This window comes from Aestuariibacter sp. GS-14 (assembly GCF_006494365.1).
Lineage (GTDB): Bacteria > Pseudomonadota > Gammaproteobacteria > Enterobacterales > Alteromonadaceae > Alteromonas > Alteromonas mangrovi.
Map to the genome: position 1 here is coordinate 461,374 of NZ_VHIP01000002.1, position 57,671 is coordinate 519,044.

Annotated in this window: 53 protein-coding genes and 1 tRNA gene (2 of these 54 only partly in view); 32 read left to right on the top strand and 22 right to left on the bottom strand. The window is 47.3% G+C overall.

Features of this window, described 5'->3' with window-relative positions; translation table 11 throughout:
* The 6 genes from FJ444_RS05115 to FJ444_RS05140 form a co-directional block, all read left to right on the top strand.
* Window positions 1-283, top strand: the 3' end of a protein-coding gene (locus FJ444_RS05115; RefSeq protein WP_140956841.1) for a carboxypeptidase family protein. Its footprint begins 845 nt before the window's first position; 283 of the gene's 1,128 nt are visible here — the last part of the coding sequence; the start codon falls outside the window, past its left edge; its stop codon occupies window positions 281-283.
* A gap of 41 nt (window positions 284-324) precedes the next feature.
* Window positions 325-1,989: a sodium:alanine symporter family protein gene (locus FJ444_RS05120; protein ID WP_140956842.1), complete on the top strand. Its 1,665-nt coding sequence runs from the start codon at window positions 325-327 to the stop codon at window positions 1,987-1,989.
* Window positions 1,990-2,115: 126 nt separating this feature from the next.
* Window positions 2,116-2,445 carry a zinc ribbon domain-containing protein gene (locus tag FJ444_RS05125; RefSeq protein WP_140956843.1) on the top strand — a complete coding sequence of 110 codons (330 nt, stop codon included), beginning with the start codon at window positions 2,116-2,118 and terminating at the stop codon, window positions 2,443-2,445.
* Window positions 2,442-2,735: a YeaC family protein gene (locus tag FJ444_RS05130; protein ID WP_140956844.1), complete on the top strand. Its 294-nt coding sequence runs from the start codon at window positions 2,442-2,444 to the stop codon at window positions 2,733-2,735. Before FJ444_RS05125 ends, FJ444_RS05130 begins: the two co-directional genes overlap by 4 nt.
* Complete coding sequence (locus FJ444_RS05135) at window positions 2,725-5,517, top strand: DUF349 domain-containing protein (protein ID WP_140956845.1); 2,793 nt, start codon at window positions 2,725-2,727, stop codon at window positions 5,515-5,517. The genes FJ444_RS05130 and FJ444_RS05135 overlap by 11 nt, the downstream gene beginning before the upstream one ends.
* Window positions 5,517-5,732 carry a hypothetical protein gene (locus FJ444_RS05140; protein ID WP_140956846.1) on the top strand — a complete coding sequence of 72 codons (216 nt, stop codon included), beginning with the start codon at window positions 5,517-5,519 and terminating at the stop codon, window positions 5,730-5,732. The genes FJ444_RS05135 and FJ444_RS05140 overlap by 1 nt, the downstream gene beginning before the upstream one ends.
* Window positions 5,733-5,744: 12 nt before the next feature.
* On the opposite strand, the gene FJ444_RS05145 is transcribed toward FJ444_RS05140, so the two are convergent.
* Both FJ444_RS05145 and ansA read right to left on the bottom strand, forming a co-directional pair.
* Window positions 5,745-6,578: a DUF2797 domain-containing protein gene (locus FJ444_RS05145; RefSeq protein ID WP_140956847.1), complete on the bottom strand. Its 834-nt coding sequence runs from the start codon at window positions 6,576-6,578 to the stop codon at window positions 5,745-5,747.
* Between the two features lie 10 nt (window positions 6,579-6,588).
* Window positions 6,589-7,596: an asparaginase gene (ansA, locus tag FJ444_RS05150; RefSeq protein WP_140956848.1), complete on the bottom strand. Its 1,008-nt coding sequence runs from the start codon at window positions 7,594-7,596 to the stop codon at window positions 6,589-6,591.
* 173 nt (window positions 7,597-7,769) lie between these two features.
* On the opposite strand from ansA, the gene FJ444_RS05155 reads away from it, so the two are divergent.
* The 4 genes from FJ444_RS05155 to FJ444_RS05170 all read left to right on the top strand — a co-directional run bounded on the left by FJ444_RS05155 (window position 7,770) and on the right by FJ444_RS05170 (window position 12,469).
* Window positions 7,770-8,555, top strand: a complete 786-nt coding sequence (locus tag FJ444_RS05155; RefSeq protein ID WP_140956849.1) for an SAM-dependent methyltransferase — start codon at window positions 7,770-7,772, stop codon at window positions 8,553-8,555.
* A 56-nt stretch (window positions 8,556-8,611) separates the two neighbouring features.
* Window positions 8,612-8,818 (top strand): hypothetical protein, encoded by a 207-nt coding sequence (locus tag FJ444_RS05160; RefSeq protein ID WP_140956850.1) that lies wholly within the window; start codon window positions 8,612-8,614, stop codon window positions 8,816-8,818.
* A 185-nt stretch (window positions 8,819-9,003) separates the two neighbouring features.
* Window positions 9,004-10,584 (top strand): GGDEF domain-containing protein, encoded by a 1,581-nt coding sequence (locus tag FJ444_RS05165; protein ID WP_181405068.1) that lies wholly within the window; start codon window positions 9,004-9,006, stop codon window positions 10,582-10,584.
* 181 nt (window positions 10,585-10,765) lie between these two features.
* Window positions 10,766-12,469 carry a GGDEF domain-containing protein gene (locus FJ444_RS05170; RefSeq protein WP_140956852.1) on the top strand — a complete coding sequence of 568 codons (1,704 nt, stop codon included), beginning with the start codon at window positions 10,766-10,768 and terminating at the stop codon, window positions 12,467-12,469.
* Here FJ444_RS05170 and lipA read toward each other — a convergent pair.
* From lipA to FJ444_RS05240, 14 genes are all read right to left on the bottom strand, one after another.
* Window positions 12,462-13,424, bottom strand: a complete 963-nt coding sequence (gene lipA / locus FJ444_RS05175) for a lipoyl synthase (RefSeq protein ID WP_140956853.1) — start codon at window positions 13,422-13,424, stop codon at window positions 12,462-12,464. The genes FJ444_RS05170 and lipA overlap by 8 nt on opposite strands.
* Entirely contained in the window at window positions 13,417-14,067 is a 651-nt protein-coding gene (lipB, locus tag FJ444_RS05180) for a lipoyl(octanoyl) transferase LipB (protein WP_140956854.1), read from the bottom strand. The genes lipA and lipB overlap by 8 nt, the downstream gene beginning before the upstream one ends.
* Before the next feature lie 3 nt (window positions 14,068-14,070).
* Entirely contained in the window at window positions 14,071-14,334 is a 264-nt protein-coding gene (gene ybeD, locus FJ444_RS05185; protein WP_140956855.1) for a DUF493 family protein YbeD, read from the bottom strand.
* A gap of 122 nt (window positions 14,335-14,456) precedes the next feature.
* On the bottom strand, window positions 14,457-15,590 hold the full coding sequence (locus tag FJ444_RS05190) for a serine hydrolase (RefSeq protein WP_370298013.1): 1,134 nt from the start codon (window positions 15,588-15,590) through the stop codon (window positions 14,457-14,459).
* Window positions 15,591-15,797: 207 nt separating this feature from the next.
* Entirely contained in the window at window positions 15,798-16,772 is a 975-nt protein-coding gene (locus tag FJ444_RS05195) for a septal ring lytic transglycosylase RlpA family protein (protein WP_140956857.1), read from the bottom strand.
* On the bottom strand, window positions 16,773-17,888 hold the full coding sequence (rodA, locus tag FJ444_RS05200; protein ID WP_140956992.1) for a rod shape-determining protein RodA: 1,116 nt from the start codon (window positions 17,886-17,888) through the stop codon (window positions 16,773-16,775).
* Window positions 17,889-17,892: 4 nt separating this feature from the next.
* A complete protein-coding gene (mrdA, locus tag FJ444_RS05205) occupies window positions 17,893-19,788 on the bottom strand; it encodes a penicillin-binding protein 2 (RefSeq protein WP_140956858.1) in 1,896 nt (631 codons plus the stop codon).
* Between the two features lie 3 nt (window positions 19,789-19,791).
* On the bottom strand, window positions 19,792-20,262 hold the full coding sequence (gene rlmH, locus FJ444_RS05210; RefSeq protein ID WP_140956859.1) for a 23S rRNA (pseudouridine(1915)-N(3))-methyltransferase RlmH: 471 nt from the start codon (window positions 20,260-20,262) through the stop codon (window positions 19,792-19,794).
* A 28-nt stretch (window positions 20,263-20,290) separates the two neighbouring features.
* Complete coding sequence (gene rsfS / locus FJ444_RS05215) at window positions 20,291-20,608, bottom strand: ribosome silencing factor (RefSeq protein ID WP_140956860.1); 318 nt, start codon at window positions 20,606-20,608, stop codon at window positions 20,291-20,293.
* 19 nt (window positions 20,609-20,627) lie between these two features.
* Entirely contained in the window at window positions 20,628-21,272 is a 645-nt protein-coding gene (gene nadD / locus FJ444_RS05220; RefSeq protein WP_140956861.1) for a nicotinate-nucleotide adenylyltransferase, read from the bottom strand.
* Window positions 21,272-22,312, bottom strand: a complete 1,041-nt coding sequence (gene holA / locus FJ444_RS05225) for a DNA polymerase III subunit delta (protein ID WP_140956862.1) — start codon at window positions 22,310-22,312, stop codon at window positions 21,272-21,274. Before holA ends, nadD begins: the two co-directional genes overlap by 1 nt.
* A 13-nt stretch (window positions 22,313-22,325) precedes the next feature.
* Complete coding sequence (gene lptE, locus FJ444_RS05230) at window positions 22,326-22,832, bottom strand: LPS assembly lipoprotein LptE (RefSeq protein ID WP_140956863.1); 507 nt, start codon at window positions 22,830-22,832, stop codon at window positions 22,326-22,328.
* A complete protein-coding gene (gene leuS, locus FJ444_RS05235; RefSeq protein ID WP_140956864.1) occupies window positions 22,832-25,435 on the bottom strand; it encodes a leucine--tRNA ligase in 2,604 nt (867 codons plus the stop codon). The genes lptE and leuS overlap by 1 nt, the downstream gene beginning before the upstream one ends.
* Before the next feature lie 175 nt (window positions 25,436-25,610).
* Window positions 25,611-26,144, bottom strand: a complete 534-nt coding sequence (locus FJ444_RS05240; protein WP_140956865.1) for an SRPBCC domain-containing protein — start codon at window positions 26,142-26,144, stop codon at window positions 25,611-25,613.
* A gap of 155 nt (window positions 26,145-26,299) precedes the next feature.
* Here FJ444_RS05240 and FJ444_RS05245 point away from each other — a divergent pair, with 155 nt between their 5' ends.
* The gene (locus tag FJ444_RS05245; RefSeq protein WP_140956866.1) at window positions 26,300-28,684 is read left to right on the top strand and encodes a Lon protease family protein; all 2,385 of its coding nucleotides are present in this window, start codon (window positions 26,300-26,302) and stop codon (window positions 28,682-28,684) included.
* Window positions 28,685-28,769: 85 nt separating this feature from the next.
* Here the strand turns inward: FJ444_RS05245 and FJ444_RS05250 are convergent, their stop codons facing one another.
* Together FJ444_RS05250 and yhbY are read right to left on the bottom strand one after the other, a co-directional pair.
* On the bottom strand, window positions 28,770-29,537 hold the full coding sequence (locus FJ444_RS05250) for a 3-hydroxyacyl-CoA dehydrogenase (protein WP_140956867.1): 768 nt from the start codon (window positions 29,535-29,537) through the stop codon (window positions 28,770-28,772).
* Between the two features lie 87 nt (window positions 29,538-29,624).
* Entirely contained in the window at window positions 29,625-29,918 is a 294-nt protein-coding gene (yhbY, locus tag FJ444_RS05255) for a ribosome assembly RNA-binding protein YhbY (protein ID WP_140956868.1), read from the bottom strand.
* Window positions 29,919-30,423: 505 nt separating this feature from the next.
* On the opposite strand from yhbY, the gene ftsH reads away from it, so the two are divergent.
* From ftsH to FJ444_RS05295, 8 genes are all read left to right on the top strand, one after another.
* Window positions 30,424-32,370 (top strand): ATP-dependent zinc metalloprotease FtsH, encoded by a 1,947-nt coding sequence (gene ftsH / locus FJ444_RS05260; protein ID WP_140956869.1) that lies wholly within the window; start codon window positions 30,424-30,426, stop codon window positions 32,368-32,370.
* A gap of 120 nt (window positions 32,371-32,490) precedes the next feature.
* On the top strand, window positions 32,491-33,321 hold the full coding sequence (folP, locus tag FJ444_RS05265; protein ID WP_181405069.1) for a dihydropteroate synthase: 831 nt from the start codon (window positions 32,491-32,493) through the stop codon (window positions 33,319-33,321).
* A gap of 9 nt (window positions 33,322-33,330) precedes the next feature.
* A complete protein-coding gene (glmM, locus tag FJ444_RS05270; protein ID WP_140956870.1) occupies window positions 33,331-34,674 on the top strand; it encodes a phosphoglucosamine mutase in 1,344 nt (447 codons plus the stop codon).
* A gap of 112 nt (window positions 34,675-34,786) precedes the next feature.
* Entirely contained in the window at window positions 34,787-35,521 is a 735-nt protein-coding gene (tpiA, locus tag FJ444_RS05275) for a triose-phosphate isomerase (protein ID WP_140956871.1), read from the top strand.
* Between the two features lie 11 nt (window positions 35,522-35,532).
* Complete coding sequence (gene secG, locus FJ444_RS05280; RefSeq protein WP_140956872.1) at window positions 35,533-35,889, top strand: preprotein translocase subunit SecG; 357 nt, start codon at window positions 35,533-35,535, stop codon at window positions 35,887-35,889.
* 7 nt (window positions 35,890-35,896) lie between these two features.
* A tRNA-Leu gene (locus FJ444_RS05285) sits at window positions 35,897-35,981 on the top strand.
* A gap of 456 nt (window positions 35,982-36,437) precedes the next feature.
* Complete coding sequence (locus tag FJ444_RS05290) at window positions 36,438-36,614, top strand: YqaE/Pmp3 family membrane protein (protein WP_140956873.1); 177 nt, start codon at window positions 36,438-36,440, stop codon at window positions 36,612-36,614.
* The gene (locus FJ444_RS05295; protein ID WP_140956994.1) at window positions 36,607-36,735 is read left to right on the top strand and encodes an entericidin A/B family lipoprotein; all 129 of its coding nucleotides are present in this window, start codon (window positions 36,607-36,609) and stop codon (window positions 36,733-36,735) included. The genes FJ444_RS05290 and FJ444_RS05295 overlap by 8 nt, the downstream gene beginning before the upstream one ends.
* A 111-nt stretch (window positions 36,736-36,846) precedes the next feature.
* On the opposite strand, the gene FJ444_RS05300 is transcribed toward FJ444_RS05295, so the two are convergent.
* Window positions 36,847-37,281 (bottom strand): hemerythrin domain-containing protein, encoded by a 435-nt coding sequence (locus tag FJ444_RS05300; RefSeq protein ID WP_140956874.1) that lies wholly within the window; start codon window positions 37,279-37,281, stop codon window positions 36,847-36,849.
* Between the two features lie 189 nt (window positions 37,282-37,470).
* Window positions 37,471-39,093 carry a diacylglycerol kinase family protein gene (locus FJ444_RS05305; protein WP_140956875.1) on the bottom strand — a complete coding sequence of 541 codons (1,623 nt, stop codon included), beginning with the start codon at window positions 39,091-39,093 and terminating at the stop codon, window positions 37,471-37,473.
* A gap of 215 nt (window positions 39,094-39,308) precedes the next feature.
* Here FJ444_RS05305 and FJ444_RS05310 point away from each other — a divergent pair, with 215 nt between their 5' ends.
* The 8 genes from FJ444_RS05310 (at window position 39,309) to FJ444_RS05345 (ending at window position 48,474) form a co-directional block, all read left to right on the top strand.
* Window positions 39,309-39,845 carry a DUF2878 domain-containing protein gene (locus FJ444_RS05310; RefSeq protein WP_181405070.1) on the top strand — a complete coding sequence of 179 codons (537 nt, stop codon included), beginning with the start codon at window positions 39,309-39,311 and terminating at the stop codon, window positions 39,843-39,845.
* Window positions 39,846-40,052: 207 nt separating this feature from the next.
* Window positions 40,053-40,601: a hypothetical protein gene (locus FJ444_RS05315; protein WP_140956877.1), complete on the top strand. Its 549-nt coding sequence runs from the start codon at window positions 40,053-40,055 to the stop codon at window positions 40,599-40,601.
* 236 nt (window positions 40,602-40,837) lie between these two features.
* Window positions 40,838-42,334 (top strand): sodium/proline symporter PutP, encoded by a 1,497-nt coding sequence (putP, locus tag FJ444_RS05320; protein WP_140956878.1) that lies wholly within the window; start codon window positions 40,838-40,840, stop codon window positions 42,332-42,334.
* A 14-nt stretch (window positions 42,335-42,348) separates the two neighbouring features.
* Entirely contained in the window at window positions 42,349-43,458 is a 1,110-nt protein-coding gene (gene proB, locus FJ444_RS05325) for a glutamate 5-kinase (RefSeq protein ID WP_140956879.1), read from the top strand.
* Window positions 43,455-44,702 (top strand): glutamate-5-semialdehyde dehydrogenase, encoded by a 1,248-nt coding sequence (locus tag FJ444_RS05330; protein WP_140956880.1) that lies wholly within the window; start codon window positions 43,455-43,457, stop codon window positions 44,700-44,702. Before proB ends, FJ444_RS05330 begins: the two co-directional genes overlap by 4 nt.
* Before the next feature lie 143 nt (window positions 44,703-44,845).
* Window positions 44,846-45,733, top strand: coding sequence for a mechanosensitive ion channel family protein (locus tag FJ444_RS05335; RefSeq protein ID WP_255439029.1), 888 nt, complete (start codon window positions 44,846-44,848; stop codon window positions 45,731-45,733).
* Between the two features lie 266 nt (window positions 45,734-45,999).
* Window positions 46,000-48,111 (top strand): polyribonucleotide nucleotidyltransferase, encoded by a 2,112-nt coding sequence (gene pnp / locus FJ444_RS05340; protein WP_140956881.1) that lies wholly within the window; start codon window positions 46,000-46,002, stop codon window positions 48,109-48,111.
* 60 nt (window positions 48,112-48,171) lie between these two features.
* A complete protein-coding gene (locus tag FJ444_RS05345) occupies window positions 48,172-48,474 on the top strand; it encodes a DUF1244 domain-containing protein (protein WP_140956882.1) in 303 nt (100 codons plus the stop codon).
* A 76-nt stretch (window positions 48,475-48,550) separates the two neighbouring features.
* Here the strand turns inward: FJ444_RS05345 and cdd are convergent, their stop codons facing one another.
* Complete coding sequence (cdd, locus tag FJ444_RS05350; RefSeq protein ID WP_370298010.1) at window positions 48,551-48,988, bottom strand: cytidine deaminase; 438 nt, start codon at window positions 48,986-48,988, stop codon at window positions 48,551-48,553.
* 96 nt (window positions 48,989-49,084) lie between these two features.
* Between cdd and nlpI the strand changes: the two genes are divergently transcribed.
* Both nlpI and FJ444_RS05360 read left to right on the top strand, forming a co-directional pair.
* Complete coding sequence (nlpI, locus tag FJ444_RS05355; protein WP_140956996.1) at window positions 49,085-49,963, top strand: lipoprotein NlpI; 879 nt, start codon at window positions 49,085-49,087, stop codon at window positions 49,961-49,963.
* 8 nt (window positions 49,964-49,971) lie between these two features.
* Window positions 49,972-51,477, top strand: a complete 1,506-nt coding sequence (locus FJ444_RS05360; protein ID WP_140956884.1) for a tetratricopeptide repeat protein — start codon at window positions 49,972-49,974, stop codon at window positions 51,475-51,477.
* On the opposite strand, the gene cysZ is transcribed toward FJ444_RS05360, so the two are convergent.
* Window positions 51,452-52,201, bottom strand: coding sequence for a sulfate transporter CysZ (cysZ, locus tag FJ444_RS05365; RefSeq protein WP_181405071.1), 750 nt, complete (start codon window positions 52,199-52,201; stop codon window positions 51,452-51,454). The two genes, FJ444_RS05360 and cysZ, sit on opposite strands and share 26 nt — an antisense overlap.
* A gap of 221 nt (window positions 52,202-52,422) precedes the next feature.
* Here cysZ and smc point away from each other — a divergent pair, with 221 nt between their 5' ends.
* The 3 genes from smc to ligA all read left to right on the top strand — a co-directional run.
* Complete coding sequence (gene smc / locus FJ444_RS05370) at window positions 52,423-55,887, top strand: chromosome segregation protein SMC (RefSeq protein WP_140956885.1); 3,465 nt, start codon at window positions 52,423-52,425, stop codon at window positions 55,885-55,887.
* A 21-nt stretch (window positions 55,888-55,908) separates the two neighbouring features.
* Entirely contained in the window at window positions 55,909-57,153 is a 1,245-nt protein-coding gene (gene zipA / locus FJ444_RS05375; RefSeq protein WP_140956886.1) for a cell division protein ZipA, read from the top strand.
* A 75-nt stretch (window positions 57,154-57,228) separates the two neighbouring features.
* A protein-coding gene (gene ligA / locus FJ444_RS05380) for an NAD-dependent DNA ligase LigA (protein WP_140956887.1) crosses the window boundary here: on the top strand, window positions 57,229-57,671 show its 5' end (the start). It continues 1,591 nt past the right edge of the window; only the first 443 of its 2,034 coding nucleotides appear in the window; the start codon lies at window positions 57,229-57,231; its stop codon lies beyond the right edge, outside the window.

Here is a 57,671-nt window from a genome sequence, read left to right on the forward strand (position 1 = left end):
GGCAGATCTGGAAAGCCGTTTCAAACAAGCGTTGCTGCAAGCCACACCTGAGTTTCAGGACGAGTACGGCTACGCCAAAGACGCTCCTGGCCAGGCGAATTTAACTATTGCATCTAATGCGGTAGGTCAGGCATTTACCTGTTTGGCGTATACAGTTGAGATGCCGTTTAAAGATAATAATAATTTACCTGATCCACTGTTTGGCTGGTCTGCTCAGCGATGCCAACAGTTTGGTGAGGACCTGCTGGTGGCAACCAGAGCTGTGGTCTCACACCTTCGTTAGGACATAACAACAATAAACTTTAACAACAAGGGGAACTCGGTTTGGAAGGCTTGTATAACTTTTTAGTGTCATTGGATGGCATGTTAGGGGGAGCCGATTGGTTTCCTTTCGTACTACTCGGGGTAGGTTTGTTTTTTACAATCTACCTTAAATTTCCACAAATTCGCTTTTTCGCACATGCCTGGAAAGTGGTAACTGGCAAGTACGATCACAGTGACGACCCGGGTGATACTACCCATTTTCGCGCACTGACAACGGCGTTGTCTGGTACGGTGGGCACCGGTAATATCAGTGGTGTGGCGTTTGCTATTTTCCTCGGCGGCCCTGCGGCCTTGTTCTGGATGTGGGCAACCGCCTTTTTAGGTATGACCACAAAATTCGTGGAAGTAACCTTATCGCACAAATACCGCGTGCAAACTGAAGATGGCACCATGGCCGGTGGTCCGATGTATTTTATGGATCGACGCCTGAACATGAAATGGCTGGCAGTGGCATTTGCGATTGCGACGGTAGTGAGTTCGTTTGGTACAGGTAACCTGCCACAGAGTAACGGTATTGCAACCAGCATTGAAGCAACGTTTGGTTTTGAACCCTGGATTGTGGGCAGTGTACTGGGTATTTTACTGGCGTTGGTTATATTAGGTGGGATCCAGCGGATTGCTGCGGTAACTGCCCGTATCGTTCCCTTCATGGCGGTTATCTATTTAATTGGTGCTCTGGCAGTTATTCTTGCGAATGCCGAAAATATCCTGCCATCTTTTGCGGCTGTGATCAGTGATGCGTTTACCGGTTCGGCTGCTGCGGGTGGTTTCCTTGGTGCGTCGTTAGCCTATGCGTTTAACCGCGGTGTAAACCGGGGATTATTCTCAAACGAAGCGGGTCAGGGTTCTGCGCCCATTGCCCATGCTGCGGCAAAAACCAAAGAGCCCGCCTCAGAGGGCATGGTGTCGCTGCTTGAACCCTTTATCGATACCATTATCATTTGTACGTTAACCGGTTTGGTTATCCTGTCGTCTGGCGTGTGGAAAGAAAAGCACGAAAACGTGTTTGACCGTTCCGATATGGTGTTCGTTGCCGGTGAATATTCAGACAAGGTAGATGCCGACAAAGTGCAGCTTTACGGATATCTGAACAGCACGGGTGAAAGTGATGTGCAACCGTTCACTGGTACCTTATCAGTGGTAAATGGTACCTCCGTAACCAGCGGATACACACTGATCAACGCTCGTTCAGTAGCCGAAGACGTGCAGTTTTTAGTGGGTGATGATGATCCGTTTACCGGCACACTGCAAATTAAAGACGGTAAACCCGTAAAAGAAAACCTGATAGTTAAGGGTAAATCACTGGTACACTCTGCTACCCTCACCACCATAGCTTTTACCCGCGGTTGGTTTGGTGATTTTGGTCAGTATATTGTGTCGATAGGATTGTTATTGTTTGCATTCTCTACGGCAATTGCCTGGTCTTACTACGGTGACCGTGCAATGACCTATCTGTTAGGCCCACGTTCTATTATGCCTTACCGTGTAATTTATGTGGCCGGGTTTGTGTGGGCTTCGTTTTCTGATACAACACTGGTATGGGCGCTATCGGCCGTGGCCATTGTTGTAATGACATTGCCAAACCTGTTCGGACTTGTGTTGCTGAGTAAAGAAATGAAGCAAACGGTTGATCAATACTGGCAAAGCGTTAAAGACAAGAAATAAAATTAAACCAGTCTGGTTTGTTTTAAGTACAAAACAAGCCGGTGTAAAAGCCAGGGTCCATACCTGGCTTTTTGATATGTCCGGTTATGTTGTCGGACATTCATCTGACACTTTTTGGGAGATAATATGGCGTTAATTGACTGTCCTTCATGCGGTAAGAAAATGTCGGACAAAGCGAAGTCCTGTACACATTGCGATTTTGCTTATCAGGATGCTTCAGTTGAAGATATCGAACGCAAACACAGTATGCAGCGTTTCAAAAAGATGCACAGTATTCAAAACCAATCCATGCTGGCTATGTTGTTGTTTATTGGCGGGTTTGGTTTTATGTATTGGGGCGGCGCATCGCCCGGCGATCTGCAGCATAATCTGGCAGTACTGGGTTGCGTGTGTGGCTTTTTATGGTACGGCATTAACCGTGTAAGAATCGTGTTGTTAAAGCGGTCAGCAAAATGAATGTAGAGCAAATTCTGGCAGCCATGACGCCAGAGGTTTATGACAGGCTCCGTCAAGCGGTTGAAACCGGCAAATGGCCGGATGGTAAACCGCTGTCGGAAGACCAGAAAGAGAATTGTCTTCAAGCGGTATTGTTATATCAGGCCCGTGTTGCGCGCACTAACGAGCACATGACAGTGGGTGAGAGCGGCGAGATCGTGCACAAAAGCAAAAGTGAATTACGCCAGGAATTGCGTGAGTCACAATCCAATGAAACTTCCATAGCCCGGTTTAAGCAGGATGATATTTAGTCGATTTTTCGCGCCTTCCCATAATAGTAACGACCCGGATACCCGGTTAAAAGCCATTGAAAAATTATCGCCCGATTCGCAAAACGAAAAGCGCATTTTGCACGAATTGGCATTTAATGATGACGATGAGCGCGTAAGTCTTGCTGCTTTAGAGAAGCTTGACACATTTGCATTGTGGCTCAAGATGTCTCAAATTGCGCGCAACCCTCGCTTGCGCGGTGCCGCTCAGGCCAAAGTCGAATGCGCTCTTATCGACGGGTCGCAACAACTTAGTCAGAAAGAAGCTAAGGAATACTTGCTGAAATCCGCTCCGGCTGAGCAGGTTTTACGCTGTTTGCCATTAATGACCGAATTACACGATGATGAATCATTTGTATTGCAGGCTATTGAGCGGGTAGGTAAAGCAGCATTGTATTTTGACTTGATGACGTTAACCCCGTCATCAGGACTAAAGCGGTGTCTGGTGAATAACTGTGTTGAAGTAGAGTTGCTGTTAAAAGCGCTTAAAAAATGCAGTGACAATGAAACCGAAGCACTCATTCAGGCGCGTATAGAAGTACTCAAACAGCTGGCGCAAAAGCCCGTCGATGTCGCCAGGAATTGCACAATGGTTCTGTCGAAAATGCAGGCGTTGCTCGACAAATCAGACTATCTGCTGGTGCACAATCAGTTTAGCGCACTCAACGATGAGTACCAGACTTCAATAGTAGAATTCCACTGCCTGGATGTAACTACTCGTGAAGCGTTTGAGCAAAAATATCACACGATTGCAGACAAACTGCATCGGCATTTAGCGCGCCTGGAAGGTCCCTGGCGTGAGGCTCAGCAGGCGGGCGCTCACCGCGAGGCTAAGCAGCAAGTAGCCGAAACTGTAGAACGGGTAAAGCAGTATCACAACAAACTTCAGGGTGAACAACTGCTGAGTTTGAGTCTGGGTGAGGTGAGCGAATTTCAGCAAGCAGTGAAAGCCGCCGAAGCTGCAATTGAAGCACTACAAGCCTTCGAAGCGCCTGCTGAAGAAATTGAAAGCCTGCTGGAAAGCTATCGACATATCTGGGACAGCTTGCCGGCGCTGCAGCGTCAGGTTACTGAGTTGCAGGCGCAATTACAGCGTTGGAAGCAAGAGGCCGAATCCGGTGACGAAGATTCAACCACCCTGAACGCCGACAATATCCAGCAAACGTGGAAACAATGCACCAGTGAAATGGTGGTGGTGCCTTCATTTTTGCTAACCCAGTGGAAAGCGCTGAATAAATTGCTCAATGCACAAAAGCAAAAGCAGCAAGCAGAGCAACAGTCGGCGTTAAAAGCCTGCCGTAAGCACATCAACATCATTGATAATTTGATTGTGCAAGGCAAGTTTAAGTCGGCTATGGTCAGGTTTGCTAAGTTGTCTGAAATTTATCAGCAAATGCCCGTTGCCACTCAACAAGTAATTGAAAAGCGGTATCTCCAGATTGAAGCCGATATTGCCCGACTGGAAGGCTGGCAAAACTACATTGCTGCACCGCGTAAACCACAACTGATTGAGCAGGCTCAGGCACTGGTTGCAACCACCGATACCGACATGCCAGGGCGCGCTAAGGCAGTAAAAGTACTTCGCCAACAATGGCAAAGTTTAGGTAGCACGGGGAGCGATGATGACGAATCACTAAACCAACAGTTTAACGCGTTGTTGGAAGAAGCCTTTGTCCCATGTCGTGTCTATTTCGCTGAATTGGAGACTGCACAGGCGAACGCTGCCGAAGAGCGTTTACAGCTGATATCGGCATTGTCTGCACTAATTGAAGACACGGTGGAGCAATCAGATCGCTACACCCGTTTTGAAGCGCTGAAAAAACAATGGCAGCAGGCTCCGCAAACCGATGCAGAGCGTTACAGCCAGCTTCGGACGCAGTGGGATGCAGTAAGCGAGCAGGTTAACAACCTGTTGTCTCCTTGGATCCAGCGTAACCGCGAAATTAAAGAGCAACTGGTAAGCCAGACTGAGGCATTGAGTAAAGCCGACAATGCCATTGAAGCCAGCGAGCAGGCAAAGGCGCTTCAACAGCAGTGGAAGCAAACCGGTCCTGCGGGCAAGCGTGTTGAATCTAAATTGTGGTTTGCGTTTAAAGCGGCCAATGATGACGTGTTTGCCAGAGCAAAGTCACAGCAACAGCAAGCGCGTCACCAACAACGCTCGGAGTCACAACAATGGCTGCAAGCGCTGGATAAATTGAAGGCAGAGATCGACGATGCCGCGCAGGCTTCTCAGCAAACGGCGCTGGATTCACTGGCTGATTCGCTGTCTAAGATGTCGATGAATCCCAAGGAGCGCAAAGGTCTGGAGTTGCAACTGCGCAAAGTACAATCGACCTTACAGGATGCGCTTACGTTGCAACAGCATGAGTTGTGGGGCGAGCAAATTGATGTCGTTATTGATGAAATCAGTAAACAACAGGGAACTGATGCAGGCAGTTTGTCTGAACAGGCACCGGATTTACCTAACAGTTGGTGGAAGGGCAGTGCATTGCAAAACGAGGAAGCATTACAACACGATTTGCTGATGCTTGAGGTACTGGCGCAACTACCTTCCCCAGCTGAATACGAGTCTGCGCGTTCAACGGTGCAATTGCAATTAATGCAAAGCAAACTGAGTGGTAATGCGTTGCCTGAGCCTAACGTGCTTATTGCGGGGTTAATTGCCAGTGCAGGCGCGTTTGAATCGTCGACTGGCGCAGGCTGGGAGCAGCGTTTGCGTGATATTCTGAGCTATTACGTGTTGCCGGTGGCGGGGGTGTAATGCAAAACGCTATCGAGTACGCGTTTGAAAGCCAGCCTCAGGCATACCGTTTTCTAAATACCGCTAAACACCTCCAGGCCGATAACCTGAAGGTGAAGTACGGTCAGAGCAATTTTCACGTTAAAGTGTCGTATCGGATTAAAACCGGTGGTTTTGATACCATGCTAGCGCAATTAGACGAGTTGGCACTGGAAATGGGTGGCAGCGAAGTCTGACACCCGTTTTTGCTATACCGTCAGCGTTACTTTATATCCGGCAAATTTGCGGATATTAATTACCCTGTCTTCATCCAGGATCCAGTACTGGCCTTTTATGCCAGTCAGAACACCGCTGAATTGCGGTGTTTTGTCCAGGTTCAGCGATTTAATTTTCACTGGATAAGTATCAACCGGATAACTAATTGTGTGCAGTGTGTCGTCTACCGGTGCGAACGCCTGTAAACCCTTCTCCTGAGCAATCTTGTTCAACTCATCATCGAGTTCTGCCAGCAAACGTTGTTTCAGGGCGGTTAAATCCTGATGCTCAGCCGGGCCTTTAAGCATGGTTCGCCAATTGGTTTTATCACCAATAAACTGGGTGCAGAGTTTTTCAATACGCCCACTGGTTAATCTGTCTGGTACGCGCAACATAACGGTTGCCTGAGTCGCCCCCTGATCTATCCAACGACTGGATATGCCATCGCTAACGTGGCGGGTGATTCCCACTTTCATGTTCCCGGTATTGGCAAGGTATACGAAGTGATCCGATAAACAATGTGTTTCACCCCATTGCGGATCGCGGCAGGTACCTTGTTGATAGTGACACAACTCCGGTTTAATAATGCAGGTATCGCATTCCGCGAGCTTCATCATGCAAGGGTAGCAGTAGCCCTGATTAAAGCTTTTTTTTGTGGTTCGTTCACAATTTACACAATGAATTTCACCATGGTAGGTTAAGTCTACAGACTGGCCTATCAGGTCGTTCATGTCGATATCGTGCCCGCCAAGAGCGAGCGTATACTGAGCTACGCAATCGTTGCTGGCGCTCACCCGCATTTTACTTAAGTTACCGCTGTATTGCATTGGTGTACCTTTATTCAGTGAGTTCGCCGCGCAGGTTGTGTGTGAGTGCGTGTTTAAGCGCTTCTACCGTCAGCGATTGGCTAAGCAGACAGTGCAGCTTGGCCAGCGTTGCTTCCGGCGTCATATCATGCCCGGATACTACACCTATCTGCGATAAGCCATGGCCGGTTTTATAGCCACCCATGTTAACTTTTCCCCGCAAACACTGGGTACAGTTGATTACCACTATGTCGCGCTCGGCGGCCAGTTTAAGCTGAGCAAGCAAGGCGGGATTTTGCGGCGCATTGCCAACACCATAACTCAGCAGGATCAGCGCATTTACCGGTTGTTGAATGGTGTTTTCAATTACCGCAGGTGATATACCCGGGTACAGGCTTACCAGTCCGATGGGTTGCGCCTTTACCGGATTCACTTTTAACGTATGGGGAGTGGGCAGTGTGATTTTGCCCGCTTTTACCCGAATGCTGATCCCGGCTTCCAGCAGCGGCGGGAAGTTCGGTGAGTCAAAGGCATCAAAGCCGTCTGCATCCACTTTACGGCTGCGATTTCCGCGCAGTAGCTTGTTATTGAAATATAAACTGACTTCCGCAATGGGATAATTGGCGGCAATATACAGGGCGTTAAGCAGGTTTTCCTGTCCGTCAGAACGCAGTTCTGCAAAGGGGATTTGTGAGCCGGTAATGATCACCGGCTTGCCCAGATTCTCCAGCATAAAACTCAATGCTGATGCTGTATACGCCATGGTATCGGTGCCATGCAGGATAATAAAACCGTCGTATTGGTCGTAATGATTGGCAATATCATCTGCAATATGTTGCCAGTCTGTCGGACTCATATCCGATGAGTCCATTAGCTCATCGTATTCATGTAATGTGTAGAGTGGCATTTCTTCGCGGTGAAATTCCGGCATGTTAGCCAGCGTTTGTGCCAGAAAACCCGGAGCAGGTACATAACCTTGCGCCGATGGGCGCATACCGATTGTGCCGCCCGTGTAGGCAATATAAATGTGTTTACGCATAGTCTGTGTCGTTCTTGTATTTTTATTCATTGTAGCAAGCCTTGCTGCGCTGGGTACAGTCAGTCGTTATAAACCTGAGGAATAACTCGAATATGCGATTTTTTTATATTAATCTATTCGATTATTGGTTTTTTAGCCGATAGACAGAAAAGCAGTGTATACAGGATTAAAGCATGGCGGTAAAAGCGGGAAGTTTGGTGTGTGTAGGCCCTGGTATTGTGCTTGGTGCGCACATGTCAGAGCGGTGTCGGAATCATATTTCCCAGGCCGATGTAGTGTTCAGTAGTTGTCATCCGGTGATTGAAAAGTGGATTGCTACCATGCACCCGGATGTCCGTTCATTGCAAGGGCTGTACGGTAAAAATAAAGACCGCGGACAAACCTACACAGAAATGCAACAAGCACTGATGGATGCAGTTCGCAGCGGGCTGCGGGTTGTAGGTGTGTTTTACGGTCATCCGGGGGTGTTTGCACAGGTACCGCATGCCGCAATAAAACAGGCAAGGGAAGAGGGCTTTACCGCATGGATGGAACCGGGGATTTCTGCTGATGCGTGTTTATATGCAGACATGGGGATCGACCCAGGCGCCTATGGATGCCAGTCTTTTGAAACCAGCCAGTTTATGTTTTACGAGCGCGTAATAGACCCAACTGCCTATCTGATATTATGGCAACTGGGGCATGCCGGGGATTTGTCGATGACACCAAAGCAAACCGGGCCGCAGGAGCGAACTGTGCTTATGAACATGCTGCTGGAACACTATGCGCCTGATCATAAGATTGCGATATATGAATCTCCTTTTTTGCCAACGCAACAACCCAAAATAGTCTGGTTTTCGTTGCAAGAATTACCCAATGCAGACGTGTCACTCATTTCAACATTAGTGATTCCTCCGGGTAAAAAATTAAGGCCAAATCATGCGATTGTTGCGCAATTAAAATCGATTTCCGGCGCATAGCGTGGTAAAAAGAACGTTAGGCAATACAAACCCGAATGGATATAAAAGGTACAATAATGACTGCTATTAAAATTTTAGAAAAACTGGGTGTTGATCCTGCTTCTGATTTGTCACAATTGACTGAACAAGACCGCGCAGAATTAGAAGCGCTAATGGTATCTATGTCAGACACTGAGAATCAACCCGCACTCACGATAGTCAAGCCAGATTCGCCTGAAGAGGAAAAGCCTAAAGAACCTAAACCCGAATCTGTTTCCGTTTAGTTGTTGGTGCATTAAGAAGCAGTATGCATCGTCTATTTTGCGCATCCAGTGTTCTCTTTTTTGTGTTGAATTTATGGACACATTCTGCTTTTTGTCAAACTAACTACAGCTTTGAGTTAGCTGATATTGATCGAGGCCGTCTATCAAGTCCAGAGCAAAGCCGTGAGCGCCTCATTGCAATACCCATGAGTGCATTGAGTTCAGACGAGCGCGAGTATTATCAGTATTTGAGTGCGTATTTTCTTACCTTTGACGGCGATCTGGATGCTGTAATTACCGAGTATTCAGCGCTCCTGGAGATTACCAAGAACGCCGATATTCGCATTCGCACACTTAGCTCTCTAATTAATTTACTTGGCGCTAAAAAACAATGGCAGGAAGGATTTTATCGTGTCGAAGAACTCCTGGCACTCCTGCAGAAATACCCTGAATCAACGTATCGGCCGGCAGCATATATTGCGTTGGCATTGATATATAAGCAAATTAATCAGCCAGAAACCGCCTTACACTTTGCCGAAAGAGCGTTGTCATTGGAAGACATCGACCTGTTTCACAAGTGTTTATCGATGGAAGTTAAGTTAGATTCAATTGTTAGCCTGGATTATAAACAGCTTGTACTTTCTGATTTTACTGAAACGGATGCTGTTTGTAACGCCGCTGATCTCGATTATGAATTAGTTAACATTGCAATTTGGAAAATCAAGTGGCTTAAACAACAGGCCCGTTATCAGGAAGCATTAAATGTTGTTGAGCTTACCCTTGTTCAGACCGAAAAATTCCGCCAGGATTCCCAATTAATTGACTTGTACAATGAGTACGCTTCTCTGTACCTGGCTTTGAAGCAATATGACAAGGCACAGCAATATGCTGAACTGGTGGCTGGTTTCGATAACATAGACAGTTTTGTTGGCGACAAGATCAAAATGTACGACGTGTTGCGCCAAATAGCTGAAGTAAAACAAGACTTCAATCAAGCTTATTATTATTTGAATGAAAAGCTGGCGCTTGAAAAAAGCATGTTTGAAAGCAAACTGGCAAATGAAATGGCTATTCAGAAAGCCTGGTTTGAAGTCGACGCCAAGCAAAGTCAGATTGAATTGTTAGACAAGCAAAATGACTTATTAAAAACGGAGTCTCAACTCACCACTGAACAACTGGAAAATTCGCTTCTTGCGTTGTCTTTAGTTTCTCTGCTTTTGGCAACCTTATTGTTCTGGTCGTTTCGAAGCCGTAAAGTGCAGGCAAAACTGCGTTATTATGCACATACCGATGGTTTGACTAAAATTGCTAACCGTGGCTTCTTTACTGAAAGCGTAGAAAGTCTTCTGAGTCAGGCACAAAAAAACAACAATGCGGTGTCGTTGATCTTGTTGGATTTAGACCACTTTAAAAATATTAACGATACCTATGGTCATCAGGTGGGTGATTGGGCGCTTATACAGGTTGCTGCTACTATTCGCGATAGTGTGACTGAAAATGCCATTGTAGGGCGATTGGGCGGCGAAGAATTTGGTGTCGCTCTGATGGTGCAGGACAGCAGTGTTGGATTGCGGATCGCAGAAGAATGCCGGCAGGCAATTGATAATATCGATACCAATAAATCGGGCTATAATTTTAAGCTCACCGTGAGCGCCGGGGTAGGGTGCAGTTCGCATGCCGGTTATAAACTCGATAATTTATATGCGGCAGCAGATTTAGCCTTGTATCAGTCGAAACAGTACGGCCGTAACCGGGTGTACGAATACTCTGCCAGTATGGCGTCGTAGTTGAAGGGACGCGCTTGTAAACGATGAAAGGCACTAGAAAATCATCGCGTTATTGCTATGATTGGTTGAGTCAGGCATGTCGGTTAGCTTACCCTGGTAGTGTTCAGATGTAACTGTGTTGGAGGTGTGTATCAAATTTGCTGTACTGCGACACCTCACGTCATGCCTCCTGCTTATAATAGTGTTTACCAGCCCACTGAGTCACGCTCAGGAAGCCATCGAACTGTTAGAGCAAGCCGATAGCTTGCGTGTAATGGATCGCCAGGCGTCGCTGGCACTCTTAAAAAAAGTCAGTCGCTATACGCTCTCAAGCAGTGAACAAGATTATCTCGACTACCTGCATGCCTTTCACGTAGCAATGAATTCCGACATCAGTAAAGCGGCAAAGTTACTGGAGCCGATTACCATAAGACATGATAGCGGCCGTCTTGCCCTTCGCTCCCGGGCTACTCTACTTAGTTTATACGCAGGATTAAAAGAATGGGAAAAGGGCGTATTACTGGTAGATGAATTAGTCGAAATTCAGTCCCGCAGCCCCCGCGATAGCGACTGGTTTACTGCCCGTATCGGTCAGGTGTTTTTTTTCCTGCATTTAGAATTGTTTAATGATGCCTTGCAGCTGATTATGGACGCGCGCAGCTACCCCGAGCCAATGTCAGATGTGCTTAACTGCCGTTTTACTACTTATGAATTTACCGCAAAGAAAGGTGTGAATCCCTCTGATATTGATGACAGTTGGTTAGACACACTCCAAAAGCAATGTGATGCCTTGCAACCCAGTGTTTACACCATAGATTACCTGGTTACCTGGAGCGATTTACTCAATAGCAGGCAAGACTATGGCGAAACCGTGGCGTTTGTAGAAAGCCATCAAAGCAAAGTGAAAAAACTCGACTATTTTCATTTATGGGCGGCACTTCAAAATCACTACGCGCTGGCGTTATTTTCGTTACAACGTTATGACCAGGCAGAGTTAATCGTAGACGACCTGCTAGCTAACCCGGTATTAACTGATTATCTTCAAGGCTATATAAAGGCCAGTTTACTGAAGTCAGAATTGGCAATACAGCAACATCAATATGCGCAAGCGTATCACTGGCTCAGGATCGTGAACGATTTGCGGCATCAGGAGCAAAAAAGTGCCATGGCTAAAAAACTGGCCGTGGCCCAAGCGGAATTTAGCCTGGCTGCATCAGAACGGGCAATGCAGTCATTGGCGAAGCAAAATGCCTTATTGGAGCGCGAATTGCTCGTTAGTCACCAACGCATGCTGAACACGTATTTAGTGGCAGTGTTGTCTGTTTCGTTGATTATGTTGTTGCTTGTAACCTTGTATCGTCATAAGCAACAACGCAAAACGCTGGTAAAGATGGCTAATACAGATGCCTTAACAGGGTTGCACAATCGCCGGTGTTTTACCGAGCGGGTGACTGCGTATCTAGCTAATCCAGATCATGCTGAAACATGCAGCATGATTTTATTGGATTTGGATAATCTGAAATGGGTGAACGACGGTTTTGGGCATCAAAGTGGGGACTGGGTGTTGCAAAATGTCAGTAACGTTATCCTTGAGCTTCGTACTCCACAAGTGCTCAGTGTAGCACGCATCGGGGGGGAGGAAATTGCCATCTTCCTCGTTTCCACTAACGCCAGTCAGGCTGAGCAATTTGCCTGGCTGATTAGTCAGCAGTTAAGCATGATAAGTACGAAAAAGCAGTTGGATGGACGGGTAATCTCTGCCAGCTATGGTGTGTGTGATTCAAATAGTGCTGGCAGGTCGTTAACCTCAATGCTAAATGCCGCCGATGTGGCAATGTATCAAGCAAAAAGGGCGGGTAAAAAGCAGGTTGTCGTTTATCAACCTGCTCCCGAGTTTATTATTTAATTTCTTCGCCAGCGGCCTGACGGTCTGCGTGGTAACTGGAACGTACCATTGGACCACAAGCGGCGTGAGTAAACCCAATTTCTTTAGCCAGTGCGCCTAATTCATCGAATTCATTTGGGTGAACGTAACGTTTAACCGGGAAGTGATGACGGCTTGGTTGCAGGTACTGCCCCAGTGTCAGCATGTTTACGTCATGAGCGCGTAAGTCTTTCAATACTTCAGCGATTTCTTCCTTCGTTTCGCCCATCCCCATCATCAGGCCCGATTTGGTGGGAATCGACGGGTGTTGTGCTTTAAATTTCTTCAATAAGTCCAGTGACCACTGATAATTTGCACCCGGACGACACTCACGGTACAAGCGCGGGATGGTTTCCAGGTTATGATTAAATACATCTGGTGGCCCGGCTTTGAAAATTTCCAGTGCCCGGTCCATGCGACCGCGGAAATCCGGAACCAATACTTCAATCGTGGTATTCGGGCTGTGCTCGCGAATGGCGTTTATGCAATCAACAAAGTGCTGAGCACCGCCGTCGCGCAAATCGTCACGGTCAACCGAGGTAATTACCACGTATTTCAGGTTCATTTCTTTAATCGTGGTTGCCAGTTTTAAAGGCTCTTCAGCGCTTGGTGGTAAGGGTTTGCCGTGCGCAACATCACAAAACGGGCAGCGGCGGGTACAGATGTCACCTAGAATCATAAAGGTGGCGGTACCGTGATTAAAACATTCTGCAAGGTTAGGGCAGCTGGCTTCTTCACACACCGAATGCAGGTTGTTTTTGCGCAGTGTTTGCTTAATGTGGTCGATTTTATCGGTAGTACGTGGCAGCTTGATCTTGATCCACTCAGGCTTGCGTAACATCTCTTCCTTTTCAGTAGGAATGATGGTTACCGGAATGTGTTTGACTTTCTGATCATCACGGAGTTTGACCCCGGCTTTTGCTTTTACGTTACTCATTAAAGCCTTCTATTGTTTGTGTAGTCTCAATGGCTAATTCAGCCAATAAGTATTTCAGCAAGACCGCGCCGGCTTCATCCAGCGAATCCGGGCCACCCAGTCTGGCACAGTCAGTCATTTCCATGCCGGCGTATCCACAAGGATTAATGCGCAGAAACGGTGCCAAATCCATATTCACATTCAACGCCAGGCCATGAAATGAACATCCACGGCGAATGCGTAATCCCAACGAACAAATTTTTTGGCCGTTAACATACACACCTGGTGCATCAGGGCGTGCATTGGCGGTAATGCCGTACGTGCCAAGCGTTGCTACCACGGCATTTTCCATAGCCGTAACCAGTTGTCGAACGCCTAACTTGCGCCGACGCACATTCAGCATTAAATAAACCACCTGCTGACCCGGACCGTGATAGGTAACCTGGCCGCCACGATCTACCTGAACAACCGGAATGTCACCAGGCATAAGCACATGCTCAGCTTTACCAGCCTGACCCTGGGTGAACACTGGATCGTGCTCAACTAACCATATTTCATCCTGGGCGTCGTCGTTGCGGGTGTCTGTAAAACTCTGCATCCGTTGCCAGACCGGTTCATAAGACTGTCGTCCTAACTGGCGAATGATCACCGTGTTTTCGCCCATGTATTACAGTACAACCCTGACTAATTCTAATTTTGCCAGTTCTTTATACAAGGTTTCCATGTGTTCTTTACTGGTACAGGTAACCTGTACGGAAACCGAGTGATAGTTGCCTTTAGAACTGGGTTTAACTGTTGGGGCATAGTCGCCCGGTGCGTGTATCTGCAGGCACGCAACAACGTGATTCGGCAAATCTTCGTGGGCCACGCCCATAACTTTAAACGTCTGAACTGTTGGAAAATCTAACAATTCGTCGAAGCGAGTGTCCATGACGAATACCTCAAAAGTGAAAACCAGCGGATTGTATCAATTTGACAGGCGTGAAGCCAGATTTGGCGTGCGTTAAATACGCACGCCGGGGTGTAAAGTGGTGAGTTGAATGCTGGATATAGCTAGTCGTCTAAGCCGAGTTTTAGCGACACAAAATCCATCATGCGATCGAACAAACCGCCTTCGTTCACTTCGTGTAGTGTCACCAGCGGGTAAGTTGCTACATCTTCGCCATCTAACTGAATATATAGCTTGCCTACCACTTCGCCCTTGGCCAGCGGTGCTTCCAGTTTACGGTCTATTTCAAAGTTAGCTTTCAGGTTATCAACCTGGCCGCGTGGGATGGTAATTGGCGTAGACTGATTTATGCCTAAATCCACTGTGTCGCGGTCGCCCATGTAGATACGGTGGGCAACAAAGCTTTCGCCAGCCTGGTAAGGGGTAACTGTTTCATAAAAGCGGAAACCATAACGCAACAGCTTTTTGTTTTCTTCTTTGCGTGCGCGTTCACTTTCGGTACCCATTACTACCGACACTAAGCGCATATCACCCTGATAAGCCGATGTGATCAGGCTGTAACCTGCATCTGAAGTATGTCCGGTTTTAATCCCATCTACGTTCAGGCTTTTATCCCATAACAAGCTGTTGCGGTTGTACTGCTTGATTCCGTTATAGGTAAATTCTTTTTCGCTGTAAATGGCGTACATGTTGGGTGTTTCTTCAATTAACGCCCGGGATAAAATGGCCATGTCACGCGGTGTGGTATAGTGATTAGCATCGTGTAACCCGTGGCTATTGGTGAAGTGACTGGCGGTCATACCCAGGCTGGCAGCGTGTGCATTCATCATGTTGGCGAACGCACTTTCAGACCCTGCAATGTGCTCCGCCATAGCAACACAGGCGTCGTTACCCGACTGCACGATAATACCGCGCAGCAAATCGCTGACTTTTACGGTTGTGCCTACTTCAATGAACATTTTGGACGAGTCCGGAAAGTTCTTAGCCCAGGCGTTTTCGGTAATTTTTACCTCGTCATTAAGACTGATATTACCGGCCTGAATTTCTTTGCCAATTACGTACACTGTCATGATTTTGGTTAAACTGGCCGGTGCCAATTGCATGTCTGCATTCTGGTCTGCAATGATGTGGCCTGTTTCATAATCCATCAGGATAAACCCTGAGGCAGCTACGCTGGGCGCAGGTGGAATGACTACGGCCGCATTGGATGCGGAACTGGCAAATAGACTCAGTGCCATCAACGCTGATGACAAGAAAGACGGTTTAGCGCGCGTTATTTTATTATGCATGGTGTTACCGTTTTTTTAGTTGGAAAGGAAGAATATAAAACTCCGGCATTCTAACGTATGCCAGGGTGTTGGACTAGGGCAAGTGAAAAAAGTTTAATTAACCTTTCTGTGCTGCAAGTTCACTGGTTGTAGGATTCACTCCAACAATTTCAGTGTTTAGAGTGTCGCCTCAATGGTATATGCGCCTGGATAGCCATTCTTTTTTAACTCGTCCAGTAGCATTTGCAACTGAAACCGGTCAGTGAGTGGGCCAAGCCTCAGACGGTAAATGTCGTCTATCAGTGGTACCTGCGCAGGCACCTGATAGAGGCTGGACAGGCCGTCAGACAGTTGCTTTGCGCGCTTACCATCTGATAAAGCCGCCACCTGAATGTAATATCCCTTGGCGATGTCTGAGCTGGGAGTAGTCACTGCGACAGGAGATGACCCGGCAGGGGCAGATACGGCATCAATAGTCTGAGTAGGCTGCGGTGTTTGGGTTTGCGTAATCAGGTTGGCTTTGTCGGCCGCTTCACTGGCAATGTGTAAATCAGACTCGTTGGGCAACTGTCCCGCATACAATGCATAAGGCACCGGTGGCTCGTTACCCACTGTAACCATGTTTTGTTTATCCACGTAGATCACTTCCAGTTTAACACTGGTGGTACCGTTATTGTGATAACCCAGTTTTTTGGCTGCAGCGTAGGATAAATCAATTATCCGATCAGAATGAAATGGGCCCCGGTCATTTACGCGAACAATAACCGATTCCTGATTGCTGAGGTTAGTTACACGCACATATGACGGTAATGGCAGGGTTTTATGTGCTGCCGTCATGGCAAACATGTCGTAAATTTCGCCGTTGGAGGTGAAATGGCCGTGAAACTTTTGTCCATACCAGGATGCATTACCTGTTTGCACGAAACCTTTGCCGGTTGTCATTGGCTGATAGCGTTTGCCAAACACCTCATAGGGCAAGCTGTTTTGTTCGCGATAGGGTTCGTAGCGCGGCTCAGCATCAACCATCTCGGGCTCGGTATACTCAAAGTCAGGTGCAGAATCTACCGCTCGCGTATAACGCGATGGTGCCTGACAGGCCGTTAGCCCGCTGATAACTAAAACCCAGAAACAAACCGACGTGAACTTTTGCATTTAGCGCGACATTAAGCGTTTTTGTGTGCCGATACCCATTAGAATGCCAAATCCCGCTAATAAAGTCACCATGGACGTGCCGCCATAACTCACTAAAGGCAGAGGAACGCCTACTACGGGTAATATTCCTGACACCATACCCATGTTCACAAACACATATACGAAGAAGGTGAGCGTGATACTGCCCGCTAGCAGCTTACTGTAAGCGTTCTGTGCGCGCACTGCCAGCATCAGTCCGCGCACAATGATAAACAGGTAAATAGCCAGCAGCAGGATCACACCGGTCAAACCAAATTCTTCGCTGAATACCGCAAAAATAAAATCGGTATGACGCTCGGGTAAGAATTCCAACTGACTCTGTGTTCCCTGTAGCCAGCCCTTACCATGTAAACCACCCGAACCAATGGCAATTTTTGACTGAATAATGTGATAGCCGGAACCGAGTGGGTCGCTTTCCGGATTAAGAAACGTAAGTACCCGCTGTTTTTGATATTCCTGCATCAGGAATATCCACATGATTGGTAAAAACGCGCCGCCCAGTGCTGCTACCATTCCAATGAGTTTCCAGCTCATTCCGGCGAGAAAGATAACAAAAATACCAGAACTGGCGATGAGCAGCGAGGTGCCAAGATCGGGTTGTTTTGCAATCAGAATGGTGGGCACCACTACCAGCACAAATGCGATAACGATTTGCGATAACGTAGGCGGCATGGTGTATTTACTGATGTACCAGGCAATCATCATAGGAACTGCCAGTTTCATAGCCTCTGAAGGCTGAAAGCGAATAAAACCCAAATCCAGCCAGCGCTGCGCGCCTTTGCCTATATCGCCAAACAATAAAACTGCGACCAGCATAAGAATACCGGCCCCGTAAATGTAAACACTCAGACGCCGAAACGCTAACGGGGGGACTTGTGCCAGCACAAACATCACCGAGAGGGCAATGCCGAGTCGAATTACCTGGCGGTTGATCAGGTCCATATCCTGGCCGCCGGCAGAATATATTGTGATCAAACCCACACCCATTAATACCAGTAGTCCAAGTAACAACGGAATGTCTATGTGCAGGGTTTGCCACAGTGACGATTGACGCTCATTGAGTGTTGTTTTTTTCATCATATCAGTTGGCTTTCACTGCTTTGGGATACTTTATGGCTTCTGGGTGTAAACGGAAAAATTCATCCATCATGATCCGGGCAATGGGGGCGGCGTTTGAACTGCCGCCGCCGGCATTTTCCATTACCACAGCCACGGTGATTTCCGGATTTTCGTAAGGCGCGAACCCGACGTACATGGCGTTGTCGCGCAATCTTTCGTCTATTTTCTTAGCATCGTATTTTTCATTCTGCCCGACTGAGAAAAGCTGAGCTGTACCCGTTTTACCTGCTGCGGTATAAGTTGTGCCCACAAATGCGGTTCTGGCAGTACCATGCTCGCGGTTAACCGTGCCGTACATGGCATCCAGTACGATTTCCCAGTTGTCCTGATTGTTGATTTCAATCGGGCGCAATGACTTTAGTGGTTCCAGTTCTACGTCGCCGCCAGGCTGGTAATAACCGCGTAAAATCTGTGGAACAAACCGTGCGCCGTAATTCACCAGTGCGTTCATGGCATGTACCAGTTGAATAGGCGTTGTGGTCCAGTAGCCTTGTCCAATACCAACTGATATGGTATCGCCGATGTACCAGGGCTGATTATAACGGGCTTTTTTCCAGCCACGGCTGGGCATGTTGGCGTCGCTTTCTTCGTACAAATCGATGCCCGTGTAGTCGCCAAAACCAAATTCAGACATGTAATCGCTGATGAGATCAATGCCCATCTGATAGGCGAGTTCATAGTAGAACGTGTCGCAGGACATTTCTATTGACCGTGTGACATCTACTTCGCCATGCCCCCATTTTTTCCAGTCACGCCAAACGTGACTGACATTCGGTAATGAATATCGTCCGTTATCATTAATTTTAAACGACTTATCAATGGTGTCTGTTTCCAGACTTAGCAGTGCTAATAAGGGTTTTACCGTGGAAGCCGGGGGATATTGCCCTTGCGTCGCGCGGTTAATCAACGGCCTGTCCGGTGAATTCAGCAGGTCGGCATAATTTTTACGGCTAATACCATGCACAAACAGATTCGGGTCGTAACTGGGGTTTGAATACATCGCCAGAATGCCGCCAGTGTGAGGGGAGGCCAACACAACCGTTCCGCGCTGGCCTTCCAGTGCCTGTTGTGCAGCTTGTTGCAGGCGAATATCAATGTTCAGCACTATGTCGCGGCCTGGCTCGGGTGGATCAACATTCAGCGTACGGATAATGCGCCCCTGACTGTTTACTTCAACTTGTTGAAAGCCCACTTTCCCATGCAGAATATCCTCGTGATATTTTTCAATACCGAGCTTGCCTATGTCGTAGGTGGCAGCATAGTTGGCTTCTAATCCGGCTTCTTTTATTTTTTGCAGATCTTTTTTGTTAATTTTGGCTACGTAACCCAATACATGCGTGAGTAAATCGCCGTAGGGGTAAAAGCGCGCTAAACGGGCTTCAATTGAAACACCGGGAAAAAGATGGCTTCGACTGGCAAACCGGGCGACTTCTTCTTCGGATAAACGGGCGCGCAGTGCTACGGGTTTGAACCGGCGCTGCCCTCTTAAGGCCTGACGAAAATCATCAATTTCTTCATCCGTGATCCCCATCAGGACCTGCAGTTCTGACAGCGTTTCATCCAGTTTTTTTACCTGTTCAGGGATCACCTCCAGGTTATAAACCGGGCGGTTCTCTGCCAGTAAAACACCATTTCTGTCGTAAATCAGTCCGCGGTTGGGGGCAATTGGCACTACTTTAATACGGTTGCCATTTGAGCGCGTTTGATAGTCTTCAAAGTGTTTAACCTGCAGGTAGTACAAATTGCTTACTACCATACCTAGCAGCGCAATAACAATAAGCGCTGCAATAACAGAACGGCGTGCAAAGAGATTGGCTTCTGCAGTGTGATCGCGAATTGTCTGGCGCTTAATCGGCATAACTTACTCGCGGTGATAGGGATGGTTTTGGGTAACCGACCAGGCCCGGTAAAGCGCCTCGGTTACAATAATACGTACCATGGGGTGTGGCAGAGTGAGTGCCGAGAGTGACCAGCGTTGTTCGGCAAGTGCACAGCATTCTGGTGCCAGCCCTTCGGGGCCGCCGATCAGTAAACTCACGTCCCGGCCATCCATTTTCCAACTATCAAGTTGTTTGGCAAGGGTAGGGGTATCCCATGGACGACCGGTCACTTCCAGGGTAACCACTTTGTGGTTCTTACCAATCGCCGCCATCATGGCTTCGCCTTCTTTTTGAAGAATGCGCTTAATGTCGGCATTTTTGCCGCGTTTCCCCGGCGGAATTTCGACAAAGCTGACTGGCATATCCGCAGGAAAACGACGCAAAAACTCCTGGGTGCCCGTTGTCACCCAGTCTGGCATTTTGTTTCCCACTGCAATAATCTGAATGCGCACGGCCTGCTTACTCCCTGGGCAGGGGGGATTAACCCCAGAGTTTTTCTAACTGATAAAAATCCCGCGATTCATCTTGCATGATGTGCACAATAATTTCGCCCAGGTCTACCAGTACCCAGTCACCAGTTCCTTTACCCTCAACGTTTAACGGCGGGTGTCCCGCACGCTTGGCTTCGAGTTGCACGTGTTCGGCGATGGCGCTTACATGGCGCTTTGAGTTACCAGAACAAATGATCAGGGTGTCGGTGATTGTTGATTTACCTTTAACGTTAAGCTCAACAATATCACGACCTTTCATGTCGTCAATTTTGTCGATTACGAAGGCTTTGAGTTGCTCGTGTTGCAAAAGTTCTCCTCACAAGTGCCTATCCGGCACGGTATAACTGATGTGTTTCAATATAGTGTAAGACATCGGGATGCAGCCAGTTTAATGCTGCGTTATTGTTCTGGCCATCCTGACCAAGTGCGCTGCGCAATTGCGTAGACGACACTGAATAATCCTTACTATGGGTAATGTAAACCCTGCCGTGTTGCATCTGATGCAACTTGTCTGGCGATGTTACTAGCCTTGGTGTTAACCACGCCTGTAGTTCAGCCGACAGTTGCCCGTTGTCGGACGGACGTTTCATGACCACAATATGGCAGTATTCGGTGAGTTGCTGCCATTCGTACCAGGACGGCAGATTATACAGCGAATCTTCGCCCAGCAAAAAGCAGATTCCGGTTTGCGGCGCTCTCTGTCTTAAATAGGCCAGGGTTTTTACCGTGTAATTGGGCGCTGGCAATTCAAGTTCAATCGGTTCGATATAGAGTTGCTCGGCTTGCTGACTTGCCAGTGAAAGCATTGCTAAGCGGTGTGTTGTGGTCGTTTCCGGTGCGATCTTGTGCGGAGGCACATTACATGGCAGCAACCCCAGTTTTTCTACACCAATTTCATTAATGGCATCGAGTCCGGCGCGGATATGGCCCTGATGTGGCGGATTAAACGTACCGCCTAACAATGCAATCATCAGACAGCCATTTCCGTATCGCTTAACGGCATGTGTAACAATGGCACTCCGGCAAAAAGTAAACACAGGTGGGCGAGTTTGATATAAGGACGTACCACTGATTCCTGTTTAAACAGAAAATCTGCCTGGGTAAGCTGATCGCCAATGCGCGTTAATTGTTCGCTGTTCAGTCGCTTTAACGCCTGCTGATAAAAGCCCTGGCGATTTTGCCAGATCCCAAATTTTTGCCACACAATTGGCTGTCGGCTTTGCTGCAACTGACACACATTCCACAAGGTTTGCCATTCGCGGATCAGCGCCCAAATAATAATGTTTGGCTCAATGCCTTCCGACTCAAGTCGATAGAGCATTTTTACACATCGCTCCTTATCGCCCTGTAGCATTACATCGACTAACTGAAACACGTTAAAACGCGATTGATCAACCAGAGCCTGACTCAGTTTTTGTTCGTCAATTTGCTTATCGGGGTAGGCCAGAATGAGCTTTTCGATTTCCTGAGCACCCGCCATCAAATTGCCTTCACAGAAATCCGCCAGCATTTTTACGCAACCAGGCGTGAACTGAAAACCGGATTGTTGTAAGCGTCTTGACAGCCAGCCGGATAAGGCGTTGCCTTCCAGCGGATAGCAAAGGGTAAATGCCCCAATACTATCAAGCGCTTTGAACCACTTGGTGCGTTGTACATCTTTTCCGATACGGGGGCCGTGAATAATCAACAAGGTATCGGGCGACAGGTTTGCAGCAATGTCTGTAAGTAGTCCTGCGCCTTCGGTTCCGGGTTTACCGGTAGGTAACTCTAGTTCGATTAGCGTGCGGTCGGCGAATAGCGACATCGCTTGTGTGGCGTCGAGGAGGGTGTTCCAACTGAAGTCGGTATCCGCTACCAACACTGTGCGTTCAGTAAATCCCTGCTGTTTGGCCTTGCTGCGTAGCGCTTGTAATATTTCAAATTTTTGCTGCGGCTCATCACCAAAAATCAAATAACACCCCCTGAACTCGCGTTCCAGTGTGGGGATGAATTTGTCGGGGAAAATTTGCATTGATTGCGAGAGCCTATAGCTGACCGGATAGCATACGAATAATACGATCGGCTGCTTCTGTACGCATTTCACTTAACACCAGGTTAAGTTCGCGGGATTTTGCCAGCACCTGCTTGGGGTCATCCTGATATTCCCGCAGCACTTCGAACTGTTGTGACAGCTGACGTCCATCGGGAAAAGTAGCACTGAATCGAACGCCATATATGAGCTCGTATTCTGCAACCTGACCGGTTGCAAATACCGACAGTAATCGCCTGTCGAGTTTTTCCGGTTGCAGCGTAAGTGTGATTGTAGTGGCTGATTCGCTTTCGAGTGCCGTGCTACCGCTGCTAATCTGGTACACCTTCATGCGTGCCAGCACAGATTTTTCCAGAGGAGCAGTTTGCTTACCAGCGACAACCTGCACATAACTGCTGCCAACGGGTAAGGTTTGCGCATTGCGTAAATGAAACCCACAGCTGGCGGTAACTAACGTTACTGCCAGTGTGAAAATCAATTTTATGGAAAAAAGACGGCGCATTAGTTCGCCACAATGTTAACCAGTTTACCTGGTACAACAATGACCTTGCGGATTGTTTTACCTTCTGTAAACGGCTGAACATTTGATTGTGACAGGGCCAGTGCTTCTACGTCTTTATTCGACGCTGTAGCCGGCACAGTCAATTTGGCGCGTACTTTTCCGTTCACCTGAACAACAATCAGCTTTTCATCTTCCACCAGCGCTGCCTTATCTGCAACTGGCCATGGCGCTTCTTCTATGCTGTTGCTATGCCCAAGTTGTTGCCACAAATAATGACAGATGTGTGGGGTAATCGGGTTAAGGATCAGTAATACACTCTCTACCGCTTCACGCATCAGAGCCACGTCCTGAGCATCGTCCTGTGGCGCTTTTTGCAAGTGGTTTAGCAGCTCCATAATGGCAGCGATGGCGGTGTTAAACGTTTGGCGGCGTCCCAAATCATCGGTGACTTTGTCGATAGTCTTGTGCACCTCACGACGCAACGCTTGCTGCGACTTACTCAGGCTGGATGCATCCAGTGCCTCGGGCTTGCCTGCTTCCAGATGATCGGTAACCAGTTTCCATACACGACGCAGGAATCGGTTTGCACCTTCAACACCCGAGTCTACCCATTCCAGGGTTTGTTCTGGTGGCGCAGCAAACATAGTAAAGAGACGTACGGTGTCGGCACCATACTGGTCGATCACCTGTTGAGGATCGATACCGTTGTTTTTCGACTTGGACATTTTGGTCATGCCGCCATGCTGTACCGGGCTGCCGTTTTTCGTTAGCCAGGCTTTTACAATGCGGCCTTTGTCGTCTTTTTCTGTGCTTACTTCGGTAGGTGAGTACCAGGTTTTCTTACCCGCGTCGTCTTCGCTGTAGTATGAATCCGCCAGTACCATGCCCTGACACAGCAAGCGTTTGTATGGCTCGTCAGAATTTACCAGACCTTCGTCGCGCAATAATTTGTGATAGAAGCGCGAGTATAATAAGTGCAGGATTGCGTGCTCAATTCCACCGATATATTGGTCTACCGGTAGCCAGTAGTTGGCTTTGGTGGGATCTAACATGGCATCACTGGTATTGGCACAGCTATAACGGGCGTAGTACCAGGATGACTCCATGAAGGTGTCAAATGTGTCGGTTTCACGCAGCGCGGCTTCACCATTAAACGTGGTTTTTGCCCACTCTGGGTCGGCTTTAATTGGCGAGGTTACGCCATTCATTTCAACGTCTTCTGGCAGTACAACTGGCAGTTGGTCGGCAGGTACTGGCACGGATTCGCCATTGTCCAGATTCAGCATTGGAATGGGGGCACCCCAATAGCGCTGACGGCTCACTCCCCAGTCACGTAAGCGGTAATTTACTTTGCGCTCACCACGGCCGAGGCTTACCAGTTTATCGGCAATGGCATTAAATGCTTCGTCAAAGCCAAGACCATCAAACTCACCAGAGTGGATAAGCGTGCCTTTTTCAGTAAATGCTGAGGCGGCCAGATCGCATACCTGGTCGCTGTTTTCCACAGGCGCAATAACCTGCTTGATAGGCAGTGTGTAACGGGTAGCAAATTCCCAGTCGCGTTGATCGTGGCCAGGTACGGCCATCACTGCGCCTGAGCCATAATCCATCAACACAAAGTTTGCAATCCATACAGGTACTTGTTCGCCGGTAAGCGGGTGCACGGCATTAAAGCCGGTCGCCATGCCTTTCTTTTCCATGGTAGCCATATCGGCTTCGGCGACTTTCGTATTCTTACATTCGTCGATGAACGCTGCTATCTTTGGATTGGTCTTTGCTGCGGCTATTGCCAGTGGATGCTGAGCGGCAACGGCAACATAAGTTACCCCCATAAAGGTATCCGGACGGGTAGTGTATACGGTTAATGAAGGTACATTTGCCACTTCGTCAGCCAGATCAAAGGTAATTTCTACCCCTTCCGAGCGTCCTATCCAGTTTGCCTGCATAGCGCGAACCTGTTCTGGCCACTCATTAAGCTGTTCCAGATCCGTTAATAGCTCTTCCGCGTAATCGGTGATTTTGATAAACCACTGCGGGATTTCTTTTTGCTCAACAACGGCACCTGAACGCCATCCGCGTCCATCGATTACCTGTTCATTAGCCAGTACTGTTTGGTCAACCGGATCCCAGTTCACGGTGGCATTCTTCTTGTAAACCAGGCCTTTTTCGAACAGGCGGGTAAAGAACCATTGCTCCCAACGGTAGTAGTCTGATTTACAGGTAGTGACTTCGCGATCCCAATCGTAACCAAAGCCCAGTGACTTTAACTGGTTCTTCATGTAATCAATATTGGAGTAGGTCCATTTGGCCGGCGCTGTATTGTTGTTGATTGCTGCGTTTTCTGCAGGTAAACCAAACGCATCCCAGCCCATAGGTTGAAGGACATTTTTACCCTGCATACGCTGAAAACGGCTGATCACATCGCCAATAGTGTAGTTGCGCACGTGACCCATGTGCAGTCGACCACTTGGATAGGGGAACATCGACAAGCAGTAGAATTTTTCTTTGCTGTCGTCTTCAATTACTTTAAAGGTGTTATTTTGTTCCCAGGACTGCTGGACGGCGTGTTCAATGTCTTTTGGATTATACTGGTTATCGGCCATGTTAACGTAGGCTTCCGCATTCTGTTGTGTTTAAACAAATTAACCCGCCGTTATGTGGCAGGTGTGCCTGATATAATAACCCAATAGAATAGCCTAGCCATGGTACATCTCACAATAGCAGGGGCGCGATTGAACAGGATTTAGTGGTTGATTGCGTGGATTTTAGCCAGTCGGATTAAAATGCGTCTGCCAAACCCTGCAATTGAAGTCCCTGAACCTGCGCAACAACGGGCGCAAGTTGTGTGTAGCCGTCGGGATGGTAGCCATGAACCCGGTAGGTCATAGTGACTATGGTTGCGTCCTTTTCTTCATTGAGTTCAAAAGTGAGTGCCCCGGTTAACCCCATTCCCTGTAGCGGGCCAAGACCACCTGTCATAACGAGTGTTTTTGCAGGATTAACAAATACCACACGCAGATGTTCTGCAGAACGCTCCCCTGATATTTCACAAAAGCATCCCCCGGCCACAGGGTTTATTGAGAATGTACCTTCTTTTCCCCACCAACTGTGGTCTTTGGGCCACCAGGTATCTACATCCTCAATCAGTGTTTTCCATACTTGATTGGCATTCGCATCGATGGTGACGGTATTTTCGGTGATAAAGCCATAGTCTGACTGAGCGACGACTTTGGGTTGTGCGTGGGCAGTACAAAACAGGCCTAGCACACAAATTAATCCAGAGATGATTTTTGATAACGTTGATAACGACATTGTGGGTACAGGTGCATTTTATGTAATTTTAGCCAAGGCTAGTACGTTAATTAAGCAAATACAAGAGAATGCAGCATTAGGTTGGGGAATAGGTTTGACACACCGGCTTAATCAGGATTCACTGTACAAAACAGCAATAAAGAAGAACAACACTTATGACCTGGGAGCGTTTGAGCGCAACACAGCTTACGCCTTCAATCAATCGCCGAACCATTAATCAGGCGTTAAAAGACGACACTGCCTTAAGTTCAACCTTTATTGGGCAAGAACGGGCACGCGAGGCACTTACTTTTGGGTTGAGCGTGGATTCAACCGGATACAACCTGTTCGTTATGGGCGAACATGCGACGGGTCGTTTCACTCTGGTTAAAGAGTACGTTGAGCGCCACGTTAGTCAGTTATCTACGCCGGATGACTGGTGTATTATTAATAACTTTGAAGAAGAACGTGAACCACTGGTGTTGCGTATGCATCCGGGCGGGGCCCGTGTGTTCGCAAAAGACATGAGTAATCTGCTTGATGAGTTACTCGACACCTTTCCGGCGGCCTTCGACAATCCCGGTTATTTGCGTAAAAAAGCGGCTATTGCCCGCAATTTCGAGCAAAAATACGACGAAGCCTTAAACGCGGTGGAGCGTTATGCTCAGGCCAACTCGGTAGCGATGTACGAAGAACAGGGCACCGTAACATTTTCGCCCATAATCGACGATAAACCCCTTGCTGATACTGAATTTGCCAGCTTATCGGATGATCAGCGCAAGTATTTTTATCAACTGATTGACGAGCTGGAAAACCGTTTGAGTGAGAGTCTGATTGCGCTGCCTGCCTGGAAGCGCGAAAACTCAGAACAACTCAGAGCACTCAATCGCAGTACGGCAGAGCAGGGAATTCGCCCATTGCTGAAGGACCTGGAGCACAAGTACGCGTCTGATTTGGGGATCCTGAAACATCTGCGGCAAATTAAACCGCATTTGATTGAAGCGGTGGTGTCTTTTCTTACTGAAGACAAGGGCGAAAAGCTCGACGAGCGTGAGCGCCGTGTTTATCTGGAAGAATTGTTTTTACCCAATGTCATTTGTGCGCATGGTCTTGATTCTGGTGCGCCAGTGATTTACGAACCCAATCCTACCTATCAGAATTTATTTGGCTCGATAGAATACACCCATGTCAGTGGCGCCGTTTATACCAATCACAGGATGATTCGGCCCGGTGCATTGCACCGCGCAAATGGCGGCTATTTATTACTGGATGCTGACCATTTGCTGCATCAGCCGTATGTTTGGGATGCACTTAAACTGGCTATTAAATTTGGCAAATTAAAAATGGATCTGCCGCAGCAGGACATTGGTATGGTGAATGCCATGACGCTGATGCCGCAGACGATAGATTTGAAAATTAAAGTGATCCTGCTCGGTTCTCGGGATTTGTATTACACCCTACAGGATTACGACTCCGAGTTTAATGAGCTGTTTCGTGTGCTGGTGGATTTTGATCATGAAATTGACGCCACCCGGCAGAATGTGTTTGATTTTGTCGGCCGGGTTCGCAAGAAAGTACAAAGCCTGGGATTAAAGGGCATTACCAATCAGGCCATGTACCGGTTAGTCGAATATTCTCTGCGGATGGCAGAGCATCAGGAAAAACTGTCAGCGCATTTTGCCGATGTAATTGAACTGTTGAATGAAGCGCATTACTTTTGCGGTGTAGTGAACGATAGTGTGTTGGATCTGGGGCATCTTAACAGTGCTCTGATGGCCAAGAAGCGCCGCACCGGCCGGGTAAGCGATTCCTTGTTAAATGACATCAAGGAAGGTCAGGTACTAATTGCAACCGACGGTAAAGCGATCGGCAAAGTGAATGGCTTAACGGTGATGGATATCGGTGACAGTGCATTTGGCACACCCGCCCGCATCACGGCGACGGTTTACGCTGGCGCAAGTGGGGTAGTAGACATTGAGCGTGAAGTAGAACTGGGGCAGTCTATTCATTCAAAAGGGGTGATGTTGCTAACCGGGTATTTAGGTAATAAATATGCGCAGTCGTTTCCACTCACGTTATCGGCCAATATCGCGCTGGAACAGTCATACGGTCACATTGATGGCGATAGTGCCTCACTCGGCGAATTGGTTGCGTTAATTTCAGCTATTACTGATATACCCATTCGTCAGTCTTTGGCGATTACCGGCTCCATCAACCAGTACGGAGAAGTACAGGCGGTGGGTGGTGTGAACGAAAAGATTGAAGGTTTCTTCGACGTATGTCAGCACCGCGGACTTACCGGTGACCAAGGCGTTATTATTCCTAAGTCCAATGTAAAACATTTGGTACTGGATAAAGCGGTAGTTGAAGCGGTAAAGAAAAAGCAGTTTGCCATTTATTGTGTTGAAACGGTTGATGACGCGTTGGAATTGCTAATGGAGCGCGAGGCTGGTGTGTTATCTACGCGTTTCCGTTACCCCAAAAACTCAGTCAATGATCTGGCGGTAAAACGTTTGTATGAAATAGCGTGCATTGTGAATGGCGGTGACGATGAGCGCTGAAAACGCGTAAATTACACAAATAAAATTGGTATAAAGCAAACAGGCCGCTCAAATTGAGCGGCCTGTTATTATTTTAGCGTAATAATTATTTTGGCGGCATGCGTAGCGCGCCGTCGAGGCGGATGGTTTCGCCGTTTATGTAACCGTTTTGAATAATGTGCAACACCAGGCTGGCGAATTCTTCCGGGAATCCCAGACGCTTAGGGTTTGGTACATTTGCACTGAGTGCATCCTGAACGTTTTGCGGCATGGCTAACAGCAATGGCGTGCCCATCACACCCGGGGCAATACTGTTAACCCTGATACCTAAAGGCGCAAGATCACGCGCCATGGGCAAAGTGAGACCGATAATACCCGCTTTGCTCGCCGCATAGGCTGTTTGGCCGATTTGGCCCTCATATCCTGCGATAGACGCTGTATTGATGATCACACCACGTGCTTCATCAACCATCTCATTGCCCGCCATACTGGCAGCGACTAACCGACACACATTAAATGTGCCAATTAAATTGATATTAATCGTTTTACTGAAGTCTTCCAGACTTGCGGGGTTGCCAGCTTTATCGAGAATACGTCCAGCTGGAGCAATACCAGCACAGTTTACGCAAACAGTAATGGCGCCAAAACGCGCATAGGCTTTATCCAGTGCTGCTTCAACATCGAGTTGTTGCGTAACGTCTGTGCGCACAAACATCGCTTGTTCGCCTAATTCGCTTACCCGCTGCGCGCCCAGTTTTTCGTTCAGATCCAGCAGGACGACATTGGCGCCCGCTGCCACCAGGGCTTTGGCCGTAGCGTGACCGAGCCCTGAACACCCACCTGTAATCAGTGCGGTTTGATTTGATAACTGCATGAGGAGTATTCCGTTGTAATGATAATGTAAACAGGGAGTTTACCTTACGTTAACGGAAAGGGAAGGTTAGGCAGGCAGAGCGTTGTTTTATTTTGGCAACTGAATTTTACGCTCTTCGCTTTGTTTAAACAGAACCAGGGTGTGGCCTATCACCTGAAGTTTCTCGGCGGATGTTTCACGCACGATAGCATCCATGATCAACGCTTTTTCTTCGCGGTCGTCAGTAGGTACTTTTACCTTAATCAGCTCATGGTAATTCAGGGCATTGTCAATTTCAGCCAACACGCCTTCGGTCAAGCCGTTTGCGCCTAGCTGTACAACAGGCTTAAGCGGGTGAGCCAGGCCTTTTAAAAACTGTTTTTGTTTATTTGATAATTTCATCTGTGGGTTTTTCTTACAATTTAAATTCAAAGTCTGTCTTGAAAACGCGTATTCTAACGCCATCTTGACTACAATCCTAATGACATTGTGCGGTAAATTCAAAAAAGACGGTTTTTGCGATTATACAAATCGATTTTTTGGTTGCACACCCTGTGTTGAGATTCTGGCATTATTATTGATGCATTGCGTTAGTAACACGTAATTAATTTGAACGGTAATGTCAGGAAACACGTACAAACCTTGTTATAAGGGCGAATGCAAGCAACGGCGTTACGTGAGACATGCCGGGTTTTATGGAAATCTGAGTTGCCGGTAAAGTGGTATGTGCGCTCAGACATGGCTTGTTACCTGAACCTGGGCGCGTATTAATGGTCTATTGGTAGCAAGCATATATAAAGTGTAGTACTCTTGAGGTATCGCATTTTTTGTGACACTCACCGGTAGTCAAGGTGGCGCAAATCGGCGCCATTGTTGAACGGGTGGTTTTTTACAGAGGTTAGTAGCATTGAGCGACATGGCAAAAAACTTAATCTTGTGGTTGATTATTGCAGTGGTGTTGATGGCTGTTTTTCAGAGCTTTTCACCTGGCGAGTCCAGCCGCGCACAAACTGATTACACAACGTTTCTAAAGGAAGTGAAGCAAGGGCAAATTCGTGAAGTGCGGATAAGCAGCGAAACCCGCGAAATTCGCGGCGTCAAGCGCTCTGGCGACACCTTCAAAACCTTTATTCCCTATTTTGACGACCAGTTAATAAGCGACCTGGTTAAACAAGACGTGACTGTATTGGGTGAACCACCAGAGCAGCCGTCAATTTTTGCGTCTATCTTCATTTCCTGGTTCCCAATGCTACTGCTTATTGCTGTGTGGATTTTCTTCATGCGCCAGATGCAGGGTGGTGGTGGCCGTGGCGCTATGTCGTTTGGCAAAAGCAAAGCTCGTCTGCTCAGTGAAGACCAAATCAAAACAACCTTTGCCGATGTGGCAGGCTGTGACGAAGCAAAAGAAGATGTTGCAGAGTTGGTTGACTTCCTGCGTGACCCTTCAAAATTCCAAAAGCTTGGCGGTAAAATTCCAAAAGGCGTATTAATGGTTGGTCCGCCGGGAACGGGTAAAACACTGCTGGCAAAAGCCATTGCGGGTGAAGCAAAAGTTCCGTTCTTTACTATTTCAGGTTCTGATTTCGTAGAAATGTTTGTGGGTGTGGGTGCTTCCCGTGTTCGTGACATGTTTGAACAAGCGCGCAAAGCCGCACCTTGTATCATCTTTATTGACGAAATTGACGCGGTAGGCCGTCAGCGTGGTGCCGGATTAGGCGGAGGCCACGACGAGCGCGAGCAAACACTGAACCAAATGCTGGTTGAAATGGACGGCTTTGAAGGTCATGAGGGCATTATTGTGATTGCCGCCACTAACCGCCCGGATGTACTGGACCCAGCCTTGTTGCGTCCTGGTCGTTTTGATCGTCAGGTTGTGGTTGGTTTGCCGGATATTCGCGGTCGTGAACAAATTCTTAAAGTACATATTCGCAAAGTACCGGTTGCCGATGACGTTAAGCCTTCTGTCATTGCGCGTGGTACACCTGGCTTCTCGGGTGCTGACCTGGCAAACCTGGTGAACGAAGCAGCTTTATTTGCTGCTCGTGCAAACCGCCGTCTGGTGTCGATGGAAGAGTTTGAAAAAGCCAAAGATAAAATCATGATGGGTTCTGAGCGCAAGTCAATGGTAATGTCTGAAGAAGAGAAAACCATGACTGCATACCACGAGGCTGGCCACGCTATAGTGGGTCGCCTGGTACCTGAACATGACCCGGTTTACAAGGTATCTATTATTCCGCGCGGACGTGCGCTGGGTGTAACCATGTATCTGCCTGAGCAGGACCGCGTTAGCCACACCAAACAACATCTGGAATGTATGATATCCAGTTTGTTCGGTGGACGTCTGGCAGAAGCCATTATTTATGGCAATGATAAAGTCACCACTGGTGCGTCAAATGATATTGAACGCGCTACTGACATTGCCCGCAAAATGGTAACGCAATGGGGCTTATCTGACAAAATGGGTCCAATGCTGTACGCGGAGGAAGAAGGTGAAGTATTCCTGGGCAGATCTATGTCCAAGGCTTCTCATATGTCAGATGATACCGCTCGCGCTATTGACGCAGAAATCAAGTCGGTTATTGATCGTAACTACGATCGGGCCAAGCAAATTCTGGAAGAGAATATTGATATTCTTCATTCCATGAAAGATGCATTAATGAAGTATGAAACCATTGATGCTAAGCAGATTGACGATTTGATGGCTCGTCGTGATGTTCGCCCACCAGCAGGCTGGGATGACCGTTCATCGGATGGTGGTAAGCCAAGTGGCGGTGCAACGGTAAAAGACAGTGACATTGCCCGCGACACCACAGATAAACCTGCTGTTGGCAAACCAGGTGACTTGCCAGGTTAAGGTTTAACAGTAATAGAAAAGCGCCGAAACCGGCGCTTTTTTTGTTATGCTTGCAATATCAGTCCAGTGTCCAATCTGATTTTCATCGAAAGAAGTGCTGGCAAATTCAATGGTATCAATATGCAAATAAGGCATTTAGTACTTAGCCGAACCTCGCCCCAGGTTATGGGCATTCTCAATGTAACACCTGATTCATTTTCTGATGGTGGTAGACACAATTCTATAGACAATGCGCTCACGCAGGCTTTAGCCATGGAGTCTGAGGGGGCAACCATTATTGATATTGGTGGTGAATCAACCCGCCCTGGTGCCCCAGAAGTGACTATTGATGAGGAGTTGCGCAGAGTAGTACCGGTAGTAGAAGCTATTCGTAAACATTCTGACGTCATCATTTCTATAGATACCAGTAAGCCTGAAATAATGGATGCTGCCCTTCACGCTGGTGCTGATTTTATTAATGACGTTAGGGCCTTACAGTTACCCGGTGCGCTGGATGTTGTAGCAAAGCACGGTGTTCCTGTGTGCTTAATGCACATGCAGGGTGATCCAGCCAGTATGCAGAATAAACCAGTGTATAGTGATGTTACTGCTGAGGTTGAAGCATTTTTAATCAGTCGCATAAATGCGTGTATTGACGCCGGCATTGATAAAAACAAAATCCTGCTTGACCCGGGTTTTGGCTTCGGTAAAACTCTTGAGCACAATTATGCGTTACTCGCTGATTTGCCTTTATTCCACCGTTTCGGGATGCCTTTGTTAATTGGTATGTCTCGTAAATCGATGATAGGGCAGGTCATCAATAAACCTGTTGATCAGCGTTTAGCCGGCAGCCTGGCACTGGCCACTATTGCAGCACAGATGGGCGCGCACATTTTGCGGGTTCACGATGTTGCGCAAACGCGTGATGTGATTGCAATAGTAAACGCATTTAATAAGTACAAAAAACAATAAGGGGATCCCATGGGGGAAAGGAAATATTTTGGTACCGATGGTATTCGTGGCAAGGTGGGCGAAAGCGCCATTAACCCGGAATTTGTAACAAAGCTTGGGTGGGCCGCCGGTAAGGTATTGGCAGGTCAGGGCACAAATAAAGTACTGATTGGGAAAGACACGCGTATTTCCGGTTACATGCTTGAATCTGCGCTTGAAGCAGGGTTGTCCGCAGCGGGTATCAATATCGGTTTATTAGGCCCCATGCCTACACCAGCGATAGCGTATTTAACCAAAACGTTCCGTTCAGAGGCTGGAATTGTTATCAGCGCCTCACATAACCCTTACTACGACAACGGCATTAAGTTTTTCTCTGCTGACGGTTTTAAACTTGACGATGACATAGAAATTGCCATTGAAGCCATGATGGATGAACCCATGACCTGTGTTGCGTCTAACAAGTTGGGTAAAGCCACACGGATTAACGATGCTGCCGGGCGCTACATAGAGTTTTGTAAAGGTACCTTCCCATCGGATTTGTCGTTAAAAGGCTTAAAGATTGTGGTGGACTGTGCACACGGCGCAACCTATCACATTGCGCCATTGGTGTTGTCGGAACTGGGCGCTGATGTCATTGAAATTGGCACCTCACCCAATGGGTTGAATATTAATGACCGAGTGGGCGCTACTTCGATGAAAGCCATCGTTGACAGAGTACTTGAATCGGGCGCAGACCTGGGCTTTGCACTCGATGGTGACGGCGACCGTATTATGATGGTCGACAATCAGGGTAACGTAATCGATGGTGATCAGATCCTGTATATCATTGCTCGCGATGCACTGAGATCAGGTCGCTTGAATGGCGGCGTGGTAGGGACGCTAATGAGTAATCTGGGTCTTGAAAATGCTCTCAGTAAACTTGGCGTACCGTTTGTCCGTTCCAAAGTAGGCGACCGCTACGTAATGGAATTACTTCAGCAAAAAGGCTGGAGTATCGGCGGTGAGAACTCCGGACACGTATTAAACCTGAATCTTGCTTCTACAGGAGACGGCATAGTAGCGGGATTGCAGGTGCTAACGGCGATGCTGCGTGCAAATATGTCGTTATATGAACTAGCCGGTGGCTTTGATAAATATCCGCAAACCCTTGTGAACGTGCGTTTTGAGGATAAGGGCATTGATCCACTGGAATCTGAAGCTGTTCTGCAAGCGAAGCGTGAAGCTGAGGCGACACTGGGCAAGCGCGGTCGGGTCTTATTGCGCAAAAGTGGTACCGAACCGCTAATTCGCGTGATGGTAGAGTCGGATGATGAACTGGCTTCAACCACTCAGGCAGAGAAAATAGCGGCAGCTGTTCGTAATGTCGCCAGTTGATTGTTTTTAGACAGAGAAAATGGTTTTTCCACTTGTATAATGCAGTGGGAATAGTTAATATCACGCCCGCTCTGACACTGGGATAGAGTCAAAAACCGAGACCGAGAAGCGTATGAGAAAGCCAATCGTTGCAGGAAACTGGAAAATGAACGGAAACCGTTCATTGGTGAGCGAATTTAGCAGTCTAATGCACGGCGTAGATGCCGACGCAGTTGATGTTATAATTTGTCCTCCTGCGTGTTTTCTTGGCAGTTTTGTTGCACCAGACTTTGCGCTTGGTGGACAAACGTTAAGCGAGTTGGATAATGGCGCCCACACAGGTGACATTTCCGCTGAAATGCTGAAAGAGTTTGGTTGTCGGTATGTGATTGTTGGCCACTCAGAGCGCCGTGAAGACCACTGTGAAAGTAATGCGTTGGTAGCAGCGAAGGCACTTAAAGCGATTGAAAGTGGTTTGGTGCCGATTATTTGCGTAGGCGAAAGCTTGGCTACACGCGAAGCAGGGGAGTTAGAAGGGTTTCTGGCGGCTCAGCTGGATGCACTGACTGAATCGTTAACTGCAGAGCAGTTAACCAAAACTGTGATCGCCTATGAACCAATTTGGGCCATAGGCACAGGCGTGACAGCGTCTCCCGAGCAAGCACAGGATGCCCACGCGTTTATCCGTGGTCACCTGGCAAAATTCGATGCCAATGTGGCGGCGAATATACAGATTTTATATGGCGGCAGTGTTAAAGCAGATAATGCTGAAGAACTGTTTGCACAAACCGACATCGACGGTGGCCTCATAGGTGGCGCTAGTCTGAAGGTGGATGATTTTAGGAAGATTTGCCAAGCGGCAGGTTAAGAGGACAAAGAATGTTATATCAAGCATTGTTAGTCGCGTACCTTGTGGTAGCACTCTTACTGATTGGATTTGTATTAATTCAACAAGGTAAAGGCGCTGACATGGGCGCGTCGTTTGGTGCAGGTGGCGCCAATACGGTATTCGGTTCATCAGGTTCTGGTAACTTTATGACCCGTACCACAGGTTTTCTGGCTACGGCGTTTTTTGCCATTAGCCTGTTGTTAGGTGCTTTAACGTCTCAGCGTGAAAGCGCAACAGATGAGTGGGAAAACCTGGAAGTACCTGCTGCGGTTCAGCAAGTAGCACCAGCCGATTCTGATGTGCCGGCAACACCAGCACAAGAAGATAAGTCGGATGTACCTAACTAAGAAATTTGCGGAAGTGGTGGAATTGGTAGACACGCCATCTTGAGGGGGTGGTGGCTTCGGCCGTGCGGGTTCAAGTCCCGCTTTCCGCACCAAATTTGAAAGCCACCGTTATGGTGGCTTTTTTATTTCTGCAACAAACAAAAACAGTGGTATAAACTTATACCAATTCGCATAGAAGTTTGCTCACTCAGCAGCCCCCTGAGGGTGAACTGGCAGGCTTTTTAGCTAGGCTTGGTTGCACAGGTTTGGTGGTTCCAAATCAAGTAAGCGTAACAACGCTAAAAAGTCTGCCAGTTTGCCCTTAGGGAGTTGCCCAAAGGGAGTGGCCAAAACGACTTACATCTGTGTTGCACCCTCTGGACATAGAATGACTATGCCTCAGAGTGCACGTCGTGATCTAAGTCGTTTTCGACTAGCCCTCAGGGATCACTCTGAGAGGGCAAACTTCTATGCGAATTGGTATTACATAGTGTTTTTGCAAATTTGTGTGTGCAGCGCTAAGTTAACAACGGGTAACCCGTTACAAAAATGGACAAGCAGAGGCTCTGATGGGAATAATTAAGCTATTGGCGTCATTGATTTTGCCGCCATTGGGTGTGTACTTAAAAGTGGGTGTATGTGGTACGTTTTGGCTCAATATCCTGCTTACCATATTCGGGTACTTGCCTGGCGTAATTCACGCGTTTTTTGTATTGATCAATAATAAAGGTAGTGATGATGTTTAAGCGCTTATTAATAATTGCATGTGTTGCTTGTCTTTCTGTAGGTTGTGCCACCTTGGAAGGGGCAGGTAAAGATATAGAAAAAGCCGGCAAAGCGATTCAGGAAGCAGTAGATAGCGAATAATCGCCTGATTGTCAGCAGGTATTTGCACTACAAAACAGCGTGCAAATACCTGTATAAAAGTGTTTTCCTGGTTTTCAGAAAGACTTGTTCGATTCGTGCAATAAATCTGCCTTATGCCAGACTGGTCATCTCTTTCCGATATGACTGCGCGAGTTCATTTTTCTGTTTGGCGGTAAGCATTTTACCAGCAACCTGAAAAAATCCTTGTTCTTCGTCATTCAGGTGATGTTCAACTTGTTCTCTTAGCTGTTTTAGTGTCTTTAGCCAAACCGGCGAGCTCCAGTCAGTAGAATCAAGTTTGGCAATAAGTTCATCAATTTCATGGTGCTCAGCAATGCCGTGACGCGATAAATCCACAGCACTGTCGTGTTTCATTAAGGGCATATAAAAGTGTCGCTCTTCGGCTGTAGCATGTTCCTGAAGCGACTGTTTTAACTCTTCAAAATACTCCCTGCGGGCCGGCGTATCGCCGTGAGTTTCGCACAAAATTTTTAATAACAGTCGTTGTTTTTCATGATCCTGACGTAGTACTTCAAATATTGTCATCGTCAAACTCCTTAGTTAGTGAATAAGCAATTGGTATAATCACTATTTTTGCAATCCTCGTGCCTTATCTTAAGTATATGATTTGTATTGATATTATATATTTTCATGGCAATGCTTTATTTACTCGTTCTGGAATATTTACTGAGGTGTTTGTAATATTCTCATGCTGTTACAGACCGGTTCCGCCACTTAATTGAACCGGCGTTTATCTACCAACATGTCAAGACTGGCCGGTACCGTTTGTATATCAAGAGAGTCAGATTCGTAAACCTCACCATCGATCACATAGCGTAACAGCCCGGGAAATCGTATGTTTATTCGATTGACTCGTTTGTGAAAAATGCTATCAGATTCGGCTTTGTGTTCAGTATTGCTGAACGCCAGTTCTGCGAGACTGAGTATTGGTGTATCAGTGTCTGCTTTTAACCAGGTGACGTCGAGTTTGCCGTCTTTCATATCGGGTAATTCACCGCCTTGTGCCAGCGCCGTCGTTTTAGGTGCGGCATTCGCTACCACCAGCGATGTTGTGTTGATTATTTCAGGTGGCTGATTATCGTATGAAACTGATACCTCAATGGGTTCATTTTGTCTGATTGCCTGCCATAAGCCAGCCAGATAGGCGAATTGCCCGCCTGCATTTTTCTCTTCGCGATCGGCGTGTTCAATCATTTTGGATTCAAATCCTATGGCTGAAACCAATAGCATTAATTTATTGTTGCAACGTGCAGTATCTACCGTGGTACTGAATTGATCACACAATACCTCACATGCTGTTTCTATTGGGTTTAATGCACTGCGTTTACCGTAAATTACCTGGCTTAGTGCATTGGCTGTTCCCAGAGGAATAATACCCAGTGTTTTGCATTGTTTAATTGCAATGCTGGCTACTTCGGTAACGGTACCGTCACCACCACAGGCAACCAGGATGTCGTTATTATCTGCAACAGCTTGTTGGGCACATTGTTCAGCGGTAACGTCTTTTTGTGTTTCATAAATACGCACTCTGAAGTGTGCATTCAAATGCGACAGTATAGTTTGCTGCTGCTTCGACCATTTCCCACCGCCTGCCACAGGGTTTACAATAAGTGCAAGGCGTTTAGTTAATTGCAATAAGCCATTCTGCTTAATTCGAATTAAGGCGCTTAACTGAGAAGAGTTCAATCTGGCGGTGGAGCGGATATGCTGAATTGCTTGCATAGCTTCTTCAACGGTTTCGCATTGTTTACTGGCGAGTAAATAGGCCGCCATGATGAATACCGAGCGCCCACGTCCAAGTGCACAATGGATCAGAATTTTGTTATCAGATAACTGATGTTGTTCAATCCAGTTAATGGCAGTAGCGAGTTGTACCTGGGAGGGAGAAGTATGGTCGAGTACCGGAATATTCAGATAGTCGACATCGTATCGATACGATGTCCAGTCCAGGCTATCAAACTCTGCTGTTACATCTAAAATGCATGTAATCCCTTGCGATCTCAACTTTTCAATATCGCTACTGGTTAGTCGGGTACCCAAGTATAAGTGTTCTGTTATTTGCTGAATATTGGGTACTTTGTCTGTTTTTCGGGCGTATAAGTTGTACAACTGTACGCCAAGTAAAAATGGAATGAAGAGCCAGCGTACGTAAAAAGGGATCCTTCCGTCTTCGCGTTTGCGGAAAATGCCTGGATAGCCCGACAAATACGCCGTACTCACTGCAAAGAGTGCCAGACTACACCACAGCATTAGGAGGCTAATCAGCCAAAATGAAGTCTGCCATGCCAGGATTATGAGTAATAGGCTTACTGCCAGATAATATTTCACCATTTTCATTGAGAAATCCTTAATTAGCTGCGAAGTACAAAGCAAGTACGGCACTGAACTAACGAACGCATTGGTACGTATCACACTGGGTTGAGCAGAAATACAGGCGACCAGATTTTTATTTCGTCTTTCGTTTTTGCATACCGAACAAAAATTATGTTTCAATAAACATGCCGTTAATGAGATATGGCAATCCATTCTGGCCAACCCCGGGGGACTTCAGTGTGAAATCAGCAGCAAATTTTTTGGGGTTTCAGTTGATCTGGTGGTTGATGGTTTTATTTCAAAATCAATATGTTTGGGTGGCCTTGATATTGTTTGTGTGCCATTTTTTTATGGTAAAACACCCATGGATAGAGGGGGGAACCCTGCTTGGGGTGGCTTGTGCGGGGATTGCGTTAGACAGTTTGCTCACGATTTCGGGTATGTTTGCTTTTCCACAACAAAGCATAATGAGTGGTCTTATCCCCATACCGATATGGCTCGTCGCACTCTGGATTAGTTTTGCTGCAACACTCAGACACAGCTTGTCCTATCTGGCGCGACGGCCAATGATAGCCTCAATATTAGGCGGGGTGGGCGGCCCTTTGAGTTACCTGGCAGGAGAGCGCTTTGGCGCCGTCGTATTCGGATACTCATCAGGTTTAACGTTAATCCTGTTAGCGTTTTTATGGGCATTGCTGATGCCGCTCGCATTTGTTTACATCCATTACCTGGAAAACAGACTATCAGGCGTGAAAAATCTTCAGGGCAATGTGTAAATTTAGCACTGGTTGTTTTGTCTGAGCTTATCCCTCTGGTTAACCAATCTCAACTGCTCACTTTTATTTCTTTATTTTTCAATATCTTTTCTTAATAACGCCGGCATTTTTTCTGAGCTGATAGCTGGCTTATTGTTTGCAATCCGTAATGGGTAAATCTTCAGGCATATGGGTTTTTTGCCTCAAAAAAACAATTCGGAGTTTGTTATGAATTTACCTCTTCATCAAACAACATCAAACGTTGAACAACCGGTTTCTGGCCATGTTGTACACAAGGCATTATTACCTGAATATCTGACTGTTGGATTATTGGTTGAGTGCTGGAATGACGCGTTAGATAGCGCTGCGGCTTTGCTTGGAAGCACACTGGGCAATGCAGGGATAAAACTTAAAATTATCAGTGCTGAAGAGCTTATCAGGCCCAATGAGTCGTTAGCAGGCATGGTGGGATTAATTCTGTCTGTGCATGATAAAACCGATGGTTTGTATGTCCCTAAGTTGGCTGCGCGATTAGCCAACTATGGTAGTACTGTGTTGCCCGATTGCACCTTGTTAAGTTGCATCGATACCAGTGATGCAGGCAAGCGGGCTGATGTGATCCGATGCATTGAAGCCCAGATTTTAGCCCGACAGCAACGCTGGCAATGGATTGGTTTGCCAGGAAATCGACATTCCGATGGCAACATTGTGAACTGGATGCGATCTGTTTGTGTGCAATGCAGGGCACAGGCTAATCAAAAAGCGTTCGCCATGTAGCATTTAATTAGTTTGAGTAGAAGTAATGTATTCATTGGGTTTTATTAAATTTTTTAAAATTCAAGTAGCACTGAAGTGAATGTAGATTAAATTTTTGTTACATTTGCAGGGTTTTATTATCATTTAAAACGCTGTCCTGTCCAAAAACACCGTTGCGCTTGTAATTAGTGCTCTAATCATTATAATTCGTTCACTAATTAATTGAGTGGAAAAATCGAAAGGGGTATTTTTCATCCATGGCGTTAGAAAGCTATTTCTCGTTAACAGTCTATTTTATTGCAATGTTAGGCATAGGGCTGTTTGCTTATAACAAATCAACCAGTGATATCTCCGGGTACATACTGGGAGGTAGACAGGTTAGTCCACAAGTAACGGCCTTGTCTGCAGGCGCGTCTGACATGAGTGGATGGATGCTAATGGGATTGCCCGGCGCTATGTTTGTTGCAGGTTTTGACGCGCTTTATATAGCTATCGGGTTGGTAGCAGGCGCGTTGGCAAACTATCTGTTGGTTGCCCCCAGGCTTCGTGTTTACACCGAAGTTGCTGACAATTCCTTAACGGTTCCCGAGTTTTTCGGTAAACGATTCGGCGATGCAAATGCCAGTATCCGTATTGTCTCCGCTGTCATTATTGTTCTGTTTTTCACGCTTTACACATCGGCTGGGCTGGTTGCTGGTGGGAAATTATTTGAAAGCGCGTTTTCGCTAAATTATCAGTGGGGCTTAATCATCACGCTGGCGGTGGTGGTGTCGTACACCCTGTTAGGCGGATTTCTGGCGGTAAGTCTGACGGATTTTGTTCAGGGATGCATTATGTTTGTCGCATTGGTGCTGGTTCCTGTGGTGGCATTCACGCGCTTTGAACAATTGGGGGATGTCACTGATGCGGCGTTTCAGTCAATCCCTTCTCTTAGCGAATCCTGGCAAAGTGCAACTTTGATAGGGCTGGTGTCCAGTTTAGCCTGGGGGCTGGGCTATTTCGGTCAACCACACATTATTGTGCGGTTTATGGCAATCCGTTCTGCCAAAGACATAGGTACAGCACGGAATATTGGGATGTCGTGGATGCTGGTAACTATTATTGGTGCGCTGGCTACCGGGTTCACTGGTATTGCTTATGTCAATCAGTTTGGGTTGGCGGTAGATGATCCTGAGACTATTTTCATCGTGTTTTCAGAGATTCTGTTTCATCCGTTAATCAGTGGATTTCTAATGGCAGCAATTTTAGCCGCTATTATGAGTACGATTTCTTCGCAGTTGTTGGTGTCTGCAAGTTCACTTACTGAAGATATTTATCGGGTGGTAAGTAAGAAAGACATTAGTCAGGCGCAAACGGTATTGATTGGTCGTTATGGTGTAGCGGGCGTTGCTTTGATTGCGCTGGCCCTGGCCTGGGATGCCTCTAACACAATATTGTCACTGGTAAGCAATGCCTGGGCAGGTTTTGGGGCCGCATTTGGCCCGTTGGTCCTGGCTTGTTTGTATTATCGTAAGTTAACTCATCGCGCGGCGATTGCCGGCATTATCAGTGGTGCCGTTACTGTGTTGTTGTGGATTTATGTACCGGTACTGGAAGGCGGTGAGACCCTCAGTTCTGTGGTGTACGAGATTGTGCCTGGTTTTATTGTTAGTGCTATTACGCTTGTTATCGTATCGGTATTTAGCCAGGCCCCATGTCGTAGCGTACAGGCAACATTCAAACAAACTAATCAGGTTTTAGCAGATTTATCATAAGGTTTATGAAAAGAATGAGTTGTTCAAATTGGAAACGCATAGTCGTTAAGGTTGGCAGTGCATTGATTGCACCAAACCGTCAGGGATGCAGTAGTCACTATTTATTAAGTATTGCGCAGTTTATTGTGCGTTGTCGCGCAAGGGGTATTCAGGTGGTGTTGGTATCGTCAGGATCAGTAGCTGCGGGTGCGCATCTTTTTCCGGAGCAAAATAAAAAGGACATCGCAATAAAAAAGGCCATGGCCGCAGCGGGTCAAACGGAGATGATGGCAACCTGGGATAAACTATTTGATTTCCCATCGGCACAGATACTTTTAACACATGCCGATTTACGCGATCGCGAGCGTTATGTCAGTATCAGAGATACCATTTTTACACTGCTGGATCACGGTGTTCTACCCATTATTAATGAAAACGATACCGTCACCACCGACAAGCTAAAAGTGGGCGATAACGATAATTTATCAGCCATGGTTGCAGCTTGCGCAAATGCAGACGCGCTGGTCATCTGTTCAGACGTCGATGGTTTGTACAATAAAAATCCGCATAAGCACCCTGACGCCAAACTGTTGTCCTGGGTAGAGACTATCGATGAAAATATTTACGCGATGGCAGGCGGTGCCGCAGAAGAGGGTGTAGGAACTGGCGGTATGCAAACCAAAGTGGAAGCGGCGGAAAAGGCAGTTTCGCATGGCATAGACACTTTTATTATTAATGGCTTTACCGAAAGATCGTTTAATCTGTTATTAGAAGGTAAAAACCCTGGCACGCATTTTCAGGCGTATGCACAACCAATGAAAGAAAATATTCATTGGATGACACATACATCAAATGCACAAGGCGAAGTGGTGATCCATGAGGACTTTACAGAATCACTGGATGGCAACGTGGATTCGCTTACCAGCAAGGAAATTATCGATGTAAAAGGTGAGTTTTCAGTTGGAGATACTATCCTTGTGCGCCGCGAAGACGGCACCAAGCTAGCGAAAGCCAAATCAAATTACAGCAGCTGTTTACTGAATTTTATTGCCAGTCAGGACAATAAGGACTTTGCGTTACAATTTGAGCAAAAGACCGGTCCAATTATTTCTGAACAGCACATAGCAGTACTGGAGAACAAATGAGTTTAATTAGCGACATTGCAAAAAACACCGCGCGAGCAGCCAAAGTGCTGGCGGTGCAGGATGAACAAACTAAAAATAAGGTACTGGCCGATATGGCCGCTGCCATTCGGGATGCCAAAGACCATATTATTGAAGTGAACACCGCAGAAGTTGCAGCAGGCAGAAACGCTGGGTTGGACGACGCTATGCTGGACAGGTTGACGCTGACACCGGCCCGCATTGAAGATATGGCTCAAGGCATTGAAACCATCATTTCACTGGATGATCCAGTTGGCCAGGAACGCGACATCACCGATAGACCAAATGGGCTAAAAATCCGCAAAATGCGAGTGCCACTGGGTGTGGTTTGTATGATTTATGAAGCGCGCCCCAATGTAACGGCTGACGCTGGAGCACTGTGCTTTAAATCGGGTAATGGCGTGATTTTAAGAGGTGGAAAAGAAGCGCTAAACACCAGTCTTGCCATCGCTGAATTACTGCAGGACGTGCTGCGTAAACACGCCTTGCCCGAGGCGTTGATCAGTGTTATTCCGGATCCTGACCGGGCGTTGATGCAGGAGCTGATGGAACAAACTGACACTATTGATGTGATTATTCCAAGGGGCGGTGAAGGTCTTATCCGCTATGTTACTGAAAACAGCAAAGTGCCTGTTATTCAGCATTTTAAAGGCGTTTGCCACCTTTATGTCGACAAGGACGCCGACTTGACTATGGCGATGTCACTGTTGGTTAATGGTAAGACTCAGCGAACGGGCGTGTGTAATGCGCTGGAAGGACTGGTAGTTCACCAGGCTATTGCAGGCGATTTCTTGCCGCAAGTAGCAGCAATGTGTGAAGAAAAAGGTGTGAAGGTTCATGTGAATGCGGCTGGCGCAGCGTATTTTACTCAGGCTGATGTGATTGCAGATGACGCCTTCGGTGAAGAATATCTGGGTCTTGAGATTGCTATTCGGGTGGTGAACGACTTTAACCAGGCACTGGCTCACATCGATGAATTTGGCAGCCACCACACTGAGGTCATTTGTACGCAGAATGACACTACTGCACGCTTGTTCCAACGCGCAGTAGATGCCTCTGCGGTAATGGTGAATGCGTCCTCTCGCTTTAACGATGGCAGTCAGTTAGGTTTGGGCGCAGAAATAGGTATTGCCACCACAAAACTTCATGCTTATGGTCCTATGGGGCTGGAATCACTCACAACAGAAAAATATCTGGTTTTGGGAAGCGGGCAGATACGTGAATAGGCTATACTGTTCGGACAGGTAGCCGAGTCGCATTTTTTCATCGATAAACCAGATGATTACCTCAGGTGAGTCGGTTACAATTCGGTTTTTAAGGTCACCGTGCTCTGTCACGGTGATTTTTTTCGTTAAAGAGGCAAATTAACGTGAATGAAACTGTTGAGTATGGGTGGTCACTGATCCTGGAATTTGCTCAATCGCATAAACTCCTGACATCCCTATTCATGGTGGTCCTGTTTCTGGCCGTCAAAAAAATTCTGATCAAATTATTACGCCATCAGAGTAAGCGCCGTGGCGAAGACAAGCGTCATTCAATCAACACCATCGACCAGCTTGGTAACGCATTGCTGGTGGTGTTGTTATTAACGCTGTGGGCAAACGAATTGCAAAGCCTGGCATTGTCGATTGCCGCCTTTATGGTGGCAATTGTGTTTGCAACCCGGGAGCTTATTCAGTGTTTTATTGGATTCGTATATTACATGACTACCCGACCTTTTCGCGTAGGAAATTGGGTGCAACTGGGCAATCAGGTTGGTGAAGTGGTTGAACTGGACTGGGCCAAAACCACGCTGTTAGAGGTTGACCCAGAGTCCTATACCTATACCGGAAAACACGTTTATGTGCCAAATAATCAACTTATGAATCAGGTGGTAAAAAACCTCAATTTCCTGCGCCGCTACCGACTGCATAATTTTCAAATCACCAATGAACCCCTGGCCAATCCCTATGTACTGTTAGAGCCTTTTCAGGCCACGGTAACTGAGCATTGTGCGCATTTTAGGGTCGTTGCTGAGAGGTACAAGAGTCTGATTGAACGCAATCTCGACGCAGGCTTTATCAGCATTGATCCTGAGATTGAAATTGTGACAAATCACCTGGCAAAAATCATCATCAAAATTGGCTTGTTTTGCCCATCCGATGAAGCTTTTACGCTAGAGCAGAAAATCAGGGCAGACTGGTCCACACTGTGGTTTAAAGAAGTACAACGTCAACAAAAAGAAAACGGTATCGCGGGCCCGATTCTGCAAGGCTAACAATGACCTTGCTAAATCGACGGTTATTTTTGCGTAAAAAAAGTAGGGTAGTCTTATTATTTGATCTATGAAAAGGCCGCGCAGATTTCATTAAATATACGGAATCTCATAAATTAGGACCCAGCCTGAGCTGAATACACTGCTCAATAGCGGTAAAATTTTGCATTTGACCCGATTAGTTATTGGTAAAGATATTGTATCGCCGCTATACTAAGCGCCGCGTTTAAAAGCGAAGAAATCGTAAAGAAAGAATTAAAGGATAAATAGTGACTCCTATTACAAAAACATTCCAGTATGGTCAGCATACTGTGACTCTTGAAACGGGTGTAATTGCCCGTCAGGCAACCGCTGCAGTAATGGCCAGCATGGACGATACTACGGTACTGGTAACTGTTGTGGGCAAAAAGGACGCGAAAGCGGACCAGGATTTTTTCCCGTTAACGGTTAACTATCAGGAAAAGACCTACGCTGCCGGTAAAATCCCTGGTGGATTCTTCAAGCGTGAAGGTCGTCCGTCAGAAAGTGAAACACTGATTGCACGTCTTATTGACCGCCCAATCCGCCCATTATTCCCTGATGGCTTTAAAAACGAAGTTCAGGTTGTGGTAACCGTTGTGTCTGCCAACCCTGAAATTCCTACCGACATTATTTCCATGATCGGCACCTCAGCTGCATTAGCAATTTCAGGTATTCCGTTCAATGGCCCAATTGGTGCTGCGCGCGTTGGCTATGCTGACGGTGAGTATGTGTTAAATACACGTACTACTGAACAGGAAACCAGCAAACTTGATTTGGTGGTTGCGGGTACTGAAGGCGCTGTTCTGATGGTTGAATCAGAAGCCAGCGTATTATCTGAAGACGTGATGTTGGGTGCGGTTATGTTCGGTCACGAACAACTGCAAACAGTAATTACTGCAGTAAACGAGTTTGCTGCTACAGTTGCTACACCCAAATGGGATTGGGTAGCACCGGTGGAAAACACCAGCCTGAAAGACAAAATCAAAGCACTTGCCCTGGAAGGTATGACTGCGGCTTATCAGATTTCTGACAAGCTTGAGCGTAAAGATGCAGTTATTGCGGTAACTGAAAAAGCCGCAGCTGAAATTTTGGCTGCTGATGAAGAGCTGGATAGCAAAGAAGTATTTGATTTATTGCACGAGCTGGAAAGTGACGTAGTACGTTCACGCATTCTGGCTGGTGAGCCGCGTATCGATGGCCGCGATCCTACTATGGTGCGTGCACTTAACGTTTCAACTGGCGTATTGCCACGTACTCACGGTTCAGCTGTGTTTACCCGTGGTGAAACTCAGGCGCTGGTAGTGGCTACTTTAGGTACTGAGCGTGATGCACAGATGATCGACGAACTGTCTGGTAAGAAAGACAGCCGCTTCATGCTGCATTACAACTTCCCTCCGTACTGTGTGGGGGAAACAGGTATGATCGGTTCTCCTAAGCGTCGTGAAATTGGTCACGGTCGTTTGGCGAAGCGCGGTATTCAGGCGGTAATGCCGAGTGAAGAAGAATTCCCGTACGTTGTGCGTGTTGTATCTGAAATCACTGAATCAAATGGTTCGTCTTCAATGGCGTCTGTTTGTGGTACATCGCTTGCTCTGATGGATGCGGGTGTACCAATCAAAGCATCTGTTGCAGGTATCGCGATGGGTCTGGTGAAGAGCGACGACAACTTCGTAGTTCTGTCAGACATTCTCGGCGACGAAGACCACCTGGGTGACATGGACTTTAAAGTAGCGGGTACCACTGAAGGTGTTACGGCGCTGCAAATGGATATCAAGATCGAAGGTATCACTAAAGAAATCATGCAAATCGCACTGAAGCAGGCGAAAGAAGCCCGCTTACATATTCTGAGTGTGATGGACCAGGCGCTTGGTGGCCACCGTGAAGAAATGAGTGAATTTGCACCACGCATTTACACGTTGAAAATCGATCAGGACAAAATCCGTGATGTTATCGGTAAAGGCGGGGCGATGATTCGTTCAATTACTGAAGAATCAGACACCAGCATTGAAATCGAAGATGACGGTACTGTTAAGATTTTTGCAACTGAGCGTGCGAAAGCAGAAATTGCGATTGCGAAGATCGAACAGGTAACTGCTGAAATCGAAGTGGGTAAAACTTACCACGGTAAAGTAACTCGTATCGTAGATTTCGGTGCGTTTGTTGAAGTATTGCCAGGTAAAGAAGGTCTGGTACACATTTCGCAAATCGCCCACGAGCGTGTAAACAAAGTAAATGATTACCTTGAAGAAGGTCAGATGGTAGACGTGAAAGTGATGGAAATTGACCGTCAGAACCGCGTTCGTCTGAGCATTAAAGAGTTGCTGGAAAAGCCAGCAAAGTCTGAGTCAAACGAAGAGTAATCGATAGTTATCGAATGAAAGGGGCATTGATTGCCCCTTTTTACTTTGTAGGAGAAAACCATGGATAAAGCCACACAAAATGCCATCGAAGCGCAGGTATTTCAAAGGTTGATCGCCCACCTGGATGCCAATAAAGATGTGCAGAATATTGATTTGATGATCCTTGCAGACTTCTGCCGTAATTGCCTGGCAAAGTGGTATAGCAAGGCCGCGGCGAATGAAGGCATTGAGATTGATTACGAAGCTGCGCGGGAAATTGTGTACAAAATGCCGTACAGCGAATGGAAAGACAAGCATCAACAACCCGCTACTGAAGAACAAATGGCGGCATTTAATGCACGTCAGGCCGCTAAAAAAGGTTAATCGCGGCGTTCGGCATGTACAAAAGCGGCGCGCAGACCGCTTATGGCTATGCGAATGGGTAATAACTACAGATTGATTAACGTTGCGGTGTGAGGGTGAACCCTTGCGGTAACAATTCTCCCACCGTTGTTGAAATGCTCTTGCCGTCAGGCGTGATCATCACTACAGGTGTCGACTTGTCGGCAAACTCAGCAATTTTTTGTCTGCATCCGCCACACGGATAGCAATACGTTTCGGTAGGACTGGCAATCACTATTTGCTTAATTGACGTTGCGCCCTGAACAATCATACTGCCAATTGCAGTAGCTTCTGCACACTGTCCAAGTGGATAGGCTGCGTTTTCTACATTACAGCCATAATATACATTGCCATCATTGGCCTCTAAAGCCGCACCCACTTTAAATTTTGAATAAGGGGCATAGGCATGTCGTTGTGCGTTTAGCGCTGCACTTTTTAAATTTTCTAACAAATTAATTTTCCTGTTTCTGCGTTGTTGTACGATTGTTCTTCGCACTATTTTTCTTTTTTCCTGACACGACAGTGCATGAACTGAGGTATCTTCTGTTATAGTACCTACAACTGGAATGGATTGGACAGAAAAATTTATCATATGCTGTATCGTTTGAGTGCAATTTTATTGGTAATTGGTCTGGCTGGCTGTGTACAAACACCAGACACTGCAAAGCAAACTGAAATGGGAAACCTGTTGGTACCTGAACCTGCGCCTGTCAGCGTGCGTTCGCAAGTCGCCATTGCCCGTTTCGAGCAGATATTAACTAATGCTCAACTCACCGACAGCGATAAAGCGCAAATCCATTTTCAACGCGGTATGCTTTACGACAGCGTGGGTTTAAGCGGTCTGGCCCAGTTTGATTACAACCGCGCTATTAGTTTTAAGCCTGATATGGCAGAAGCTTATAATTCCCTTGGAGTTCACTTGGTTCAACAGCGTGAATTCAGTCAGGCCTATGAAGCATTTGATTCAACGCTGGAAATTGATCCCGATTATGAATTTGCGTTTCTGAATCGCGGTATTGCATTGTACTACGGTGGTCGAGCGGATCTGGCGGTTCAGGATCTGGCAACCTTTGCTGCTAAGGCACCACAAGATCCTTTTCGAGCATTGTGGGCGTACTTTGCCGACAGAGAACATGATCCACTCACATCAAAAAATCTGCTTGCAGAGCGCAGAGCCGCGTTAGCTGAACAACATTGGGCCACCAAACTGGTAGATATGTTTTTAGGAACAGCAACCGAAAATCAGTTGCTGGATTCATTGTTAACCGGTGTTACCAGTGAGAAAGAACTGACAGACCGGTTATGCGAAGCCTATTTCTACCTGGGCAAATACCACGAAGAAAAGCAGCAGCCTGGTATTGCATCCAATTACTTTAAGTTTGCTTTAAGTACGAATGTATTTGAGTATGTTGAGCACCGTTATGCGCGCCTTGAATTAGAGCGCCTGCGCAAAAATACTGTGGCTGAATAACGAACAACATGTTTAGAGCCACTTGTCTGGTAGTATTTACGTCGCTGACAATTGCGGCGGATACCGGCCAGTTATCCTCTCAGCTTATTTACAATGCCCAACAAGCGGAAAATCCAGCATCATTGCTTTGGACAGCGTCTGCACAGGGCAATGAAACCGCGCAAGAACAGCTGCACGCGTACGCAGAATCCAACAATGACGCTTATTGGCTGGAACAGTTAATTGGCATTGGTTATGCGCCTGCCGCATTAACATTGTCGCGTATTGAGGACAATCCCAGGATCTCTGAGCGATTAGTCCGATTAGCAGCCCGTGGTGGGGTAGCGCAGGCACAATACGAATTTGCATTGAGTCGTGATGACTATTCTCATCGGGCGAGTTGGCTGACTGCGGCTGCGGAACAAGGGTTATTTGAAGCACAAACTGCGTTAGCCGACTGGTATTTGTTATATCAACAGCCAGAACTTGCCGAGCCCTGGTTAGCCATTACAGCGGAGCAAGATCCTCAGAGTGCGTTTCAACTGGCCTACTTTCGTTGGCAACAAGGCGACAAAGCGCAAGCTAAAGCGCTTTTTAGTTTTGCAGCTGAGCATGATCACGAAGAAGCGGCTGGCGTACTTTCGGTATTAAACCGTTATGAGCAGACATCTGTAGCAGATATGGCTAGTCAGTTGCGCTCGTCATTACCTCAACAATGGCAATCAGAGCAATGTCGCCAAAAAATACTGCCGGTTGCGCTTGGCCTGGCCGAAGTGGTGCAGGCCGACAGGATTTACCGACAGTTTTATCAGGATCGCCGCTTGAAATCGTTAGCGATTTGCATGGCTCCACCACAATGGCTGAAAAAAGACGCACTCACCTGTGATGCCAATTGGCGGGGGCAAGGCCGTTTGGGTTGTGATATCCGTCCGTTGGCAGATGTGGTTGCAGCGCAGGATATTTCGCATTTTGTTGTGCTGGCCGAGAGTGGAAAAGCTAACGTAAACAACGGCGTAATGTATCTTGATGTGGGCGACACCTACAGTGTGTTTGTACATGAACTGGCACATTTTGTGGGCTTTGTGGATGAATATCCGTTAACAGCCGGGTTAGCCAGAGAATATTGCAGCCGCAAAACTGCTCCTAATCTGGTGTTTTTAGGTGAGATAACCTATGCACCATTGGAGAATATTGATAAGTGGCAGGCAATTGAATTTCCAGTGCAATTAACGCCCGCCCGCACTTGTCGTAACATCCGTCAGCCCAGTTACAAACCCAGTGATCGCATGACGTTTTTAGAAAACCATGACGCAAAATACATTCCACCGCTGTACCTGAGCATTTGGCAACAACGCCTGAATGATCCGTCGGTTCAGCGTACAGTGTCGATGAATTTATTCCAGGCTTTTCAGCGCGCCAAGCAATCTGAGCAGGCTGCATTCTGGCTTGACAGAGTGCGACAGGAGCAAAGCGCTTTTTTACCCCTGCCAAAGAGCACACCTGACGTTGTTACTGAGGCTGAGTCAGCACCTTAGTGCGGTATTCGTTCACCCACATGGCCGTAGCACCACAAATAGCTACCGGCATAACCAGAAAGTTAATAATTGGGATCATGGCCATGACGTTTACCGCAATGCCAAAAGAGTAACTTAAACCTTTGCGTTCACCCAAATGTTTACGCATGGTTCTGAACGGCACTTTGTGGTTGTCGAAAGGGTAGTCGCAATACTGAATGGCCATCATCCAGGCACAGAACAAAAACCACAACACCTGCCCAATAACCGGCAAGAAGAAAAATAACAGTAAAAATCCCAACGCGCGTGGCAGGTAATACAGCAATTTGGTGATCTCCCGGCTTAACGTGCGCGGTAAGTCTTTCACGATGGCCATCAGCCCTTCGTCTCCCAGACTTTGCCCGGTAAGATGGCGTTCTACTTTTTCAGCCAGCAAGCCGTTGAAGGGGGCGGCAATCCAGTTTGCCAGGGTACCAAACACCAAAGCAAAGGAGAGCAGGATACTGATCACGGCGAGTGGCCACACAAAAAAACTAATGGCTGATTTCAGCCAGCCTAACCAGGAAGGGATTAAACCGGTAATGTAATCAATGGCTCCCTGAATTTCACCGATTAAAAAATAAAATGCCATTGAAAACAGCACAAGATTGATGAAAAGCGGCACGAATACAAATCGCTTTAAGCCTTTGGTGGTGATCAGGTCGAAGCCTGATGCAAAATAACCTATTCCACTGCGATGAGGCATAGTGACTCCATAAAATACAACAGAAATCAGTATAAAAGTCTTAGGGATAACAGTGAATTGTTAATTGTTACAGTTGATGATCTTTGTTACATTCAGGCAATAATAACAACCAACAGTGCGCACGTGATCCGTTTACCTCACGACAGAAATCGTCCGGGAATCATTACATCCCGGCTAATGCCCGCTGTCCGCTCGAACTGCTGTCGATGCGGAGGTGTGTTATGCGACTGAAAAAAATCAAACTCGCTGGGTTTAAATCATTTGTCGATCCAACCAGTATTCCTTTTCCTGGTGATATGACTGCCATTGTAGGCCCCAATGGTTGTGGTAAATCTAATGTAATCGATGCAGTCAGATGGGTGCTGGGCGAAAGCTCGGCGAAAAACCTGCGTGGCGACGCCATGACGGATGTTATTTTTAACGGCTCAACTGCGCGCAAGGCCGTGGGGCAGTGCAGCGTTGAACTGGTATTCGATAACAGCAGTGGCCGAATCGCGGGCGAATACGCCAAATACAACGAACTCTCAATCAAGCGAGTAGTTACACGCGATGCCACCTCAACCTATTTTTTGAATGCCAGTAAATGTCGCCGTCGTGACGTCACTGATTTGTTTCTGGGGACCGGGTTAGGCCCGCGCAGCTACGCCATTATTGAACAGGGCATGATTTCGCGGTTAATTGAATCCAAGCCACAGGAACTTCGGGTGTTTATTGAAGAAGCCGCCGGCATTTCCAAATACAAGGAGCGCCGTCGCGAAACTGAAAATCGCATACGCCATACTCAGGATAACCTAGAAAGACTGGAGGATGTGCGGGCCGAACTTGGACGCCAGCTCGACAAATTACAGCGTCAGGCGGCAGCGGCCCGACGTTATAAAACACTCAAAGCCCAGGAGCGGCAACTCAAAGCTGAGTTGGCGGCTATTCGCTGGTTAAAGCAAGACGATCACTTGCAAAAATTGCTCAGTCAGCAAGAGCAGGTGAAAACCGAGATTGAGGCGTTAACCGCTAAACAACGCGGTGATGAAGCTGGCATCGAGAAATATCGGGTGGCAGCCCAGGAGCACAAGCAAGTACTGGATACGTTACAACAATCGCTGTTTACTGTGAGTGCGGCGATTTCCAGACTTGAGCAGTCTGCTCAGCATAATCAACAGCGCCGTCAGCAAATTCAGCAGGAACTCAACACGCTAAATGACCAACTGGCTCGGTTAGGCGACACGCAGGGGCATTTGGTTTATCAGCACGAGACCTTGTCGGAATCATTGTTGAACTTAGAGCCTGAGTATGAAATGAAGCAGGCTTACTGTGAGCAGCTCGATATTGCCCGGGACGAGGCAGAACAAGCCTTGCAACAACATCAACGAGCGTTTCAGCAGGCTGATCAGGGCTACCACCAATTAAAACAGCAAGTACATACCCACCACAGCAAAGTACAAACTCTGCTGCAAATGCAAATGCGCACTCAGCAACGAATTGGCGAACTGGAGCAGGAACTCAAAGAATATACCCAGGATGATTTTGAGACACGTTTAATGCAGTTAGAAGCAGAAAAAAGTGACCTTGAAATTCAGGTAGAAGCACTGTCAGAGGCATTACTTGAGGCGGAAACAGAGCAAACAGAAGCGCGTTCAGCACTTGCTAATAGCAATGCAGCGCTGTTAGCCGCGAAAGGCGAATTACAATCCCTGCAGTCTCAACATGCGGCTTTAGACATCCTGCAAAAAGCATCGGCACCACAACAAGCACAACCCGAAGAGGCAATTGCATTATGGGAATGGTTAACGCCAAAGCCAGGCAAAGCAGCGGTTATTGAGCACGTATTAACGCTGTTGGGTGACGCTCAGGTTTTGCGAGACTGCTCATTACAAAGTGGTATATCTGCGCAGGCTTCGTTTACGGCAGGTTTCCATTATTTTACCGAAGGCCAGTTTACTGAGTCTAAATCACCGGGTTCGGTAGCGTCGCTTGTTGAGAACCCTCAAGTCCCCGCCATTTTTAACCACATTGGTGTGGCAAAAGATGTCGCGTCTGCCCAGGCTTTACTTGGGGCTTCCCCCTTTAGCCTTTTTGTAACGGAAACCGGAGAGTGGCTGGCACAGGATTGGTTGCGTATTGGCAAGAAGGACGAACAGGCAGGGCAGTTGCAACGGGCGCAAACCCTTGCCAGACTTGCCGGGGATATCCTGCGCGGCGAAAACGCGGTGGCTGAATTGACCGGGCAGGTTACGCTAACCGAAGCCAGGCTAAATGCATACCAGGATAATTTAAAACAACACCAGAGCCGTTTGTCTGCGGAACAGAATGCGTTGCAGCAGCGAGAGCATCAGGTTCAGTGGCTTAAAGAGCAGCAACAACAGCAGCAACAGAAGCGCCAGCGCTTGCATGATGAACTGGCACGCCAGAAGGATCAGTTTGAAGAGGAAGCTATCGAACTGGCCATGTTGAATGAAAGTTTAGAAGCACTTGAGGAGCAACTGGCAGAACAAGCCGCTGCACAGGAGCAACTTGACGCTACCCGGCAATCATTGCAACAAAAGGTGGCCAGTCAACGTGCGCAGTATGAACAATATACCCGTGCCTTGCATGAGCAGGCACTCCAATTACAGGATCTGCGCAATAAACTGCAAAGTGCCGCTGCCCAACAGCAACAGCTTGAAAGCCAGGTGCAAGATGTGAATCAACGAAAAGACGCATTGGAACGTGAACTGTTAGCCTTGTCCAGTCCGGAAAATGAACAAAAGGCTCAGTTGCAGGCTTATCTTACTGATAAAGAACAACTCGAAGAACAAAAAAGCGAGCAACAACTGGCACTGGAGCATGCTGAATCCATGCTGGCAGAAGCCATGCAGGGCCAGCAGGGACAAATGGCGACCATTGCCAAGCGACAGCAGGAACTCGATAGCCTGAAAATTGAAGCCGAAGGCGTGAGAGTAAGAGGAACGGCCATCCTCGAGCAGCTTAACGAACTGGATGTGACACTTAAGAACGTGCTGGAATCCTTACCTGCAGAAGCGCAGGAGAAACCCACTCAAACGGAGCTGGAACAAACCAGTGCTGCTATCAGTCGTCTTGGTGCGGTAAATCTGGCAGCAGTTGAGGAGTATGATATTCAGGCCGAGCGCAAAACCCATCTGGACACGCAGTTTACCGACCTAACCGATGCATTGGATACGCTGCAAAACGCGATCAGGAAAATTGACCGCGAAACCCGTACTCGTTTCAGCCATACGTTCGAACAGGTCAACGAGGATCTGAAGCAATTGTTCCCCAAAGTTTTCGGTGGCGGCTCTGCTTATTTAGCATTAACCGATGATGACCTGCTCGAAACCGGGGTAACCATAATGGCCCGACCGCCCGGAAAGAAAAATAGTACAATTCATTTGCTTAGCGGTGGAGAAAAAGCGTTAACCGCTTTATCATTGGTGTTTGCAATTTTCAGATTAAATCCGGCGCCGTTTTGCCTGCTAGACGAAGTAGACGCGCCTCTGGATGATGCAAACGTGGGGCGCTTTTGTAAGCTGGTGTCGGAAATGTCGAAATCAGTACAATTTATTTATATTACCCATAATAAGATCGCAATGGAGATGGCCAGTCATTTAACCGGCGTAACCATGGCAGAACCAGGCGTTTCCCGTATGGTTGCTGTGGACGTCGAAGAGGCCGTTTCATTGGTAGAAGCATAATTTCACAGGGCATAGAAATCGATGGAAGATGAATTACGTTGGTCACTGCTACTGCTGGGTGGTTTTTTTATCATCGGCGTACTGGCACATGGCTTATGGAATATTCGCAAAAACAACAAGGCCAAAAAGCCCCCGCGTGTTGAGCCCCAGGACTGGCAAGTGGATGAATCTGACGACGACCCCGATTCGTCAGAACAGTTCGACGAATACGGTATTGGATCTGTGCGCGTCGTGAGTGGTGAAAAGCCCTCATCTCAAGCACCCTCGGTTCACGCCTCCGAAGACGAGGACAGTGTTTTGCTCGAACCTGATGGGGCTGACGATGATACAGGGAACCAGTCTGAGTCTCCCGAAAAGACGCGAACTGTTGTAGCTCAGGAGCCTCCTGTTGCACCAAAGGTTGAAAAAATTTACGCGTCAGTAGTGTCAAATCCAAAGCCTCAATTTGGCACCAAGGAAGCTACAGCAGACAATATTGATGTGATGCCAGCACCGCCTTCATTTTTACTGAAAGGCGAGCAGGCGGCTGCGAAGCCTAAAGCACAAGCTGAATCAGACGACAAGAGTGAACCGGCAATCGATTTCTCGCTTGATGCGCCGCTTGGTCCGGACGCACGTCAGCAAAGAACAGCTGCTCAGGATGATAAAGTTGAAATCGCTGTGGAATCCGCGTCAGTTGAAAAAAATACGCTGCGCAAAAAAGTCAAACCAACCGTTCGCCGTCGTCAGGAACCCAATTTTGGTGATGATGAGCAAATGCAGATAAATTTTGATGATGCACAAAAGTCAGCGCAATCTCACTCTGCCAAAGCAAGTCCCGGTAATGCGAATGTCGACCAGGAAGTATTGATTCTCAACGTACGCGCTCCAGAAGATGCGCCAATCAGTGGTGCTGCGTTATTGCCTATGTTACTTACGCTTGGTTTTAAATTTGGTGATCAGGATATTTTTCATCGTCACGTTAATTCTAACGGCAAGGGCCCGGTGTTGTTCAGTTTAGCAAATATGTTTAAACCGGGTAATTTTGATATTGATAACCTGGAAAATTTCACTACGCGCGGTGTGTCGTTGTTCATGTTATTACCTATTGAGGGTGACCCTCATCAGGTGTTCAACATGATGCACAATGCTGCACGTAAAATTGCTGATGAGTTTAATGCTCAGGTGCTGGATGGGCGCCGCAGCGTATTAACCAAGCAAGGCCTTCAGCAATATGTAGAAAAAATCCGGGATTTTGAACGCAAACGGATGATTGCCAGACACTAATTTTGCCAGGGCTGGTAACGCCAGCCCGTCTAACCTTCTTTCGCACGCTGCCAGCGTGTTTTATGAGACAGCTTCATGAATACACAATCCATTAACGCGCAATTAGAAGCGTTGCGCGACACTATTAACGAATATAACTACCAGTACTATGTGCTGGATAATCCCACCGTTCCAGACAGTGAATACGACCGCTTGTTCCAGTCGTTAAAAGCACTGGAAGCCCAACATCCTGAACTCATTAGTGACGATTCTCCTACACAAAAGATAGGCGGGCAGCCCTTGGGATCCTTTGAGCAGGTAACCCATGAAGTACCGATGTTGTCGCTTGATAACGCCTTTAGCGAAGACGAACTCAATGCATTTGAAAAGCGCATCAAAGACCGGTTAAAGGATACGGCAGCGCTACCTTTCAGTTGTGAGCCCAAACTCGATGGACTGGCCGTGTCTATTTTGTATGAAAATGGCCAACTGGTAAGAGCCGCTACCCGGGGGGATGGTCAGGTCGGTGAGAACATTAC

Bases quoted from the DNA above. Each gene is read 5' to 3' on its own strand.
- proB (WP_140956879.1), top strand. From the start codon at position 42,349: ATGAGTTGTTCAAATTGGAAACGCATAGTCGTTAAGGTTGGCAGTGCA.
- FJ444_RS05305 (WP_140956875.1), bottom strand. From the start codon at position 39,093: ATGAAAATGGTGAAATATTATCTGGCAGTAAGCCTATTACTCATAATC.
- cysZ (WP_181405071.1), bottom strand. From the start codon at position 52,201: ATGCCTCATCGCAGTGGAATAGGTTATTTTGCATCAGGCTTCGACCTG.
- FJ444_RS05360 (WP_140956884.1), top strand. From the start codon at position 49,972: ATGTTTAGAGCCACTTGTCTGGTAGTATTTACGTCGCTGACAATTGCG.
- FJ444_RS05295 (WP_140956994.1), top strand. From the start codon at position 36,607: ATGTTTAAGCGCTTATTAATAATTGCATGTGTTGCTTGTCTTTCTGTA.
- FJ444_RS05190 (WP_370298013.1), bottom strand. From the start codon at position 15,590: ATGGCACTGAGTCTATTTGCCAGTTCCGCATCCAATGCGGCCGTAGTC.
- folP (WP_181405069.1), top strand. From the start codon at position 32,491: ATGCAAATAAGGCATTTAGTACTTAGCCGAACCTCGCCCCAGGTTATG.
- putP (WP_140956878.1), top strand. From the start codon at position 40,838: ATGGCGTTAGAAAGCTATTTCTCGTTAACAGTCTATTTTATTGCAATG.
- lptE (WP_140956863.1), bottom strand. From the start codon at position 22,832: ATGCGCCGTCTTTTTTCCATAAAATTGATTTTCACACTGGCAGTAACG.
- FJ444_RS05160 (WP_140956850.1), top strand. From the start codon at position 8,612: ATGACTGCTATTAAAATTTTAGAAAAACTGGGTGTTGATCCTGCTTCT.
- FJ444_RS05315 (WP_140956877.1), top strand. From the start codon at position 40,053: ATGAATTTACCTCTTCATCAAACAACATCAAACGTTGAACAACCGGTT.
- FJ444_RS05155 (WP_140956849.1), top strand. From the start codon at position 7,770: ATGGCGGTAAAAGCGGGAAGTTTGGTGTGTGTAGGCCCTGGTATTGTG.
- FJ444_RS05245 (WP_140956866.1), top strand. From the start codon at position 26,300: ATGACCTGGGAGCGTTTGAGCGCAACACAGCTTACGCCTTCAATCAAT.
- FJ444_RS05250 (WP_140956867.1), bottom strand. From the start codon at position 29,537: ATGCAGTTATCAAATCAAACCGCACTGATTACAGGTGGGTGTTCAGGG.
- leuS (WP_140956864.1), bottom strand. From the start codon at position 25,435: ATGGCCGATAACCAGTATAATCCAAAAGACATTGAACACGCCGTCCAG.
- FJ444_RS05195 (WP_140956857.1), bottom strand. From the start codon at position 16,772: ATGCAAAAGTTCACGTCGGTTTGTTTCTGGGTTTTAGTTATCAGCGGG.
- FJ444_RS05300 (WP_140956874.1), bottom strand. From the start codon at position 37,281: ATGACAATATTTGAAGTACTACGTCAGGATCATGAAAAACAACGACTG.
- FJ444_RS05330 (WP_140956880.1), top strand. From the start codon at position 43,455: ATGAGTTTAATTAGCGACATTGCAAAAAACACCGCGCGAGCAGCCAAA.
- FJ444_RS05165 (WP_181405068.1), top strand. From the start codon at position 9,004: ATGAGTGCATTGAGTTCAGACGAGCGCGAGTATTATCAGTATTTGAGT.
- nadD (WP_140956861.1), bottom strand. From the start codon at position 21,272: ATGATTGCATTGTTAGGCGGTACGTTTAATCCGCCACATCAGGGCCAT.
- smc (WP_140956885.1), top strand. From the start codon at position 52,423: ATGCGACTGAAAAAAATCAAACTCGCTGGGTTTAAATCATTTGTCGAT.
- secG (WP_140956872.1), top strand. From the start codon at position 35,533: ATGTTATATCAAGCATTGTTAGTCGCGTACCTTGTGGTAGCACTCTTA.
- FJ444_RS05240 (WP_140956865.1), bottom strand. From the start codon at position 26,144: ATGTCGTTATCAACGTTATCAAAAATCATCTCTGGATTAATTTGTGTG.
- FJ444_RS05130 (WP_140956844.1), top strand. From the start codon at position 2,442: ATGAATGTAGAGCAAATTCTGGCAGCCATGACGCCAGAGGTTTATGAC.
- FJ444_RS05125 (WP_140956843.1), top strand. From the start codon at position 2,116: ATGGCGTTAATTGACTGTCCTTCATGCGGTAAGAAAATGTCGGACAAA.
- ansA (WP_140956848.1), bottom strand. From the start codon at position 7,596: ATGCGTAAACACATTTATATTGCCTACACGGGCGGCACAATCGGTATG.
- tpiA (WP_140956871.1), top strand. From the start codon at position 34,787: ATGAGAAAGCCAATCGTTGCAGGAAACTGGAAAATGAACGGAAACCGT.
- yhbY (WP_140956868.1), bottom strand. From the start codon at position 29,918: ATGAAATTATCAAATAAACAAAAACAGTTTTTAAAAGGCCTGGCTCAC.
- holA (WP_140956862.1), bottom strand. From the start codon at position 22,312: ATGCAAATTTTCCCCGACAAATTCATCCCCACACTGGAACGCGAGTTC.
- FJ444_RS05345 (WP_140956882.1), top strand. From the start codon at position 48,172: ATGGATAAAGCCACACAAAATGCCATCGAAGCGCAGGTATTTCAAAGG.
- rodA (WP_140956992.1), bottom strand. From the start codon at position 17,888: ATGAAAAAAACAACACTCAATGAGCGTCAATCGTCACTGTGGCAAACC.
- FJ444_RS05140 (WP_140956846.1), top strand. From the start codon at position 5,517: ATGCAAAACGCTATCGAGTACGCGTTTGAAAGCCAGCCTCAGGCATAC.
- lipB (WP_140956854.1), bottom strand. From the start codon at position 14,067: ATGGGCGAAAACACGGTGATCATTCGCCAGTTAGGACGACAGTCTTAT.
- FJ444_RS05290 (WP_140956873.1), top strand. From the start codon at position 36,438: ATGGGAATAATTAAGCTATTGGCGTCATTGATTTTGCCGCCATTGGGT.
- lipA (WP_140956853.1), bottom strand. From the start codon at position 13,424: ATGAGTAACGTAAAAGCAAAAGCCGGGGTCAAACTCCGTGATGATCAG.
- FJ444_RS05145 (WP_140956847.1), bottom strand. From the start codon at position 6,578: ATGCAATACAGCGGTAACTTAAGTAAAATGCGGGTGAGCGCCAGCAAC.
- nlpI (WP_140956996.1), top strand. From the start codon at position 49,085: ATGCTGTATCGTTTGAGTGCAATTTTATTGGTAATTGGTCTGGCTGGC.
- ybeD (WP_140956855.1), bottom strand. From the start codon at position 14,334: ATGGACACTCGCTTCGACGAATTGTTAGATTTTCCAACAGTTCAGACG.
- mrdA (WP_140956858.1), bottom strand. From the start codon at position 19,788: ATGCCGATTAAGCGCCAGACAATTCGCGATCACACTGCAGAAGCCAAT.
- FJ444_RS05135 (WP_140956845.1), top strand. From the start codon at position 2,725: ATGATATTTAGTCGATTTTTCGCGCCTTCCCATAATAGTAACGACCCG.
- glmM (WP_140956870.1), top strand. From the start codon at position 33,331: ATGGGGGAAAGGAAATATTTTGGTACCGATGGTATTCGTGGCAAGGTG.
- zipA (WP_140956886.1), top strand. From the start codon at position 55,909: ATGGAAGATGAATTACGTTGGTCACTGCTACTGCTGGGTGGTTTTTTT.